Source organism: Planktothrix mougeotii LEGE 06226, from assembly GCF_015207485.1.
In the GTDB taxonomy this organism is placed as follows: Bacteria; Cyanobacteriota; Cyanobacteriia; order Cyanobacteriales; family Microcoleaceae; genus Planktothrix.
This window is the reverse complement of the sequence record NZ_JADEWU010000055.1, coordinates 1-40,418: the sequence shown is the minus strand read 5'-3', so window position 1 is coordinate 40,418 and position 40,418 is coordinate 1. Positions and strand designations below refer to the sequence as shown.

Sequence of the window (40,418 nt, the reverse complement as noted above, 5' to 3'; positions counted from 1 at the left end):
ATATTGCACAATGATTCACAAAAAGGATGGTTACTTGTATGCAGCATAGAACCCGACCTCTGTTTCCTCTCACCACTGACCTGATTACAGGTTCAGTGGGAGTCTCCACAGAGGAGGAAAGATGAATTCGTCCCATTGCGGCTTCAAAAGAAATCCCGCCATGATCTTCAGGACGATAATTAATCTCACTAATATTAACAAAGGCAATTAATCCTCGTCCTGCGTCCCGTTTCTGTAAAAAATTTACTTCTCGTAAACATAAGGGACATTCACCATCATAAAGCAATTTAATTTTCCCAGAAGTTGATGTGATTGAAGAGGAGTTCAGGGTTTCTACAGTGGGATTCATAAACAACAATAACAATTAAGAGGTAATGCTATTGTAGATAAATTTATCAAAAATTACAGCAATTTTGACCCGGCTTGGGGAAGGGTAAAGGTAAACGAGGTTTGACCCAATTCAGGTGGATCTAACGTCAGATCCCCTTGATGGGCGCGGGCAATTTCTCGTGCTAAACTTAATCCTAATCCGATCCCTTCAATTTGGCGAGTTCGCGCCGGATCACCTCGATAGAAACGATCAAATAAACGATCTCGATCTTTGAGGGGAATATCTTTAGAGGTATTAGTAACAGTAATAATAACCTTTTTCCCCCGTTGATAGCCTTGAATTTTGATCCAACCTTCCGGCAAATTATATTTAATGGCGTTACTAATTAAATTTTGTAAAACTTGGGTTAATAAATCTTGATCTCCTGATACAATGAGTTCAGGATTAATATCTGTTTTAATGATTAAATCTGGTGCTAATAATTCTATATCTTCTATCTGGTCTGCTAACACTGAAGATAAGTTGACCGGGGTTTGATATAATCGCATTTGTCCAGCATCCGCTAAGGATAATAATAATAATTTTCGGGTTGTTCCTCCTAAACGTCTAACTTCATCTAAAAGATGACTTAAGGCTTGCTGTGTAGATGATTCTGTTTCGGCTTTTTGTAACATTTGTTCTAATTCTCCTTGAAGAATAGCCAGGGGAGTTTTGAGTTCATGAGCCGCATCTCCACTAAAGCGAGACGCTTGTTTAAAGCTACGTTCTAAACGTTCTAACATTTGATTAAACACTTGAATTAATTCGACAAATTCAATATCTGTTGTGTTAATAGGAACACGCTGATCTAGTCCTTTTGCTGTCACTTGTCGGATACTTTTTGTTAATCGTTGAATCGGATGTAATGCACTACTGGATAAAAGCCAAGAAGCACCTACAATCATTAATAATAGGATAGGAATTGACACTAAAAACCCATTCCGCATTGATGCCATTTCCTGATCAATACCCCTAAAACTCGTGGCGATCGCTACTTTTTGATGGGGAAACGTGACTAAACCGACACGCCATAACCCCGAAGAAGACCGTCGGGTGATAATTTTAAGTTCTGGGGGAGGAGGGGGAGGGAAATGCGGTTCAAAATTACGGGGAGGACGGCGCAAACGACGGGGAGCATCGGGAAAACCGGGGGGACGAGACTTATCGGGAGTATGGGGAAAATCTAAATGATGGGGAGGTAAGGGAAATGGGGGAAAATCAGAAATTTGGAGGTTAAAATTTGGCATATTGGGGGAGCGATATTGAGTAAAACCCTCTCGATCAATGATCCAAATGGTGATAGGAATATCGTTAAAATGATGGGTTAATTCAGTTTCATAAACTTGTAATGAAGGTTGTTCTTGGATGTGATCACTTTGTAATAATTGATTTCTAAGTTCTGCGTCTAAACGGGCGAGATGAGCATTATAACTGAGTCCCCAAAATCCTAAACTAAAGGCGATTAAAGACCCTCCGGTTAGGGTTGCAGATAACAGCGCAATACGGACTCGAAAAGAGTGGTGTTTCATGTTCATGACTCCGGTTTCCGAAAGCGATAACCGACACCCCGAACACTTTCAATCCAATCATTTCCTCCGATACAATCAATTTTTTTTCTAATGCGTTGAATACAGACATCGACAACATTGGTATTGGGATTGAAATCATACCCCCAAACGTGTTCTAAGATTTGTGTTCGAGTTAAGACTCGTCCCGGCGATCGCATCAAATATTCTAATAAATTAAATTCACGAGTGGTGAGTTCAACAATTTGTTGATTACAGGTCACTTCTCGGGTAATTCGATCTAATTTTAGAGGGCCATAAGCAATAATATTTTGGCGTTCTCCGATGCTCCGACGGACAACTGCATGAATTCGCGCGATTAATTCTTCGACAAAGAAAGGTTTAGAAATATAGTCATCTGCACCTAAATTAAGTCCTTCCAGTCGGTCTTCTAATTCATTGCGTGCGGTGAGTAAAATAACCGGAATATTCCGTCCGGCTTTGCGGAGACTTTTGAGAATGGCTAATCCATCTTTTCCAGGGATCATAATATCGAGAACAATTACATCATAGTCATTGTTCATCGCTTCTAAATACCCGTCATCGCCGTTGTCACAATAGTTAACCACAAACCCTTGTTCTTTCAAACCCATTTGTACAAAATTGGCGATTTTGGGTTGATCTTCAATCAACAGGACATTCATAAGTTTGATGAGAATTGGATGAGAATTTGATGAAAGCTTCCTTAATAATAATGGGATTAATCAGCTTGTAATATTACAAATTTGTAATCTCCGTGAAAGGAAGTGGTAATTATAGCTTGGCTTAATAGAACTATTCAGGATGAGGGAATTAAGCCATGCAACTATTTCAACTTGAATTTAATCCAGTTTCTTTTGCAGCTTTATTAGGATTTTTAGCGGTTGGTGCTTATATTCTAACATTACTTCCAACCACGTTAAGAATTGTTTTCCCAGCCACGACTAAAACAGGGATTCCTAAATGGTTGTTGAAATATCGGCGTTGGATTGGTCTTTTATCATTTTGTTTAGCGGTGGGTCATGCTTATATTTATATTAAACAAAGAAATTTTGATTGGTTAGATATTAAAACCTATTGGTTCTATTTTCAAGGCACTTCAACGTTAACAATTTTTACGTTATTGGCAATTACGTCTAATGATTGGAGTGTTAAACGCCTTAAGAAAAATTGGAAGAAATTACAACAGTTAACGTATTGGGCAATGTTTTTATTAACCTGGCATATTTGGGCAATTATGGCTCACCATTGGACATATTTAACTCCTATTGGCATGGTGTCAATGTTAATCATTATTGTTTTATTTCTCTATCGTCAATGGATTGTTCATCATCAATCTAAAAATCGAGTTTCTGTCAAATCTTAATTGATGTCTTTATTGTAGAATATTTAGGGAGCCAAAGCAGATGTTTATTAAGAAAATAAATTGGAAAATATCAACGGCTTTAGCGATTACAACCGCAGTTGTGATGGGTGTTCCATTAGCTAAGAATTTCTCAAGATTAAATGCAACATCCCCTGAGCTTAAATCAAGTTTATCATTGTCCTCTATGCAAACCTTAAAAGATCATTCAGGATGGATTTATGCGATCGCAATGACTCCCGATGGTCAAACATTAATTAGTGGAGGTTATGGCGGTTTTATTAAAATTTGGAATTTGCAAACAGGTCAATTACAAAAAACCGTAAATGCTCACGTTGATGCCGTTGAATCTTTAGCGCTGAGTCCTGACGGAAAAGTGATCATTAGTGCGAGTTGGGATAATGAAATTAAACTGTGGAATTTTACAACAGGTCAACTGATTCAAACCCTTAAAGGTCATAGCGATGATATTAAAGCAATTGCCATTAGTCCCGATGGGAAATTGTTAGCTTCTGGGAGTACAGATCACACTATTCGGTTGTGGAATTTGTCTACAGGTCAACTTCTAAAAATCCTTGATAATAAAGATTGGGTGACTTCAATTGCCTTTAGTCCTGATCGTCAAACTTTAGCAACGGGAAGCGAAAATGGTAATATTATAATTTGGTCTTTAACCGATGAAGGAAACTATACCTTAATGCAGCATTCTGCGGCGGTTCACTCCTTAGCTTTTAGTCCTAATGGCACAATTTTAGCGAGTGGTAGTGCAGACCATAGCGTCAAATTGTGGAACTTTAAAACCGGGAAAGTTCTGCATTCGTTAAATCACCATTCCGCAGATGTTTTATCCGTTGTTTTTAGCCCCAATGGAGATATTTTAGCAAGTGGAAGTTATGACAAAACCATTAATTTATGGAATCCCAATACGGGGAAACTTTTAAACCATTTATCCGAACATCATCATCCTATTTGGTCATTAGTCTTTAATCCTGAAGGTACAATTTTAGCGAGTGCTAGTGGGGATGAAACGATTAAACTTTGGTCAATGCCTCATTCTCAACCTTTGGTACAAAAAACACCTATACCGATTACTAATAAGGAATTAATTCAACACTTAAACCAACAACTTTATGATACAATTGATCGGCGTTGGCAAGCTAATTTGATGCTTAAAAATTTGTTGATTTATCAAGTTATTTTAAATGAAAAAGGCAAAATCATTGCCTATAAACCCTTTAACTCAGCCGCTGTTCAGGAAATGCAAAAAACCACCTTCTTGTTCCAACCGGATGCTCAATCTTCCCTTCAATCTTTTGCTCAATTTCAGGTGGTCTTATCTCCCTCTGGACTGCTGGAAGTTACACCTTGGGAAGGGTGGAGATAATTGATGAATCGATAACTTTTGGGTTCCCTTCTATTTGATGTTGCCCGAATGGAGTAGACTATAAAGATAAACCCATAATCCAAAATCAAGCAGTATTGAAGGGAACGCCGTGTTAGATATTAAATTAATTCGGGAAAATCCAGCCGCAGTGCAAGACCGCCTAAAGGTACGAGGCGAGTATGATTTGCAACCGATTTTAACCTTAGATGAACAACGTCGCCAACTGGAACAGGAACGCATTGTATTGCAAACCCGAAGTAATGATATTGGTAAATTAGTTGGGGAGAAAATTAAATCAGGATGTGACCCTAAAGGGGAAGAAATTAAAGTCTTAAGAGAAGAAGGTCAACAACTGAAAGTAAAGTTGAGTGAATTGGAGCCAAAGGAAAAAGAAATTGATGCTCAAATCACTCAATTATTATTACCCATTCCCAATTTACCCAGTGAATCAACTCCGGTAGGAAAAGATGAACGAGAGAATGTAGAAGTTAGACGCTGGGGAGATGAATATATTCCCCAAAATCCTAATATTTTGCATCATGCAGATATGGGTGAAAAACTGAATTTATTAGAGTTTAAACAGGCGGTGAAAGTCGCTCAAGCGAGATTTGTAGCGTTAAAAGGTGCAGGTGCTGCCTTAGAACGAGCCTTAATTCAATTTATGTTAGACCGCCATACGAATAACGGTTATATTGAAGTCATGCCCCCGTTATTAGTTAATAGTACCTCCTTAACCGCAACGGGTCAACTACCGAAATTTGCCGAAGAAAGTTTTAAATGTGATTCCGATGATTTATGGTTAATTCCGACCTCTGAAGTATCCGTCATGAATTTGTATCGAGATGAGATTTTAGAGGCGGAACAATTACCCATTTATCATTGTTCCTATACCCCTTGTTTTCGTCGAGAAGCCGGAAGTTATGGGAAAGATACCAGGGGGTTAATTCGGTTACATCAATTTAATAAAGTGGAAATGGTGAAACTGGTTCATCCTGACACTTCAGAAGCAGAACATGAAAAATTAGTGCAGGATGCTGAAGGGGTTTTACAAGCGTTAAAATTACCTTATCGGGTGATAGAATTATGTACGGGAGATTTAGGATTTTCCGCCGCCAAATGTTATGATATTGAGGTGTGGTTGCCCTCTGCGGGAACCTATCGCGAGATTTCTAGCTGTTCCAATGTTAAGGATTTTCAAGCTCGACGTGCCAATATTCGCTTTAAAGAAGCGGGTAAAAAAGGTACACAATATATTCATGCGTTAAATGGTTCTGGGTTAGCTGTAGGTCGCACTATGGCTGCGATTTTAGAAAATTATCAACAACCTGATGAAACCATCCGTATTCCTGACGTTTTACAACCCTATTTAGGACGAGAAATCCTCTAATTCGTAGTGAGCCCTTCAGGGCTCTCTATCTTTAATTTTAGGGCTTAAGCTGATCAATATTTAAACTGCATTTTAAAACTATTGCTGCTATTTCCAGTACCGTTATTGTTCCAAGGCTGCGATCGCATTGCGGACTGTTGTACCATTTGTCGAGCTTGGTGACGCTAGGCTTCTGCGATTGCCTGAGACGCATATCGAGGTCAATAGAAATCTGTTGATGTTCCTCTCGAAGAACTTGAATCTGCTTGTGAACAGATGAAATTGCAGCCTCAAGCAATGGTTTCGATTTGGGTTGGGCCATATTTTGAGTGAATCTTGATTAACGGTTTGAGCAGTGGCTATCCCCTCTGTATCCAAATTAGAAGCCTATTCCACTCAGAATTTAATGTTACTTAACTTTACATTTGAGAGAGTGTCAATGAATGAAATGATTAACTTTAGTTGATTTCACTTGCAATTCAGAGGGAGGTTTATTACAGTATTAACAGAAGCAAAGAAAGCTTCCCTGACAGATAAGCAAACGATGTTCAAACGGTTATATCTCATCTAAAAGGAGGTCATAAAAACGTTTTATTGGGCATCGAAGTTGAGTGAAATTAGGAGGTAAAAATACTGTTTCATCTAACGTCTGTCATCTTCCGCAGCACCTCTTCCTTTGGTTGCTGATATTTCCTCAAGTGAATCAACTGGGAGCAATGTAGCTTCGTAATTAACAAGTTTACAACTCCAACTTTGATATATTATAAACGAGGAAATTCCTCAGTCTGACTAGGAGGTAGGTTACGCTGTTAAACGTCAAAACAATCTGTTTCGTCGAAGTCGAATATAAACAACAGTACCCATCGTTAATCCTTACACTTCCCCCAATTATGGTAAAGGGAGCAATGCAACTAAGCATTAAACCTTAGTGCAACTCTACATCATCCAACACAGGAGAGGAAATCACTGAGGAAACCGGATTTGGGTACTGTTGTTTATTGCGGGTTAATAACTGATAACTAATAACTGATAACTGATAACTGATAACTAATAACTGATAACTGATAACTGATAACTGATTAAAGTTGCCAGAAAAATAATAAACAGAATTGTCCGATTAACCGTTCCAATTTAGAGCGACGTTGCCAATCTTTGCGATTCACCAAATAACTATTGGCAAAACCCTGTGTAAAAAACGTTTCAATTTGGGGAATAACTTCAGGTTCAGACGTCGAAATATTTAATTCATCATTTTTAAACAAACTACGGGGATCAAAATTAGCACTACCTAAACTCACCCAATGATCATCAACTAACCAAGCCTTTGCGTGCATCATGCTTTTTTGATATTCATAAATCTCAATTCCTCCCTGCAATAAATAACCGTACAATTCACGGGACGTATAATGAACAAACGGTTTATCACAGGTTTTTCCCATCGTTAAAATCCGAATATCTACCCCTCTGCGCTTCGCCTCAAATAAAACTCTACGGGAACTCGGATCAGGTAAAAAATAGGGACTAGCAATCCAAAGTCGATATTGAGAAGCCTGAATTAAAGATTGATATAAAGAGCGAATTTCCGAATCTCGATAACTCGGATCTTCTCCGGGGGTAATAATCACCTTGGGATCATGTTCAGGAGTCAAAACCAGAGGATCTAAGGCCAAATCCGCCACACCGCCACCATCCATCCAATGTTGCAGAAAAATACCCCGTAACCGGGCAACTAGAGGGCCTTCAAAGGCAATTTCATAGTCAAACCAAGGACAGCAACAATCATTCCCGTCTAAACCATCCCACTCATCAGAAATCCCCGCCCCCCCAATCATCGCTAGATGTTGATCAATTAACAATAACTTCCGATGATTGCGTTTGAGATGATGGCTTAAATCTTTCCAACTTAATTCATTAAATAATTCAACTTCCACCCCGGCGGCTTCCAACCGTTGCCAATAGTCCGCAGATATGGATTGGCTGCCATAATTATCCGCTAACAGTTGAACTCTAACCCCCGCTTGAGCACGTTCAGCCAAGGTGGCTGCAAACTCATCAGCCCGTCGCCCCGGTGTCATCATATAGGTTTCAAACTGAATCACCGTTTGGGCTTTGCGAATGGCATCCAGTCGGGCGGCATAAATTTGATCGGCTTCCACCCAAAACCCAGTGACTTGTCCGGCGGTAATGTAGGAATCCGATAAACAGGCAATCGTAAAGGCGAAATTATCGGCGGTGGGTGGGGGTAAATTTCTAACCTGATAGTGGTGTTTGTCTCGAAAAACCCCTCGAAAATAAAGAATCAGAAGGATCACAATCACCACAATGAGGAGCATTGTTCCTACTGATATCAGATCCATCCCTAGCTGACTCATAACATTCACGGAATAAGTTCACCCCCGGTTAACCTAGACGGATCAACCAAGGGTGAGTGGAAATTCTGGATATTTAGTCGATATTAAGTTGGTTTCCCCGACGATATTGTTGGTACGCTGCGAAAAATAACCCTAACAGCGTCACGACAATTAAACCCAGAACAATTCCTGACAGTAATGGTTCTACCACTGGATCTCCTTCGGTGTTAACTTGAGCAATCAACCCTCTATGATACCGTTAACGGTTAACGGTTAACTGTTGGGCGCTCTTGCTCTTCACTCATCAACGCTATAAGCTAGTTACAGTGTAAAGATTTTTGTAGATAATTCTCAAATTATTAGAAACACCTTGGATAACCAGCTTGCGATTACACAAATTGAAGTCCTGATTAAACGGGCCACCGTCGTCAGCCTAGTGTTGATGGTTTTTATCCTAGGTTGGATTTTTGTCCTTCCTAAGCTACAGGTTTTTGATCCCTATGTGGAAAGTGTTCTCTCCCTCAAAGGCGACCCGGTAAGGGGACAGGAGATTTTTCTCTATAACTGTGCTGGGTGTCATGCTTGGCAAGGGAGTAGTCAAGTAGGGCCAAGTCTGCATGATGTTTCCCAACGCAAGTCAGAAGTCGGGATTATTCAGCAAGTTATTGGGGGCAATACCCCTCCCATGCCTAAGTTTCAACCCAATATTAAGGAAATGGCTGACCTGTTGAGTTATCTCGAAACCTTATAATTTAAAAAATTGCAAAAGGAGTTGATCAAAATTAACAACTTTTGCTATAGTAAAAGATGTTGCTGGTGTAGCTCAGTGGTAGAGCAGCTGATTTGTAATCAGCCGGTCGCAAGTTCAAATCTTGTCACCAGCTTTGGCACCACCCTCTGATGACAGATTATTCTGCGTACCAAAACTAATTATCAAGAAATTGGGTTTAAAACCACTGTTTGGCTAAATCAATTAGTGATGCAAGTTGGTATTTGTTTCGGCAATGGATAGAATATTTTGCAACCAAATTTGATAAATTGGCAATTCCCGTTACACCCCATTACACTTCACAGAAATGTTCTAATTGTGGGGTGATTGTGAAAAAATCTCTGTCAACTCGCACCCATATTCAAACACATTCCATCCGAAAATGCAGCTTTAGCTGAAACTCTTGCTTATTTAGTTGATAACTTCCAGTTTGATCAAATTTTAGCTTTGCTTGGCACTCATCGAGAAATAGCTAAATGACTCAGGCTCCCAGTTGTGTGTTAATTCTTAAAGCGATCCATGCAATTTAATTATCCCTTCATCAAACACTTGATCTTCAGGATCAATCCCGCGAATCATGAGATGATCAGCATAAATTTCAATCGCCGTAAATCCTAAGGTTGAGGCGGCGGTTGCTGTCCACTCTGAACGTCCGACTGGCCGAATGGGGGCGCCTCCGATACCCGTTGTTAAATAAGTGGTACCCTCAATCGGTTTCGTGCGTTCATAATCATGTTCATGACCATTCATATAAAGTTGAACCTTATATTGTTTAAATAATGGCGTTAAGCGATTAATTAATTCTTCATTAACACCATATACTCCAGAAGAATAAATGGGAAAATGACTATAAACAATTTTCCAAGGAGATTGACTTTTTCGCAGTTGGTTTTCTAACCAAGGCATTTGGTTTTCCCAGTCCGCATTATGATTGGCATCTAAAACAAAAAATTCCACCGGATCATATTGAAAACTATAGTAACGACCCTTCATGTTAAATAAAGGATAAGTTACTTGACGATCTCCATTTTCTGTTCTAAGATCGTGATTTCCTAAACAGGCATAAAATTGAACATTTTCTTTGAGTAAGGGTTGATAGGGTTTCTCAAAAACGGCGTTGATTTTCTCAATTTCACCATTTGTATAAATATTATCTCCTAGTAAAGTTACCACTTGAAAAGGATTGTTTTGATAATAGCGAAACATGGCATTAGCGACATCATATTGCCCTATCTCTCCTGTGCCTGCATCTCCAATCGCGATAAAACGAAATAACGGTTGATGACTACTAGGAACTGCTGCGATCGCATGATGTGTTACCGGAATTTCTTGATGTGAAGTTTCAGAAGTCGTCAAAAACCGCTTTTTAATCTCCCATGCAATCACACTACACGCACTCAGACCACTTAACCCTAAAAATTGACGGCGATTCAATGACATAAAGAGAAAAATTAACCCAATGTATCATTCATACAATAGTACATTTTTTAACGCTCGGCGAGACGCTCAAGATCTCACAACGGTTTCTCCCCGACGTTTGTAGCTTCCCGCTTTTGTAAATTGTCTGCAAACAAACTCTACAGTTAAAGTTAGATACAGTACAAATTATTGATCACCCAGAAGATGGAGTGGCGCGAAATCCAGTAGAAGGTTTACCAATCATGATTTTAACGTGAAGATTTCGATCTGGGATGAAATTAGGGGAACTTTTTGATTTCAGAATCGTCCAAAATAAATTTTGCATCTGATTATCTCAAATATCAAGATTTGATCATAATAATCTTTATAATAATCTTTCTAAAGAAAGATGTAATATCTCTGTGTAAGTATGGAGAATAAAAACGTAATTTCTACAGCAATAAACTCACCATTTCGTAACGAGATGTCAACAAAAATGAATAAAATTAACTTGATCGTTGAGACTTGTTTAGAGACAGGCTACCTAACAATCGATGCTGAAGAACGTTTGCGGAACCTTTTGCAAACAACCAAATACAGTATGGAGGATTTTCATGCCTTTTTCAAACTACAAGAAGCTGTGATTGAAGGATTAGTTCGTCAGGAATCACGGGAACTAATTTTTAATAACAGTTCTGTTTCTAATTTGTTGATTGTTTAACGGTTTTAAGGTTTAGATTGAGTTGGAACGTTTCGATTGCTAAAATAGGTTTTAAAAATGTCATGGGCAATCGGAGCCGCAGAAACTGCTCCATACCCTCCCGCTTCCACCACCACAGCGATCGCAATTTCCGGTTTATTAGCAGGCCCAAACCCAACATACATTGCATTATCCGGCTGTCCAGGGATTTCAACTGTTCCCGTTTTTCCCCCCGTTAAAGGAATTGTGCCATCATTTAATCCTCGTCCCGTTCCTTTTTTCACCACATCAATTAATCCAGCGCGAATGAGATTCAGTGTGGATGCAGAAATTTTTGTTTTCATCGGTTTAGTTTCAGATGTATTCGTTTGAGACATTAATAAATGGGGTTGAACTCGCCAACCATTATTAGCAACAGTAGAAATCATCACCGCCAATTCTAAGGGGGTAACTAAGACTAAACCTTGACCAATTGCCATGGTTACCGTATCTCCTACATACCAAGGTTCTCCATATAACTTTTCCTTCTCTTTTGGGGTAGGAATTTGTCCGTGATTTGCTCCATCTAACCCCAATAAATCTAAATTAATCGTTCCCGCAATTCCCAATTCTTTGCCCCATTTTGCGATATTTTCTGGCCCTGTTTTCATCCCCACTTGATAGAAAAAGGTATTACTACTAAAAGCTAAAGCATCTTTAAATCCAATCACCCCATAACCATTTCCATGTTCATGAAAAGCAATCCCACCAATTTTAATTGCTGAAGCAGTTGCTAATTTAGAAGTGAGTGAAAATTTTCTGGATTCAATTCCGGCCGTTGTCGTCACAATTTTAAAGGTACTACCGGGGGGATATCCCTGTAAAGCTCGATTTAATAAAGGTTGTTCAGCGCCTTGAAGTTGTTTCCATTCCTGCGACGTTACTTGATCTGTAAAGAGATTGGGATCAAAAGTCGGCCCACTGGTTAACGCTAAAATTCCTCCAGTTTTAACATCTAAAACCACAACCGCCCCTCGACGATTAGCTAAGGCTTTTTCGGCGGTTTTTTGTAAAGCTAAATCTACCGTTAAACCCATAGATTCTCCTTGTTTAGGAGATTGCAATCCTAACTCTTGAATTTCCTGTCCTTTCGCATCCACTTCAATTAATCGATTTCCCCAAACTCCCTGGATTTTAGAATTTGCTAATTTTTCAATCCCCATTTTTCCAACCATCATTCCCATCGGATAATCAGGATTTGCTTTTAATTCTTCCGATGTCGCTTCCCCAATATAACCTAAAATATGAGCCAATAAATTACCATTAGGATAACTTCTTCGGGATTCTCCCCGCACTTCCACACCGCGTAAATTTTCCACTTTCTCGGCTAAACCAATAAACATTCCGGGAGATAAATTCGGACTAACGCGCACCGGAATTCGAGAACGATAACCGGTTTTTTCTAATTTTTCCAGAATTTCAGAAGCGGGAACTTTTAAAATAGATTGTAATTGTTGGGCGGTAATTTTCCATTGTTGAGGAGATTGTTCTTGGGGCCATAAATAAACTGAGCGAGACAGTTGACTTCCCGCCAATAAAAACCCGTTTCGATCTAAAATTTGACCTCGTTTTGCAGGAACAGGAATCAAACGTAAGCGATTATTTTCGGCTCGAACTCGATGATATTCTCCTTGAATTAATTGTAACCGGGCGAGTTGAATTCCTAAACCGCTAAAAAAACATCCGATTAATAATAAGAAAGCAACGCTTTGGTGCATCCGGCGACGTCGGAGCGTTGGGTGTTGTTGTTCAGGAATTGTGACATAATGGGATTGACCCGGAAATAGGGATTCGTTAGCCATAGTTTCAGATTTCTCAGGGTAAGCTTCATCATTCTTAATTCTTCATTCCTGTTTCTTGCTTTAAAATCAGAATAAACCGCTACGTTTTAATCGGGGTCAGACGAATGAGTAGTAGTCATCATCTCGTTTTTCCTCCCCAGAGTTATTCTTGGGAATGTCTTACTGCCTCTGAGGTTTTAACTCAACAAAACTCTCCCAATGGTGATGTCCGGGTCGGGAATAATTTACTGATGTTTCTCGCTTTACAAGCTCTGCAACGACAAGTTCCCCCTCGTCTGAACTGTTTTAAGACTTTTTCTCCCGAAATTCAACAAGAAATTTATAATTATTTTGGCAGTTACCAACAAACTTGTCTGATTATTGATCAACTGTTATTGAATCTGCAAAACCCGACTTTTATTAATCAATCTTGTCAGCAAAGTTCCTTGGGAAAAAAACTTCCCAATGCCTTATATATTCATCGTTCAGCTTTAGGCGAATTAAATATTTTATTACGAATTTATGAACAATTAAGCCGTTTTTATTTACCCTTGCTCAAACCCTTTACTCTGATCAAATTTCATACCAATCAACCCGTTATTTCTTATTTATTTTATCCTGACTTTGATCAAGATCCCCATCCAGCTTTAACAGCTAGTTTTCAAGTTAATGTTAAAACCGGACAAGTGAATCTTATGGATTATTCTAATAGTGATAATCCGCCAATTTTACATCGAAAAGAAACCTTTGTAAGTTCTGATTATCCCCATTATGAAAAATTCACCCAACTGACTCAAACTGAAGAAAAATTAGGATTATTAGAACCCCGACGAGTATCCGTCTCTGCCTTAGATGCAGAATTGATTCAATCAGAAACTCGTCTCTATCGCACCATTGGAACTCGCAAAGGATGGCAACAACACTTAAATAAACATGGGGTAGAAATTCAAGATCATCAGGTGATTAAAATTGGAGATCATTTAGAGTCTTTAATTCCGATTAATCCCGATGATCCCTTAGCTTTTCTCCCTAAAATTGAACGTCATCGGGCCGCACTTCCTCGGAAAACCTTATCTCGTCCGGTTCGTTTAGCATTAGAAGCGGAACTCTTTCAAAAAGAGACTACTTTTTTTGATTATGGCTGTGGATATGGGGGAGATATTCAACGATTAGCAGAACAGGGATATATCAGCACCGGATGGGACCCTTATTATTCTCCCCAGACCCCTCGTGTTGAATCAGATATTGTCAATTTAGGCTATGTAATTAACGTCATTGAATGTCAAACGGAACGACGAGAAGCGTTAATTCAGGCCTGGAATTTAACCCAAAAGGTGTTAATTATCGCAGCCCAAGTATTAGTCGATACCCAAGAAAAAGGGATCATGGTTTATGGGGATGGAGTGATTACCAGTCGCAATACCTTTCAGAAATATTATCAACAGGAGGAACTCAAAGTTTATATTGATCAGGTGTTAAATGTTGATGCCATTCCTTTAGATTTAGGAGTTTATATTGTTTTTCGGGATGAAACAGAAGCTGAAAAATTTCGCGCCTCTCGCTTTCGTTCCCGGTTAACTTCTCCCAAAGTCCGGTTAAACATTAAACGCTTTGAAGATTATCAAGATTTACTGCAACCCTTGATTCAATTTGTTAGCGATCGCGGTCGTTTACCAGTAGAAACCGAACTTCCAGAAGAAGAACCCATTAAACAAGAATTTGGCAGCCTGAAACGTGCATTTCAACTAATTTTACAAGCAACAAACCCCGATGAATGGGATATAATCGCCCATAAACGCCGTCAAGATCTACTGGTTTATATTGCCTTAAGTCGGTTTGGTCGTCGCCCTAAACTGTTTCAGCTTTCAGAACAAATGAAAAATGATATAAAAGGTTTATTCGGTAGTTATAAAAAATCTTGTAATTTAGCTGATCTAATGTTATATACTCTTGGTGATCCTAAAATTATTGCCAACCATTGCCAAAATAGTGCAGTCGGTCAAAAACGAGCCAATTCCCTCTGGATTCATATTTCAGCATTGGAAAAACTTGATCCCTTACTGCGACTCTATGAGGGATGCGCGAGTCAAACTCTCGGTCGTCCTGAAGGTGCAAACTTAATTAAGTTTCATATCAAAACGCCCAAAATTTCCTATTTATTTTCTCCCGATTTTGATCTCGAACCTCATCCGACTCTCAGCACTTGTATGCAAATTGACTTACGGGATCTTCAGGTGAGCTATCAAGCCTATGATGGCCCCAATCCCCCCATATTGCATCGCAAAGAAACCTTAGTCACGCCAGAGTATCCCCACTATCAACAGTTGGTTAGACTCAGTGACCAAGAAGAAAAATGGGGACTGTTGGATAACTTTCGTTTGATTCGGACGCGCCTGGGTTGGTTAAAATGTTTAGAAGATCATTGTGCTGAAATCAGGGGTTATCGTGTCTACTGGCGTACCGATGCCGATCCTTACCGGGTTAAATTATTGCGTTCTGCTCGTCGGGCTCGAAAGAAATTACAGTCCTGTGATCCATAAGGAGAGGTTGGCATCAGTACCGACTTCAGTTTCTAGTCAGGCTAACACGAATTAAACAAAATATTAAAGAATGGACATTAAACAATTAGTTGAAAAATATACTCACGGAGAAAGGGATTTTCGAGGTGCTATCTTAATTGGGGTTCAACTCAATGGTGTGGATTTGAGTAGCGTCGATTTAAGTGGTGCCAATCTCATTAATGCCGACTTACAGGGAGCCGATTTGAGTGAAGCCGATTTAACAGGAGTCAACTTAATTAATGCTAATTTAAGTGGTGCAGATTTAAGTGGATCAGATCTCAGCCGTGCTTATCTCAATGGAGCTAAATTAGTCGGTGCTTATCTCAATCGTAGCCATTTAGTGAATACCTATTTAAGTGGAGCTAACTTAATCTATACTAAATTGATTGGCGCGAATTTAACAGGAGCTAATCTCACCAATGTTAAATTAATTAATGCCAATCTCACCCGTGCTATTTTGACGAATTCTAACCTCACAGGGGTTAATTTAATTGGTGCAGATCTCAAGGGTGCGACCCTGACGGGTGCGGATCTTAGAGGTGCGAATTTAAGTGGCACTTTAATTGATGAAACCACCGAAATGAGTGAGAAATGGCGTCTGGTTCAGGAAATTGTGACTGAAGGTGGAATTGAACGGGATTTGAGTTTTACCGATTTAAGAGATGCTAACTTAATTGGAGCGAATTTAACAGGGGCAAATTTATCGTTTGCTGATTTAAGTGGTTCTAATTTAAGCGGTATTTATCTCACGGATTCTATTGTGGAAAATGCTAAATTTTTAGGGGTTGTGGGATTGTCTCCCGAAGCAAAACTCAACCTCAAACAACGGGGTGCTATCCTAGATTAACAATTCTGTAGGGTGCGTAAGCCCAGCGCACGCACCCCCTAACCTAATATTATAACAACGCTTGTAAATTCTGCCCAGCTGAAATAATATTACCCTGCATCAATTGAGCAACCCCTAATAAAGCTTTAAATTCCGGTTGATTGGGTTTTAACTCTAAGGCAGGTTTTAACGCCTGTTCTGCTAATTTGGGCTGTAAATTATACAGATAAACAAATGCTAAATAAGCATGAGCATTGGGGTTTTTACTATCTAGTTGAGTGACCCATTTTAAAGCGGCGATCGCTCCTTTTGCATCCTGTTGTAAAACATTAGCCAACCCTAAATTATACGCTAAATCTAAACGGAATGGTTCTTGTTTTAATCGATATTCTAACGCTATTTCCGCTTGATTAATATAATCTTGAACCGGATCATATTGATTAATTCGTCCTACCTCCGCAAAAATCGGATCTAACCCTTTTATTCCTTGAGGTAAATTCACTGATAATATTCTTAACTGCGTCACTAAATCTAATTCTGGTGCTGTTAACGTAGGAGCTTTAGGATTGATATTTAAGGTAATCTTAGGAGATTCTATTTGATAAATTTCACCTGTTTTGCGGTTTAAATAAGTAGCTTCTAACTGATAATTTCCAGGGATAAGATTAACTGGAGGAAGCATCGCCATCTGTTCTGTCACTTGATAACTCTGATTTGATGAATTCCCATATAATTCTCCCATACCAATACCATGATCATGAATCCAAAATGATAAACCTTCTTTTTGCTCAGGAGTCAATTTCCAGGTTAAAATTACGATTCCTTCCTGCAATTGTTGTAACGATCCTTGCCATTGATAAGTCACAGGAACCGCAACTCCTGGGGGTGCTTGTTTAGGAATTAAAATTTGTTCTAATTTTACCTTAGAAATAGATTGTTTTAGGGGTTCAACTTTTACAAACGGAATGATTCTTTGATATAAATTTAAAAAACTATTATCCGGTAATAACCATTGTTTTTTTAAGTTAAATTCTGGACTTGTTTCTAACATTTGCATGGTCATTTGTTGAGCATCTTGAACCCGATCTACTGAACCTTGTTGTCCGGTTTTAGTGACAAACCAAGACATTGAACGCACATCCTGAAAAACATTATTTTTATTCGTTCCGACTTGTCTAGCATACACTTGAGAATCTTTTAAACCTCCATAATAGTTTAAATTATGCTGATTAATTTCTGGCGTTGAAGGTAATACCCCTAAATTAGCTTTTAAATAAGGTTGAGATTGAATCATTTCTGTAATCACTTGTTCATTGGGCCAAGGCTTTCCTAAATAAACATGATGTTCATTTCCTGGGTTTAAAGTTCTCATGACCTGTCTAACGGGATAACTGCCAATGGGCCATAAATTAAAAATCATTAAGATTATGCCTAAACTAACCGTAAACCAGCGAATTTGTCGCCCCCATTGTTGCGGGAATAAGCTTAAAAAATAAGCTAAAATAATCGCTGAAACCGGAAGTAAGGGTAAAGTATACCGAAAATCCTTATTAATATTTAAGGTAGAAATAAAATATCCCCCAAACCAAAATATAGCTAACCAGTTTAAGGATATCCAGTTTAAGTCTAATTTGGCAAAATCAGAAAAGGGATGATGTTGTTGATTTCCCGATAACGAATAATGTTTGATAATATAGAATAAAAGTCCTATAATCGGGATAATTAATAACGGCCAGGAAAGATGAGCCGGAAGTAATTTAAAATAATAAGTCCAAGCATCTAAACTGGTTAACGCTGGATCGCCTTCTGCGATCGCAGAATCAACCGTTGCTCGTTTCCCAGAGGTTAACATTAATAACCAATTAGTTCTTGTCCAAGGAAAAATAACGACAATTGATAATAATAAGGCGATCGCTAATTGTAAAAACCGTTGCCATTGACGATGTTTAAGAATTGTAGCGGTTATCCATAATAAAGGAATAAATAGGAAAAATAGGGCGGTTTGTTTGGTTAAAAGAGCCAGTCCAAAGGTTAACCCAAATCCAATAGAAAATCGCCAAGATTGATCGAATTTAGAAAACCACCACAGCGTTAAGCCATAAAAACTTAACGTCACCATTGCGGTTAACGGATAATCTAATAGAAATTGTAAGCGATGGTGATAAAGTCCGGGGAAAATCGCGCATAAAACCGTTGCCCAAAATCCCACAGTGGGGTTAAATAAACGGGTTCCTAAACCATAAACCGAAGCGAATAAAATTGCACTGAATAATAAATGAACGGCATTGGTTTGATCCGATCCTAATCCTAATAAATTTTGAAAGGGAATGGTTAATAAATAGGTCAAAGGTGGGATTTTCGGTGACAGCATCCACATCTGAGTCCACCAGTCCCCGGAAAACCCTTGGGGATGTTGCCACATTTGCCAATAATCTAGGGCACTATTGAGATAATCGGCTTGATCCCAAGCGGGCACTGAACGATCCATCCTAAACCAGATGCGATCGCTTACCGCCACCAAAAGCCAAATTAAGCTGACCCCAATGAGCTCTACAGGGGGTTTTTTGTGCCTCATGCTGCTATCCCATCTGCTGCCTCATTCACTGTATCAAAAAATTTCTCTTCAGGGGGGTTGCCAAACGCGATTAGATTTGCTAGATTAATAAAAGTGAAAAACAAGCCGGGATAGCTCAGTCGGTAGAGCAGAGGACTGAAAATCCTCGTGTCGGCGGTTCAAGTCCGCCTCCTGGCACTCGATAAAACCCCTTAAAGTGTTAACATTTTGAGGGGTTTTTCCTTTCTAGTTCCTCAATCTCTTTAAGATAGCCAATACAAGTAGTTGACGGATGATACAATCCTTGATTATGATCAAAGTATCACAATGCTGATTACTGTTATTATCATCAATATTTTAATTTCTTTAGTCTGTTTGTATATCGCTCGAAAAATCTGGCTGTTTACTTTAATGATTAATCGTTTAGAAAAACGGTTAATTTTAATGGAGCGTAACACCCGATTTGTTTTAGAAAGAGCACCGAATTTTATTGATTATGGACAACAGGGAAGTGCTCAACTCAGGCAAAATTATAAGCAACTTCAACGACAACTGCAACAACTTAACCAAGCAATGGCATTAGTTTCTTTCGCGGTTCGATTTTGGCCGAGAGCCATACCCGGAAGCAGATCAACCTTCTAGGAACAAAATTGCTTATAATAAATAATGCTGAGGACTTATCTATTCTAGGTTTCAATCCCTGAAAGGGATTAGTGGTTATTATAACGACCAACATCTCAGAGATGCCAGTAAATAGCCAGTTTCAATCCCTGAAAGGGATTAGTGGTTATTATAACCCAAAACAATTAGGAATTTAATTATGACCGCAACGTTTCAATCCCTGAAAGGGATTAGTGGTTATTATAACCCCTAGGGATTCTCTCACCTGCAATCTGGATTCTAGTTTCAATCCCTGAAAGGGATTAGTGGTTATTATAACTATTAGTCATTAGTTGACCTCCGATTAGGTTAACTCGTTTCAATCCCTGAAAGGGATTAGTGGTTATTATAACAAGGATTTAGTTGAATATCAATTTGAGAGTTCCGAGTTTCAATCCCTGAAAGGGATTAGTGGTTATTATAACCTCTTTGAATTTCAGGATCACTTTCCAAAAAACCTGAAAGTTTCAATCCCTGAAAGGGATTAGTGGTTATTATAACTTCCGGGGGGTGTGGCGTGATTGTCTTCAGAAATGTTTCAATCCCTGAAAGGGATTAGTGGTTATTATAACGTTAGCGCCGCGATTATGGGAATTAAACAAATTGTTTCAATCCCTGAAAGGGATTAGTGGTTATTATAACCCAATAGTTCCTCGCTAGGCATACCCGGAAGCCAGTTTCAATCCCTGAAAGGGATTAGTGGTTATTATAACTACAGGGGTGTCTACTGTAGTGTTCATCAAACTTGTTTCAATCCCTGAAAGGGATTAGTGGTTATTATAACCTATTTTTTAAGAGTTCGGCTGTTGCCAGAGTAGTTTCAATCCCTGAAAGGGATTAGTGGTTATTATAACAACCGACACCGGAACCGATTGACATTTTTCCCGATGTTTCAATCCCTGAAAGGGATTAGTGGTTATTATAACCTTCTCTTCACCCCGTAACCAGTCACCGCCAGTTAGTTTCAATCCCTGAAAGGGATTAGTGGTTATTATAACAGAACGCTCAAATGGCTTATGAGTTGGCTCAACAAGTTTCAATCCCTGAAAGGGATTAGTGGTTATTATAACAAGGTAATCCAACATCGCGCCGCCAGTTAGTCCGAAGTTTCAATCCCTGAAAGGGATTAGTGGTTATTATAACCGCAGGCTCCTGAAACCGTTAATTTATATAGTTTTCGAGGTGCGATCGCGCCAACCTGATCTGAATATACCATTTCAGCCATCGACTTGACAATAAGGAAAAACCAAAAAACGCTGAAAGCCTTATATAGTATTACTTCTAAAAGTTGCGCCAACCTCAAAAGATAACCAATAGAGTTCAAACCCTCAACAGACAACAGTTTCAGCCCTGAAATTTCCATATAAGTTTTGAACAGCGATAGGTTGTCGCAACTTTAGAGTAGTCAAAATCCATTAGTTTTGCTGCTGAGTCATGACAGATGACTGATCATTATTCTGGCGTTGACGTTGGAGATAAGACACAATTGCAGGTAACAATAGACAAATCGCGCCATTAATCAAAGCCAATAATAATCCGTAGGTTAAGTCTGTATTCATTGTTCCTAAGTCTCCAGAAACGATAGTTTTTGTGTTGCTTGTATTTGCTTATTATGAACCCCAAACCTGGGAAACGCCTACCCTGCAATGGTTTGAATTACTTTTAGATTTGATAAGTTCTCTAAATCAATGACACGCTCAAGCCTGAAGACAGCCTCATGTCCCCACTTCTATCCTTTCCCGATGACCCAGAAAACGCGGAAAATCCTCAGTTTTTCCTCAGTATAAATGCGGAGTCAATTTCTGCTGCACTCCTGAGATACATTGAGATTGCTCAAATTTTAAGTATAAATACGAATCAACTTTCTTCAGACCCATTAAATTATTGTTCAACTTGATAACCTAAATCCGCTAACTGACTGCGGGACTGTCGCCATTTCGGTTGAACTTTCACAAACAATTCTAAATAGACTTTTCCGTCAATTAACTTTTGAATTTGTTGACGCGCATCACTTCCAATGGTTTTAAGCATACTTCCCTGATGACCAATTAAAATTCCTTTTTGGGAAGGTCGCTCAACATGAATAGTAGCTAAAATTCGAGTAATTTTAGGATCTTCCTCCACACGGTCAACGGAAATCGCAACAGAATGGGGAACTTCTTCACGGGTATTGTATAAAATTTGTTCTCGAATCAATTCCCCAATAATGAAACGTTCAGGTTGATCCGTCACTAAATCCGGGGGATAATAATAGGGGCCAGGTTCTAAACGATCAATTAATAACCGTTGTAAATTATCAACACCTTCCCCGGTTAAAGCCGAAAATTTAGCAATCGGCCATTGATACGGTTGGGCGAGTTGTTGATAGGTTTGATCAAGATATTCATAATCAGAAGGTTGTTGATCTTGTTTATTCAGTCCTAGAATTATCGGAACCTGGACGTGTTCAAGTAATTCTACAATATAGCGATCGCCTCCGCCCGCATCCACCGAACTATCAACGACAAATAATAAAACATCAACAGACTGAATCGCTAATTTAGCATTTTGAACCAAAACCTTACCCAATTGATGATGGGGTTTATGAATTCCAGGGGTATCAACAAAAATAATTTGAGCGTCTGGAGTCGTCAGAATTCCCCGCAAACGGTTGCGTGTCGTTTGAGCAACTGGGGACGTGATGGCGATTTTTTGACCCACCATCTGATTCATTAAGGTTGATTTCCCGACATTCGGACGGCCAATAATCCCGATAAATCCCGATTTATATCCCTCTGGTGGTAAGGGAATTGTTACACCTTCAAACCCATCCATGAATATTGTGTTCCCGTTAATGTGGTAATCCTTTGTTCTATTCATTGTACTTGATTCTCCACCCCCTCTTCCCCAACACCCAGTTCCCAAGTGTCCCGCTTGTCCCCCATCTCCCTTGATATAGAGAGTAAAATTTGATAGAGTTGCCAAGTAACTCTATCTTAGTGATCTAAGATAGAAACCCAGTCCAACTCAAAAAGCTATTGCTTTGGTGTTAGATAATTCACGCTGGTGAGATTGAGGAGATGAAAACAATGAAATCTAAACTGCTTGGTGGGTTATGCGCCCTAATCGCAGTAGGTTCACAATTACCTGCTGTGGCTCAAAATCCGATTGGGGTACCTGTGGTTCCCTCTGACTTTGACTATAAATATCAACCCAAAGACCCTGATACTGGACGGGTTGAGCCCCCCATCTATGAAACTTTACCCGATTTAGCGTTACCGGATAGAACCTTACCTGCGGCATTCAAATATCCGATTATCTATGAATTAGGGGTTGATAAAAGCATTACCAGTGACGCGGTGATTACCGATACGGTGTTTATCCCTAATTTACCTCCCATCCCCAATGGTATTACCTTAGATGATGTTCCCCGGATTCGGGCTGAATATACCCGCAAAGTCGAAGAATGGGGAGAAGCGATTCAAGGATGTCTGGGTTTAAGTCCTTTACTGATCAAAACTGATACAGGCAACCCGATTTTAATTCAACAACAACCTGCTGGAACAATTGTTCTCAACGCCAATAATATTGCTGTTTGCCCCAAATAAGCTGATTTAACCCTCCTTATTTTTTTCACCTTCCTGTTAATTACGGGGAGGTGATTTTATATCTAAGAAAATGCCACAATAACAGTAGGGCAATAGGGTAAAACCATGACAGAACTCGAACAAGTGGCAGAAGCCCTAGACCGTCAGGACTACCGCCAAGCCGCAAAACTCTTAAAGCAACTGCAACAGCAAGCACCCCAAAATCCTTGGGTACAGTTGTATGCTGGGCGTTGGTATGAAGGCACCGATAAACTGGAAACCGCAGAAAAAGTCTATCGAAAATTATTAAAAGATGCCACTAACCCTAAAATAGTAGCCCAGGCGCGTCAGGGATTACAACGAATTGAAACCCTTGAACAAAATCGACGCCAACAGGCCATTGTTAACGCAAAAACTGATCCGAGTAATACCGAACCCGGTGTTTTAATTTTAGAACCTTTGGCGTCCGAACACAAGCAAAATGCCGCTAAAACCCTGGCGCGAATGTTAAAAACCGATCCCTATACCGCCCGAATGCAGCTACAAAGTCGGGGTTGGCGACTGTATAAAACAGGGGAAATGGGAGAATTAAAAGTTTATGGTCAAGAAATGTTAGAGGCGGGAATTCCTGTGTTTTGGGTGGCATTAACAGACATTCAAAATCTTCATGTATTCCGAGTTCAATCTATTCAATCTTTATCGCCCCAACCGACCATTATTTGTCAAAATGAACAGGATCAATTAGGTTCTCTAACGTTTAGTTGGCAAGAAGTTAGTCAACGGGTTGAAGGATTATTACCCTTATTTATAGAAATGTTTGATTATGATCCACGTCGTCGGAAATCAGATCGATTTCGGCATAAAGAAATGACTCAAGATTATGCTCAAATTTTGGATTTACATTTACCGAAACGACGTTGCATTTTAAGATTTTGTGATCACAGTTATAATTTTCAAGACGGAATAGATTTTAGTCAATTTTCCCAGGAAACTCAAGACCTTCCCCAAAGCCAAAACACTACTCGCATTAACTGGAATTTGTTAACCGAACAGTTAAATCAAGCTTTAACCCAGACTCAACTGTGGTCAGAATTTACGCCTTTTGCAGAAACCACCTTAGATTATACTCAACTTCTAGGCCGTCTTATCCCTTATATTGATGTACCTCGTAAATCAGAAAGTCTTTGGGATAATGCGTTTCATCTTTATAGTGGTTTAGTGTTTTTTAAACAATTATAGAAACCGGGTTTCTTGAAGAAAGCCGGTTTCTGAGGATGGTTGTTATTGAGTTTTTAACCCTTAATTAAAGTTGAGCATTAACATCATTAGAATGGGTTGTATCCCTGAAATCCCGACGTCCACCACCTCGGTCGGGTTCATAGGGGCCATTGAGTTGGGTACGGGCGGAAAGTAATTGTTGATCAGTTAGAATATCTGATAATTGATGGGCGCTCGGATTAACTGCTAAAGCGTTAGTTGTCAGACCAATCAATAAAGAAACTGATAAAACTAAAGATGTATAGGTTTGCATAATAGAGTGTCCGTTTAAGTCTATCCACTTCTGTATACAAACCCTTAGTCTTTAGATCAGGATTAATCGGAAAACGTTTTTGATCCCTCTTGATTTTATCCGGGTATTAACCCTTTTTTAACGGGTGTAAAAGTTAGAAAACAGTCTGATCAATAAACTGACATCAATTAACTTTCAGAAAACCGCTTTTAAGGGTTTTGAATGGAATTTAAGGTTTCTACAATTAACCAATTTCCTGAAAGATTAAATCGTCCGTAAATTTTTAGGGTTGAGGGACTAATAAGGTTTTGTAATTGTTCGTTAATTTCTGGGTGTAACGTGACTAATTTTGCCGTTTGACCTGTAAATTTTCCTTGAGTTAGGGTAAAGGTATAATCTTGATCCTGTTGACGCTGAAAAACACCTGAAAAAGGCTGACTATTCGGGGAAGGATAGGAAGAAATTCCAGATGCGGGACAATTAGCATCAATCGGATATAATTCCGGGTGATCTAAATAATAATATTGCCACTTTAACCAATCAGGATGATCGGGAGTTAAATTAAATAAAGGAATCACCGCTTGCGGAGCAATTTTATCAGTTAATAAGGCATTTTGTAACGTTCTAACCGATAATTCATGGGGTTTTATTCCTTGTTCAATACATAACGCTGCTGCCATTCCGGCAGCTTGTCCTATTCCTAATACCACAGGTTGTAAACGAGTCGCACCGTTAGCAATATGGGAAACAGAAATATTTTTTTCACAGACAAATAAATCATCAAGACTAATAGGAATTAACGCTCGATAGGGAATAGTAAAAGGAGTTCCTGTCCAACGTCCTCCCCAACGTAGACTTTTAGGTTTTACAAGCCATTCAAAAGTGGTATAATGGTGATCATTCGCATAATTTCCAATAGCGATCGCTTCACATTCTCCCCTTTCATTGATGGGTAATAAAGCCGTATAACCCTTGTCAGTCGGTAAAATATCCTGTTCTCGAATGGTAGTTAATCCTTGAACTCGACGACTTTCTCGATAATAAGGATGTAAGGCAAAAGCGGATAAAATAGCGGGATCTATATTAAAATTAGGTCGATTTTCTAGGGGGAAAGTTCCCATTGCTAACCCATAATGTCCTCCGAGTTGTTGTTGAATAAACCGAGCAAAACTTAAACTATGCCAAAAACTTTCTTGCCAAAATTGTAACCGTTCAGCTTCGGAACCGATTAAACGATCTAATTTTTGATCATAATCATTTCCGTGAATCGGCCAATTAATCATAAATTGTTCACCGGGAAGTTTCCCATAGTTGAGAAACGATTCTGCACCGTAATTTTTCCAAGCATTTGTAAATAATTCTGGAGTCTCAATTGGAGGTGCTGGAATTTCTGGGGCGATTTGATTTTCTCCAAAATCCTGCATCATAAACACCCAGGTAGGAGCTTGAATAGGGGTATTTTTGATGACGGGGAATTCTCCTAGGGGAGCGCTGGGTTCTTGCCATTGAGTTTGTAATTCCCATCCCCAACGATAGGGAATTTCAGCAAGTTCTAAAAGGTCACCTAATTCTGTTGCATCTAAGATGATTTTTGCTTCTATGATATAAGATTGAAATCGAACTTTTTTAATAGAATTTTCTTGTTTAACAACTTCTAAAGGGTATTGTCCTGAAATCCATAATAAATTAGGTTCTGCTTTCACCCAGTCTGCAAAAATATTCGCTCCAATTTGGGGATGATAGGTAAAGAAACTCACCCAAGCATAATCTAAACCTCCGGGTTGACGCTGGTTTAATTCTCGGAGAAATGCCCCCCAAATTCCGGTTTGAAATGCTACTAATTCATTACCATCCGGTGCTGGAACTCCCCCAGATGTTAACATTCCTCCTAACATTGACCATTGACTGACTAAAATCGTCTTCGCCCCACGACGAGCGGCTTGTAATGCTGCCGCAGTTCCCCCTGTTCCTCCCCCAACCACTAAAACATCCGCTTGTAATTGATTCATGAGAAGTTTTTTAACAAAAACAACGATAAAAATTATCGGTTAAAATCAGGTTTAGTGTCAGGGTGATTTGTTAATTCTTGTAGTCAGCCCTTCAGGGCTTAAAACAAAACACGGTAAGAAAAAAGCCCTGAAGGGCTTACTACGGATGGGGAAAAAGCCCTGAAGGGCTTACTACGCATGATATTTGGATTCAATGGCAAAAATTTTATTTTCAAAACCTAAATTAACCCTATGGGGGTTTTTCGTGACCGTTGCGGTCATCGTTGGACATTCATCAATAACCCAGGCTCAATCGCCCTTGTCTCAACCGATACAGGTTCCTCCATCAACCGGAAATTTCCCCGTTGAAGATAGCCAAGGTTATACATTAGGGCCAGGAGATTTGCTCCAACTGGATATTTTTAATGTTCCTGAATATAGTGGTAATAATGGTCAGCATCAAGTTGGAATTGATGGTTCTGTAAATTTACCTTTAATTGGGAATTTGGTGGTGAAAGGACTCACCTTAGACCAAGTAACGGCTATTGTTCAACAACGCTATGGGGAATATTTACAACGACCTTTATTAACAGTGCAATTACTCGCGGCTCGTCCTCTACAAATTGCTGTGACTGGAGAGGTTCAACGTCCGGGGTCTTATCTGTTGTCTGCGAGTACAGACGGGCCCTGGCGCGTCTCTACGAATACTCCAGAGGTGCAGAAGATGGGGGGGCGTTTACCGACGATTACCCGTGTTTTGCAAATGGCGGGGGGAATTACCCCCTCGGCGGATGTTCGACAAGTTAAAATTCGCCGTTCTCTGGGAAATGGGGGGGAAAAAATTCTGAATTTGGATTTGTGGGAATTGGTACAAACGGGGGATTTACGCCAGGATATTACCTTGCGCGATGGTGACACGATTTATATTCCCACCGCCACAGAACACAACGCGCTGGAATCTTCCCAATTAGTTACGGCTAATTTTGCTAGTAATACGAATCAACCGATTAATGTAGCTGTTGTTGGGGCTGTTAATCGTCCGGGAACCCATACCTTAAGGGCTGAACTCATTCCCCAAGTTTCCCCAGAACCAGGTCAATTAACTGAAGGTGTTGTTTCAACGGCCAGTGGGGGAATATTAACCGTAACACAAGCTCTGAAAGTGGCGGGGGGAATTACGTCTCAAGCGGATATCCGCAATATTCAGGTACGACGGCTGACCCGGACGGGAACAGAACAACACATTCAGGTTGACCTGTGGAAACTTTTACAGGAAGGAGATGTCACTCAAGATGCGATGTTACAACAGGGAGATACAATTATTGTGTCCACGGCGACAACGGCTGAAACGGAAGAAAATGCAGAAGTAGCCGCAGCGAGTTTTTCTCCTGATACGCTAAAAATTAGTATTGTGGGTGAAGTGGTCTCTCCAGGGGCGAAAAGTGTTGCTCCCAATACATCCCTCAATCAAGCGCTGGTGGAGGCGGGAGGATTTAATGAATCTCGTGCTAATAAGAAAGAGGTGGAGTTAATTCGCTTACATCCAAATGGGACGGTTTCTCGACGGCCCATTCCGATTAATTTATCGGCGGAAGTCAACGAAGAAACGAATCCTAAGTTGAGAAATAATGATGTTATTGTTGTCGGTCGGTCGGGGGGTGCTTCTTTCCGAGATGGTTTAGGAACAGTGTTAAATTCCTTAAGTCCGATTAACAATTTCTTGGGATTATTTCGGTTTGTTAATATTTTTTAATAGGAGAGGGAACAGGGAATTACGAATTACGAATTACGAATTACGAATTACAAAACTTAAATTGTTAAAATTACCCCCAAAATTAAGATGAAAACTAGGAAATTATCTCGGTTATCTGCTGCTCATCCTCAAAAACCGCTCTATTCTGTAGAAAGAATTCCGTCCGGGAGTCCTTTATATTATGATGCGGATTTATATCCTCTCGAATATAATCAAGGAGAAAAATCTAATTTTTTGCAGGTTTTATGGAAACGAGCCATTGTTGTTTTAGGAGTGACAACAGCCGTTACTGCGGGCGTTTATCTGTGGACAATTAATCAAACGCCTGAATATAAAGGGTCGTTTCAAATTTTAGTTGAATCTCCGCCTCAATCTTCTCAGGTAGAGGGGAAGGCAGATTTAGATTATTATTCCCAAATCGAAATTTTACAAAGTCCTAAATTAATGTCAGGAATTCTGAAAGCGATTCAAACCCGCTATCCTGAAGTAACTTATGATTCTCTGTTTAATAAAACAACTGGACAAACCTTTTGGAAACGGGATATTCTCTCGATTAAACCGTTAAAAGAAACTCGAATTGTAGAGGTAAGTTATCAAGATGCTGAACCTCAGAAAGTGCAATTTGTTTTAGAAAAACTTGCTGAGGGTTATTTAAAATATAGTATTCCTGAAGATAAAAAGGCTCAAGAGCGGGAACAACAATTCAAGTTAATTCAACAGCAAATTACCCCATTAGAGAAAAAAATCCCGCAACTTCAGCAAGAAATTCAAAAACTACAACAACAATATAACTTTATTGACCCCCAACTTCAAACTCAATATTTAGCTCAACAAAATAGTCAAATACAATCCCAAAAGTTAGAAACTCAAGCTCAACTTCAGCAGCAAGAATCTCAATATCAAACCTTACAACAACAATTAGGATTAAAACCCGAAGAAGCATTACTCGCATCCGCCTTAAGTCAATCTCCCCAATATCAAGGCTTATTGCAAGAGTTATTACAATTAGAGACAAAAATTGCGATTGAATCTGCTCGTTTTAAAGGAAATGCTCCTCAAATTCAAGTATTATTAGATCAGCGATCGCAATTATTACCCTTATTAGAACAGGAAGCAAAACGGATTTTAGGAAAAAATTCTGATCAGGTTGATCCTAATATTATCCGGTTTCAAGATTCTATTAGAATGGATCTTATTCAGCAGTTAGTGATGACGGCTAATAATATTGAGATGTTGAAGGTTAGAAATGAAGTTTTAGAAAAAGCGGCTCAAGAATTTAACCAATATTCTCAAGTGTTTCCAGTGGTTTTTAGTCGTTATAACAGTTTACAACAACAGTTGAAAACCACGAATACTCAACTAACAGAACTCACCAATAAACGCCAAGCCATGCAATTAGAAGTCGTTCCTAAAACGCAACCCGAACCTTGGGAACTGATTGCACCCCCTCGCATTCCTAGCCAAACCAATGGGGAATTAATGGCCGTTTCTCCCTATGTTCCTTTTAATTTAGCATTAGGAGGATTAGTGGGATTATTCTTAGGAGCAATTACGGCTCAAATTCTGGAACGATTCAATAATGTCTATCGCACGACCCATGAAGTTACTGATAGTATTGGTTTACCTTTATTAGGGGTAATTCCTGCTAGTAATGAAGCATTAATGCTTCCGGGTTCTATTGCTCCCAATATCGATATTTCTAATATCAGCTATCCCGCTTGTAGCCCATTCCAAGAGGCATTCCGAGCTTTAAATACAAATTTACGCCTACTTAATCCTGAAGGGACTGTGCGTTCCTGTGTGATTACATCTGCAACTCCATCCGATGGAAAATCCACCATTGCCATGAATTTAGCACAAGGAGCAGCAGCAATGGGTCAACGGGTTTTGTTAGTTGATGCTGATTTACGTTGTCCTCGGATTCATACCATGTTAGAGCTTTTAAATCAACAAGGTTTAACTAATATTATTACAGAAAAACTAGAGTTTAAAACCGTGATTAAACAGGCTCCTAACGAGGATAATTTATATGTCTTAACCGCCGGAGACTTTTATTCTGATCCGACTCGGTTATTATCCTCAAAACAAATGCAAGAGTTAATGAAGCAATTGCAGGAATCTTTTGATTTAATTATTTACGATACCGCCCCAATTTTAGGGTTAGCTGATGCTAATTTATTAGCGCCTCATACCGATGGGTTAATGATGGTTGTAGGTTTAGGAAAAACTGACCGAGAAGCCTTTAGTTTAGCGTTGAGGGAAATTAACACCGCCGGGGTTCCTGTATTAGGAATGGTGGCGAATGGAGATAAACAAGAAACCCATTATTATCGAGATTATTAAATTTATTGTCGAACTTCGGTCATGGAATATTTTTCTTGAACCATCGGAATGTTCAATCTCAATAAATTTAGTTGAATTAGGGCTTGATTTAGCCTAGAAGGATAAAGATTTCAGGTTTTCAGCTTATTAATTCTCTGTTTAAACTTTAATCAAAACCAATAAAACGAACTCAACTTCTGAGTTTTGAAAATGATAAGATATAATAACTTTTAAGTTTTTTCATCTATCTTTAGATAGAATTATTCTATCTAGTCTCCCCTTTACCCAAACCTGAGCCCGTGAACAACAAATACACCCAAGTCAAAGAAGTTCTCAGTCTGTGTTTACCTGCTGAAAATGTTGTCTCCTTATTGGAGCAAGTTCATCTTCAATTGGATGCCGATCCTGATACCGTGCTCGAAGTTGTAACAACAATTCGAGATTTTTCCCAGCGTCAGGGTTGTTCCTTTGGAACCGCTTTTTCCCTGTTTCGGCAGTGTCGTAACTTAAGGGATTGGCAACGATTAAAAAACTTATAATCTTATATCAGATAAGAGCATTTTTTTACTCAATTGCCAACTCTGCATGACTTCTCTTTAACTCCAGAGGTCAGAATTTTTTACAATTTCTATTAGCTTTTATTAACCCCTAACCCCACCCAAGTCTATCCCCAAGGGGAATAATTGAGGTGGGGTTTCTGTTAACGTCTTAAGCTTAGGTGGTACTCGGAAGATCGGTTGGGTTAGGGTCGGAAGAACTGGGAACGTAAGACTCAGCCGAACTGGAAGCTACACCACCAGCACCATTGGGGTTCTTTCCTTCGGCGGCATTTTTGGCTTCTTCTTGGGTAATGGTAGGATTACTATTAATAGCAGCGGCTCTCGCGCCTGGATTTTGGGCGACTTCTTCGGGTAAAGTTTCCGAATTTTCAGTTTGATTTTGACTCATCATTTCTCCTAATTTTAGATCAAATTTTTAGTATCTTTTTACTAAGATAATCATTTAAAATCAATCATCCTTCTTCCAAAAGATGTAAATTTTTTTCTATTTTTTACCCCAGGGACTAGGAAAAATCAACATCTATTGATACACTGAACAACGTGATCAATACAGGGGGGTTTCTGATGTCTACTTATGATGTGATCATCATTGGTGCAGGTCATAATGGGTTGGTTTGTGCCGCTTATCTTCTCAAAGCTGGGTATAGCGTTTTACTATTAGAAAAACGTCCCGTTCCAGGGGGGGCTGCTACGACAGAAGAAGTCATTCCCGAAGATGCACCCGGATTTAAGTTTAACCTCTGTGCTATTGATCATGAATTTATCCATCTTGGCCCCGTTGTAGAAGAATTAGAATTAACAAAATATGGCTTAGAGTATTTATATTGTGACCCCGTTGTGTTTTGTCCTCATCCCGATGGACGGTATTTTTTAGCTCATCGTTCTGTTGAAAAAACCTGTGCAGAAATTGCTCGATATAGTGAACGAGATGCCCGCAAATATAAAGAATTTGTTGAATATTGGCAACGCTTAATGAATGCCGTTAGCCCTTTATTTAATGCGCCTCCGACTTCAATTATTGACATTGCCAAAAACTTTGACCGAGAGACATTTATTGATTTATTAGCAGTTTTGGGAGGAAAAGATAAAATCTTAGATTTTGTCAGAACGATGTTAATTAGTCCAGAGGATTTAGTTAATGAATGGTTTGATACGGAAATTGTTAAAGCTCCTTTAGCAAGATTAGCATCAGAAATTGGTGCTCCTCCCTCTCAAAAAGGCATTTCTGTCGGCGCAAGTATGTTAGCAATGCGTCATCATCCGGGAATGTCTCGACCTCGCGGGGGTACAGGTGCATTAACTCAAGCCTTAGTGAATTTAGTTAAACATTTAGGGGGGGTTATTTTAACAGATACTCCTGTTCAAAAATTATTAATTGATAACGGTCGCGCTGTTGGGGTTAGAGTTTCAAACCAGCAAGAATATCGTGCCCAACGGGGAGTGATTTCTAATATTGATGCGCGACGGTTATTTTTACAGTGTTTAGATGCGGCAGATGTGGATGCGGCTGATCCTAATTTACGAGAACGGTTAGACCGTAAAATGATTAATAATAATGAAACGATTCTCAAAATTGATTGTGCATTATCTGAACCTTTACGGTTTGAAGCCTATAATCATCAAGATAGTTATTTAATTGGATCAGTTTTAATTGCAGATTCTGTTAATCATGTTGAAAAAGCCCATAATTTATGTACTGTTGGGGAAATTCCTGATCAAGATCCTTCTGTTTATTTAGTCGTACCAACAATCTTAGATCCCTCTATGGCTCCTGAAGGAAAACATACCTTATGGATTGAATTTTTTGCCCCCTATCAAATAGCAGGAGCCGAAGGAACGGGGTTAAATGGAACCGGATGGACGGATGAGTTAAAATATAAAGTCGCTGATCGAGTGCTGGATAAAATTGCTGAATATTCTCCTAATCTCAAACCTTCAATTTTAGCACGTCGGGTAGAAAGTCCGGCGGAATTGGGAGAACGGTTAGGGTCTTATAAAGGCAATTGTTATCATATTGATATGACCTTAGATCAAATGATTTTTTTCCGTCCCCTCCCTGAATTAGCGAATTATACCACCCCCATTCAAGGTTTATTTTTAACGGGTGCAGGCACTCATCCAGGGGGATCAATTTCAGGAATGCCGGGTCGCAATTGCGCTCGTGTATTTCTTCAAGCTCAAAAACCCCTGAATCAAGTTTTAAAACAGACTCAAAATTCCTTCAAGTCGATTTGGCAGTCCCTAGGACAAGGTTAATCATGGAGATCTATTAAGGTAGTATTTAATTCAGTATTTTTTTAGTTGAACGTTAATCCTTGACACAGACTCAATTCCAGAATCGCGATTAAATTTGAGTTTCAGGGATTTTGTTACAAAAATAAGTGATCGCTTATTTTTGTAACTTCAAGTCATTTTTTATACCTTTTAAGAGTATAAATACTGGTAAATTATTAATAATCTCATTCATAAAATGGCTTGTGTTCCTGATCAGAATTTTTCTGTTGGTAATAACATCAGTCTGAGTCTCTTGGTGGATAAAAATTAAAGAATTACCCAGTATCCACTTTGAGTTATAACAGAAGTATAGTTATAAACGCTTAATCATAAATCCCATGAAGCCAACAAAACATAGTCCGACCTCTATTTTAATGAGCTCTCGTGAATTATTAGATCGTTATGCAACAGGAAAACGGGGTTTTATTGGGGTGAATTTGCAGGGTGCTGATTTAAGAGGAGCCGTATTAAAAAGTATTTTGCTTTGGCAAAGTAATTTAAAATCGGCGAATTTAAGTGGCGCTGATTTAAGCAATTCTCATTTATTTGCTAACTTAATTGAAACCAATTTAAGTGGTGCTGATTTGTCGAGCGCTAAATTAATTTATGCCGACCTCAGAAAGGCAGATTTAACCTGTGCTAAATTATTTAAAACCAATTTGAAAGGCGCCGATTTAAGAGGGGCTGATTTAAGAGGAGCTAAATTAATTTATACAGATCTCGAAGATGCTAATTTAATAGGAGCTAATTTAAGGGGGGTAATTTTATTTGCGGTTAATTTGAATCAAGCTAATTTAGCTGGAACTGATTTAAGTCAAACTACATTTATTAAAACTGAGACTACATCTGCTATTTTATCAGATCCAGAAGCCAACTGAAAACAAAATATCTGAATCTTAAAACAGTCAGTTTTTGTAATAGCTTGATTCTGAAGACTAGGGGCATTTATCAAAACGGGATTTTAAGCCTAAAATTTTTAAATTTAAAATAGTTTCTAGGGTTAATTGTTGATCGGTTTTAAGGTTGGTTTGGGAATTGCGATCGCTTAAATAATCCAGATGTTTATGTTCTCCAGTCGAAACACTGAATAAGCGATTTTCTTGTTTTGCTTTTGTAAAAACTGTGGTATAATCACCTCGATTGAGTAATAATATTTCACCTAATTTTGCCCAATAATCTTGATTTCCCACAAGATGAAACAACTGATCCATATCATTTAATCCTGGAGATAACCCAAACACGCCTCCGTAAGAAATAATAATCAATTTAGAGGAAAGATATTGTTTTAAATAAGGGAGGGAAGCCAACGCCATTCCTGTCCCTGTACTTCCGCATAAAAAGATCAGTTGACTAGGAGTAGATTTTGGTAAACCCAGGCGGTTTAATACACAGTGTGCAATATCTTTTCCATAAGAATTTGTTAATCCTAAAATTAAAATCGTTTGCCAAAAGTTGTGTAAAGACATCACCCATAAAGGTAGGGGTTGAAGGTGTAAAAACTTCCAAAATTGGGATAAAATTAAGGTTTTATCGGTTAATGATTGCCAAGGAAAGGGTTCTGCAATAATTTGATCAATTTGATAACTTTGAGTAATTTTATGAATAAAATTGATTTGTTCTGGGTCTAAATTTTCTTGGGTATAGTCACTAATTCCAGTAATAAAAACTAACGCAGTTTGCCAAGGTTTGCTGGGTATTTGGGTTTGTTGAGATTGTTGATGCCAGGTATACCACCATAGTATAGTTTCTATTCCGGTGAAAAATAGAATGAATGCGATCGCACTGAATATAATGTCTATAACTAATATCATTGCTTTAAACAGAATCTCGACGTTGAATAAATTCAAACCCTCCCTCTTCGGTTAATTGCATAATATGTCCTCTCCAGTTAATAGTTCGGGGTAAAAACAGGGAAATAATAATATGAAGGGGTAGTAAAATTTGCACAAGAATTAAGACGATAATATGGGTCTTGGGTGTTGCATTCCGCAGATAATTTTGATTAAAGTTGCTTAATAGGGCATAATTTAAACTCAAGTAAATCAGTCCATAAATTAACCCATAAACGGAAGGAAAGAATAGAGTATAAAGGAAGACGAAAAGGGGAAACAAAGTCGGCAAAAATGCCATTAAATAAAAGACAATTAATTCTTGAACAGAAGAGGATTTTAAAATTGAGGCTTGAGGAAAAATAAACCAGCGTGTGATCAAGTTAAAATAGTGGGTAGAATCTTGAATTTGGGTACTAATTCCATGACAAACGGGAGTTTGGGCGAGTTGATAACCCTGTTGGCGGAAGTGTTGGGCGATCGCATAATCATCTACAATAAATTTATCTAAAGTTGCAAATCCATTAACTTTTTCTAACACCTCTCGTTTGATTACAAAAAACATTCCATTAATTGTAAAAGGATTAATAATATAAGTATAGGGAATATAGGTAAGTAAGTTATTTCCATTCACAACACTGGACACTAAGGTTGACCAAAAATTAGAAAAATTGACATAATAAGGTAAACCAAAAGCAACACCAATCTCCGGTTTTTCTAAATAGGGGAGACACTGATCAAAGGCTTGATTGGGTAACATGGTATCATCGTCTAAAACCGCAATAATATTACCCGTTGCTTCCTTCAGTCCAGCAATCAGTTTAAACATTTTGGGACTAATTTGATTGGGGGATGGCGGTAGAGAAATTAATTTAACCTTAACATCGGGATAGGTTTCTATGAGTTGATGACATCCTACCTCTGCAACTGAATCATTTTGATCAATTAACCAAATAAATTCTAGTTCATAGGATGTTTTTAAAGCTAAATTATGACTCAGACAGTCCCATAACGTCGGATCACCGCTTAAAATAGGTTGCAAAATGGAAATATTATAGGATTCCAGTGGAAGGACAGATTCAGATTCAAGTTGAGCTTTTTGGAAAAATTGTTGAATTAAAATCCATTTGATCACCCGTTCTGCTAATGCAATTAGCGCTATAATTAAAATCAGAACATTCATTATTAGTCCTCATTAAGTTAGTGCTTTAATATTCTAAAACCATCCCCCCAACGGAAAATCCGGCGGAGGTTCCTAAGAGCAAAATGCGATCGCCTCGATGAATTTTATCCTGTTGAATGGCTTCATGGAGGGTCATCGGAATCGAAGCGGCGATGGTATTTCCGTGATTGTGAGCAATAACCATCCATTTTTCTTCAGGAATATTTAATCCTTTACGAATTAAACCCATTGCCATTAAACTTGCTTGATGGGGAATAACAAAATCAATCTCTTCTAAGGTTAACCCCGCAGGTTGTAACAATCGTTCCAAAAATCCGGGTAAAATTTGAGAAGCTAAACGGTAAATTGCCCGACCTTGCATTTTAAATAAAAATCGATCCAGATTGTCCGAATATTCACGGGGATGATAACGATTTCCTCCGGCTAAACATTGGGATAATTCTGCACCTTCACTATAGGTTTCTTGGCGAGAACAGATAATTTTTGAACCCTCTTGGGGATCAGTTTTACTAATAATTGCAGCAGCGGCTCCATCTCCAAATAAGGTACTGGTTTCTCGATTGTTCCAATCAACAGCTAGGGCAATTTCTGAAGCCACTAATAGCACCCGTGAATAGCGTCCTGCATCTACTAAATAAGAGAGGGTATCTAACCCAACAACAAAGCTTAAACAAGTTGAATTAATATCAAAAGTTGCAATTCCTGAAGACTCTCCTCCCAGTTGTTTTTGGACTAAAGCAGCAGTACAAGGAATAGACTGTTCAGGAACACTACTGGTACAAACAATACAATCAATATCATTTAAGGATAATCCCGCCGTTTCTAAGGCTTTTTTAGCTGCCATTGCTCCCATTTGAGAAGCGGTTTCATCTTGAACAAAGTGACGAACTTTGACCCCAGATTTCTTTTCAATCCAAGCGGCTTCAATTCCCAATTTTTCCCCTAATTGTTCAGCAGTAACTTGATTTTTAGGTAAGTATTTTCCCGTTGCTAAGAGTTTCACTTGTCTAACTTGGGCTAAGTGATGAGCAGATGGGGAAGTTCCTAGGGTTTTTGTCCTTAAATGGGGAGAATTATTCAGATGGCTATGACTAATCACCATATTATTCTGGACTTTGCTAATATTCCCAAAGCTTATCATTGTTTTTTTGAAGTTGAGAACAATTTAAAGATTAAATTTAGATTCTTTAGGTGTGTTCCTTTTGAGTTTTGATAGCAGACCCAAAAAGTTGAATTCCGATGCCAAAGTTGAGCTTGAGGACAAGATCAAATCTCAGGGAATTTTCGGGTCTAAACTGTCTGATCTCCGCCCTTAAAAAGGGGGAAATCCTCTTCACTTTTAACTTAGACCCCCCTATCCGATTACAAACGGCTGTTGTCGGGATGCCCGTCGTCGGTTTCCGGATCAGAAAGACTGTTCTGCCCACTAGAGCTAAAATTACTCCAGGTGCTATCGTCAGAGATGAAAAGCGGATTCCATCTGAATCGCTGTTTTCCAACTGGGGAGCATAAAAACTTAAAATTCTGGAATTAGCTCATAAAACCGAGAAGATATGCTAAACTTAAAATTTAGAGTTCTTGAGTTTTTGGGCAAATTGCTCAATGCAGAATAGAGCTATTTTCAAGGGTTGGCAGGATAGTTAGGAAGACAACTCAAAGTTGTTCTAGCTTGATTTTCCTTGTCCGACGATCACCCCAGATTGATCCTTTATTGCTCTTGTCAATCGATAGAAACTGACTCGGATTGACAAGAGCAGAATTTAGTATCAAGCTGGCATTCAATCTTGAAATTTATTAGGTTAAATTGGATATGGTACCCAGAGAATTTTTAAAGACTGTAGCCACGAGAGTGGGAATTTCCGACAATGAACTCGAAGTCATGGCACGAGCAATCCAAGGCGAACCCATGACCACAATTTCTAAGCATTTAGGGGTTCGCAAGGACGCTTTGCAGAAACGTTTAGGAGAAGTGTATAGGAAATTAAACATTACCGGGGCTGGCCCAGGAAAGTTGGCCAAACTTCAGCAACGGTTATTAGCCGAATATCAATCGGAAGGAAATCAACTGGGCGGACAAAACGGCCAATCCGGTCGCAAAAAACGCTTACTGGGAGGAGTTGATGGTCAAGGTTTCAGTAGTAATGTTCAAATTGATTGGGGAAGCGCGCCTCGATTAGGAGCCTTTTATGGCCGTTCAGAAGCCTTAGCCACCTTAAAACAAGGTTTAGTGACAGAACGCGCTCCTCTGATGATGGTGGAAGGGATTGGAGGAATTGGAAAAACTGCATTAGGGGTGAAATTAGTCCAAGAAATTGCCCCGGACTTTGACCAAGTAATTTGGCGATCGCTTCGAGATAAACCTTCTCCCAGCGAATTTATTGCTGCTACTTTTCCGGCCACCTCGAAACCGCCCTCAGATTGGGATGATTCAGAACAAATTGCTGAATTCATCAAAACCCTATCCAATTCTCGATATTTACTGATTATCGATGAAGTGGAATATATTTCACAACTGGGAAGTAAAGATGCCGCTTTCAAAAGTTATGAAGTCCTCCTGCAACAATTGAGTGAATCTTCCCATCGCAGTAGCGTGTTATTAATGGGTTGGGAAATTCCCCCCTCCTGGCAAAAATTTGCCTCTAAACCGTCTATTCAGTTAACAGGCTTATCTGAACAAGACTCTCAACAAATGTTACTTTCCGGTCAGGAAAGCCTCTATTTGGATGGAAAATACCTGTCGGAGTTAGTGCATTTATGTGGAGGTAATCCCTTAATCTTAAAATTATGGTCGGCTAAAATCCCCGATTTAACCATCGGAAATCTCACCAAATTAATCAAGCAAAATACCTTAGTGATTGAAGAATTGGTTCGTCAACATCTACGAGCCGATCAAGAATTGTCAGAGCTTGAAATTCGTTTAGTTTGTTGGTTAGCTGTCAATCCCAAACCAGCCACCTTAAGTGAGTTGGCAACGGATTTGATCCTCTCGGAAACCGGAACGGAAGTTCAAATTTCCTTGGATTTCTTAATCGAGCGATCGCTCTTAGAAACCGTCCGATCGTCACAACCCATCGGTTACACCATTAACAGCAATTTCAAAAAAGAAATCTGGTATCAATTAATGGGTAAATCCTTCAATGAACTGGGTTATAAACACTATTTAGAAGGAGAATTCCAATCCGCTAAAACTGACTTATTACAAGCCGTTCGTTATCATCCCGCCTTAAGCGCAGGTCATTATAACCTAGGGTCTACTTACGAGAAACTAGAACAGTTTGAACCTGCGAAAAAACATTATCAAATTCTCGTTGATGTGGACAATAACCGAGCAGCACAAGCGGCTGTTAATAATTTAGCTCGGTTAGAAATTTTAGAAGGCAAAACCGGAGAAGCTATTGATAAATTAGAGAAAACCCTTGTTCAGGTTAAAGATAAAGGCGTTCGCTCTGCTTTACATAAAAATCTAGGTTGGGCTTATTTCTTGCAAAATAATCCTAAACAAGCTGAAGTTGAGTTACGTCAATCTTTAGAATTAAAAGAATCTAATGCCGTAGCTTACTATATTTTAGCTCAAGTTTTAGAAGCCCAAAACCGTCACAAACAAGCCCTAGCATTTTGGAAAACGGCTTTAGAACAGGACGAAACCGATCAACAATCTAACGGCGTTACCTGGCGTTTACCGGAATTACTCACCTGGCGCATGATGGCCCGTCAACGCTTACAATAAAAACGTTTAGAAACCAGAGGGGGATGTAGGATATTAACAG

34 protein-coding genes, 2 tRNA genes, 1 pseudogene and 1 CRISPR repeat array are annotated in these 40,418 nt (G+C 39.0%); of the genes and pseudogenes, 19 read left to right on the top strand and 18 right to left on the bottom strand.

The window, feature by feature from the left end:
- The 3 genes from IQ236_RS19600 to IQ236_RS19590 form a co-directional block, all read right to left on the bottom strand.
- On the bottom strand, window positions 1-349 hold a 349-nt coding region (locus IQ236_RS19600), incomplete at its 3' end, for a thiol-disulfide oxidoreductase DCC family protein (protein WP_193870846.1).
- Window positions 350-402: 53 nt separating this feature from the next.
- Window positions 403-1,899 (bottom strand): sensor histidine kinase, encoded by a 1,497-nt coding sequence (locus IQ236_RS19595; protein WP_193870845.1) that lies wholly within the window; start codon window positions 1,897-1,899, stop codon window positions 403-405.
- Between the two features lie 2 nt (window positions 1,900-1,901).
- Window positions 1,902-2,579: a response regulator transcription factor gene (locus tag IQ236_RS19590; RefSeq protein ID WP_193870844.1), complete on the bottom strand. Its 678-nt coding sequence runs from the start codon at window positions 2,577-2,579 to the stop codon at window positions 1,902-1,904.
- 155 nt (window positions 2,580-2,734) lie between these two features.
- Between IQ236_RS19590 and IQ236_RS19585 the strand changes: the two genes are divergently transcribed.
- The 3 genes from IQ236_RS19585 to serS all read left to right on the top strand — a co-directional run bounded on the left by IQ236_RS19585 (window position 2,735) and on the right by serS (window position 6,048).
- Window positions 2,735-3,280, top strand: a complete 546-nt coding sequence (locus IQ236_RS19585; RefSeq protein WP_193870843.1) for a ferric reductase-like transmembrane domain-containing protein — start codon at window positions 2,735-2,737, stop codon at window positions 3,278-3,280.
- Window positions 3,281-3,320: 40 nt separating this feature from the next.
- Window positions 3,321-4,661 carry a WD40 repeat domain-containing protein gene (locus IQ236_RS19580; RefSeq protein WP_193870842.1) on the top strand — a complete coding sequence of 447 codons (1,341 nt, stop codon included), beginning with the start codon at window positions 3,321-3,323 and terminating at the stop codon, window positions 4,659-4,661.
- Window positions 4,662-4,770: 109 nt separating this feature from the next.
- A complete protein-coding gene (gene serS / locus IQ236_RS19575; RefSeq protein ID WP_193870841.1) occupies window positions 4,771-6,048 on the top strand; it encodes a serine--tRNA ligase in 1,278 nt (425 codons plus the stop codon).
- A 37-nt stretch (window positions 6,049-6,085) separates the two neighbouring features.
- On the opposite strand, the gene IQ236_RS19570 is transcribed toward serS, so the two are convergent.
- From IQ236_RS19570 to petG, 3 genes are all read right to left on the bottom strand, one after another.
- Window positions 6,086-6,349, bottom strand: coding sequence for a hypothetical protein (locus IQ236_RS19570; RefSeq protein WP_193870840.1), 264 nt, complete (start codon window positions 6,347-6,349; stop codon window positions 6,086-6,088).
- A gap of 757 nt (window positions 6,350-7,106) precedes the next feature.
- Window positions 7,107-8,360 carry a phospholipase D-like domain-containing protein gene (locus IQ236_RS19565; protein WP_228041751.1) on the bottom strand — a complete coding sequence of 418 codons (1,254 nt, stop codon included), beginning with the start codon at window positions 8,358-8,360 and terminating at the stop codon, window positions 7,107-7,109.
- A 112-nt stretch (window positions 8,361-8,472) separates the two neighbouring features.
- The gene (gene petG, locus IQ236_RS19560) at window positions 8,473-8,589 is read right to left on the bottom strand and encodes a cytochrome b6-f complex subunit V (RefSeq protein WP_190517959.1); all 117 of its coding nucleotides are present in this window, start codon (window positions 8,587-8,589) and stop codon (window positions 8,473-8,475) included.
- Window positions 8,590-8,748: 159 nt separating this feature from the next.
- Here petG and IQ236_RS19555 point away from each other — a divergent pair, with 159 nt between their 5' ends.
- The 3 genes and pseudogenes from IQ236_RS19555 to IQ236_RS19545 form a co-directional block, all read left to right on the top strand.
- Window positions 8,749-9,129: a c-type cytochrome gene (locus IQ236_RS19555; RefSeq protein ID WP_190517957.1), complete on the top strand. Its 381-nt coding sequence runs from the start codon at window positions 8,749-8,751 to the stop codon at window positions 9,127-9,129.
- Between the two features lie 61 nt (window positions 9,130-9,190).
- Window positions 9,191-9,262: transfer RNA gene (locus IQ236_RS19550), tRNA-Thr, on the top strand.
- A gap of 67 nt (window positions 9,263-9,329) precedes the next feature.
- A pseudogene (locus IQ236_RS19545) lies at window positions 9,330-9,545 on the top strand (zinc ribbon domain-containing protein); the annotation flags it as partial.
- A gap of 109 nt (window positions 9,546-9,654) precedes the next feature.
- Here IQ236_RS19545 and IQ236_RS19540 read toward each other — a convergent pair.
- Together IQ236_RS19540 and IQ236_RS28080 are read right to left on the bottom strand one after the other, a co-directional pair.
- Window positions 9,655-10,587, bottom strand: coding sequence for a metallophosphoesterase (locus IQ236_RS19540; protein ID WP_193870838.1), 933 nt, complete (start codon window positions 10,585-10,587; stop codon window positions 9,655-9,657).
- Window positions 10,588-10,759: 172 nt separating this feature from the next.
- Window positions 10,760-10,891, bottom strand: a complete 132-nt coding sequence (locus IQ236_RS28080) for a hypothetical protein (RefSeq protein ID WP_265578697.1) — start codon at window positions 10,889-10,891, stop codon at window positions 10,760-10,762.
- A 150-nt stretch (window positions 10,892-11,041) separates the two neighbouring features.
- Here IQ236_RS28080 and IQ236_RS19535 point away from each other — a divergent pair, with 150 nt between their 5' ends.
- A complete protein-coding gene (locus IQ236_RS19535) occupies window positions 11,042-11,266 on the top strand; it encodes a hypothetical protein (RefSeq protein WP_190517951.1) in 225 nt (74 codons plus the stop codon).
- Between the two features lie 5 nt (window positions 11,267-11,271).
- Here IQ236_RS19535 and mrdA read toward each other — a convergent pair whose 3' ends face one another.
- Window positions 11,272-13,086: a penicillin-binding protein 2 gene (gene mrdA / locus IQ236_RS19530; RefSeq protein WP_193870837.1), complete on the bottom strand. Its 1,815-nt coding sequence runs from the start codon at window positions 13,084-13,086 to the stop codon at window positions 11,272-11,274.
- Between the two features lie 104 nt (window positions 13,087-13,190).
- Here mrdA and IQ236_RS19525 point away from each other — a divergent pair, with 104 nt between their 5' ends.
- Window positions 13,191-15,605: a DNA phosphorothioation-associated putative methyltransferase gene (locus IQ236_RS19525; protein WP_193870836.1), complete on the top strand. Its 2,415-nt coding sequence runs from the start codon at window positions 13,191-13,193 to the stop codon at window positions 15,603-15,605.
- A 70-nt stretch (window positions 15,606-15,675) separates the two neighbouring features.
- Entirely contained in the window at window positions 15,676-16,473 is a 798-nt protein-coding gene (locus IQ236_RS19520; RefSeq protein ID WP_193870835.1) for a pentapeptide repeat-containing protein, read from the top strand.
- Window positions 16,474-16,522: 49 nt separating this feature from the next.
- Here IQ236_RS19520 and IQ236_RS19515 read toward each other — a convergent pair whose 3' ends face one another.
- Window positions 16,523-19,027 (bottom strand): glycosyltransferase family 39 protein, encoded by a 2,505-nt coding sequence (locus tag IQ236_RS19515; protein WP_193870834.1) that lies wholly within the window; start codon window positions 19,025-19,027, stop codon window positions 16,523-16,525.
- 104 nt (window positions 19,028-19,131) lie between these two features.
- Here IQ236_RS19515 and IQ236_RS19510 point away from each other — a divergent pair.
- Both IQ236_RS19510 and IQ236_RS19505 read left to right on the top strand, forming a co-directional pair.
- Window positions 19,132-19,204 (top strand) — tRNA-Phe (locus IQ236_RS19510).
- A gap of 129 nt (window positions 19,205-19,333) precedes the next feature.
- Window positions 19,334-19,648 carry a hypothetical protein gene (locus tag IQ236_RS19505; RefSeq protein ID WP_190517939.1) on the top strand — a complete coding sequence of 105 codons (315 nt, stop codon included), beginning with the start codon at window positions 19,334-19,336 and terminating at the stop codon, window positions 19,646-19,648.
- 48 nt (window positions 19,649-19,696) lie between these two features.
- Window positions 19,697-20,809: a CRISPR direct-repeat array (repeat unit 37 nt; unit sequence GTTTCAATCCCTGAAAGGGATTAGTGGTTATTATAAC).
- A gap of 272 nt (window positions 20,810-21,081) precedes the next feature.
- Here the strand turns inward: IQ236_RS19505 and IQ236_RS19500 are convergent.
- Window positions 21,082-21,225, bottom strand: coding sequence for a hypothetical protein (locus tag IQ236_RS19500; RefSeq protein ID WP_190517937.1), 144 nt, complete (start codon window positions 21,223-21,225; stop codon window positions 21,082-21,084).
- Window positions 21,226-21,547: 322 nt separating this feature from the next.
- Window positions 21,548-22,480, bottom strand: a complete 933-nt coding sequence (era, locus tag IQ236_RS19495) for a GTPase Era (RefSeq protein WP_193870849.1) — start codon at window positions 22,478-22,480, stop codon at window positions 21,548-21,550.
- 254 nt (window positions 22,481-22,734) lie between these two features.
- Between era and IQ236_RS19490 the strand changes: the two genes are divergently transcribed.
- Together IQ236_RS19490 and IQ236_RS19485 are read left to right on the top strand one after the other, a co-directional pair.
- Window positions 22,735-23,253 carry a hypothetical protein gene (locus tag IQ236_RS19490; RefSeq protein WP_193870833.1) on the top strand — a complete coding sequence of 173 codons (519 nt, stop codon included), beginning with the start codon at window positions 22,735-22,737 and terminating at the stop codon, window positions 23,251-23,253.
- 105 nt (window positions 23,254-23,358) lie between these two features.
- Entirely contained in the window at window positions 23,359-24,471 is a 1,113-nt protein-coding gene (locus tag IQ236_RS19485) for a tetratricopeptide repeat protein (protein ID WP_193870832.1), read from the top strand.
- 64 nt (window positions 24,472-24,535) lie between these two features.
- Here IQ236_RS19485 and patX read toward each other — a convergent pair whose 3' ends face one another.
- Window positions 24,536-24,763 carry a heterocyst-inhibiting protein PatX gene (gene patX / locus IQ236_RS19480; protein ID WP_190517929.1) on the bottom strand — a complete coding sequence of 76 codons (228 nt, stop codon included), beginning with the start codon at window positions 24,761-24,763 and terminating at the stop codon, window positions 24,536-24,538.
- A 188-nt stretch (window positions 24,764-24,951) separates the two neighbouring features.
- Window positions 24,952-26,751: an FAD-dependent oxidoreductase gene (locus IQ236_RS19475; RefSeq protein WP_193870831.1), complete on the bottom strand. Its 1,800-nt coding sequence runs from the start codon at window positions 26,749-26,751 to the stop codon at window positions 24,952-24,954.
- 193 nt (window positions 26,752-26,944) lie between these two features.
- On the opposite strand from IQ236_RS19475, the gene IQ236_RS19470 reads away from it, so the two are divergent.
- From IQ236_RS19470 to IQ236_RS19460, 3 genes are all read left to right on the top strand, one after another.
- Window positions 26,945-28,483 (top strand): SLBB domain-containing protein, encoded by a 1,539-nt coding sequence (locus IQ236_RS19470; protein WP_193870830.1) that lies wholly within the window; start codon window positions 26,945-26,947, stop codon window positions 28,481-28,483.
- Window positions 28,484-28,570: 87 nt separating this feature from the next.
- Window positions 28,571-30,826 carry a polysaccharide biosynthesis tyrosine autokinase gene (locus IQ236_RS19465; RefSeq protein ID WP_193870829.1) on the top strand — a complete coding sequence of 752 codons (2,256 nt, stop codon included), beginning with the start codon at window positions 28,571-28,573 and terminating at the stop codon, window positions 30,824-30,826.
- A 278-nt stretch (window positions 30,827-31,104) separates the two neighbouring features.
- Window positions 31,105-31,344 (top strand): hypothetical protein, encoded by a 240-nt coding sequence (locus tag IQ236_RS19460; RefSeq protein ID WP_190517921.1) that lies wholly within the window; start codon window positions 31,105-31,107, stop codon window positions 31,342-31,344.
- A gap of 175 nt (window positions 31,345-31,519) precedes the next feature.
- On the opposite strand, the gene IQ236_RS19455 is transcribed toward IQ236_RS19460, so the two are convergent.
- Complete coding sequence (locus IQ236_RS19455; RefSeq protein WP_228041750.1) at window positions 31,520-31,756, bottom strand: hypothetical protein; 237 nt, start codon at window positions 31,754-31,756, stop codon at window positions 31,520-31,522.
- A gap of 173 nt (window positions 31,757-31,929) precedes the next feature.
- Between IQ236_RS19455 and crtO the strand changes: the two genes are divergently transcribed.
- Both crtO and IQ236_RS19445 read left to right on the top strand, forming a co-directional pair.
- The gene (gene crtO, locus IQ236_RS19450; RefSeq protein ID WP_193870828.1) at window positions 31,930-33,621 is read left to right on the top strand and encodes a beta-carotene ketolase CrtO; all 1,692 of its coding nucleotides are present in this window, start codon (window positions 31,930-31,932) and stop codon (window positions 33,619-33,621) included.
- Window positions 33,622-33,977: 356 nt separating this feature from the next.
- On the top strand, window positions 33,978-34,517 hold the full coding sequence (locus IQ236_RS19445) for a pentapeptide repeat-containing protein (RefSeq protein WP_193870827.1): 540 nt from the start codon (window positions 33,978-33,980) through the stop codon (window positions 34,515-34,517).
- 57 nt (window positions 34,518-34,574) lie between these two features.
- On the opposite strand, the gene IQ236_RS19440 is transcribed toward IQ236_RS19445, so the two are convergent.
- Genes IQ236_RS19440 through IQ236_RS19430 form a run of 3 tightly spaced genes read right to left on the bottom strand, consistent with a single transcriptional unit; the run spans window position 34,575 to window position 37,792 of the window.
- The gene (locus tag IQ236_RS19440) at window positions 34,575-35,450 is read right to left on the bottom strand and encodes a hypothetical protein (protein WP_193870826.1); all 876 of its coding nucleotides are present in this window, start codon (window positions 35,448-35,450) and stop codon (window positions 34,575-34,577) included.
- A gap of 4 nt (window positions 35,451-35,454) precedes the next feature.
- Window positions 35,455-36,651 (bottom strand): glycosyltransferase family 2 protein, encoded by a 1,197-nt coding sequence (locus IQ236_RS19435; protein WP_193870825.1) that lies wholly within the window; start codon window positions 36,649-36,651, stop codon window positions 35,455-35,457.
- A gap of 25 nt (window positions 36,652-36,676) precedes the next feature.
- A complete protein-coding gene (locus tag IQ236_RS19430) occupies window positions 36,677-37,792 on the bottom strand; it encodes a beta-ketoacyl-ACP synthase III (RefSeq protein WP_228041749.1) in 1,116 nt (371 codons plus the stop codon).
- Between the two features lie 669 nt (window positions 37,793-38,461).
- Here IQ236_RS19430 and IQ236_RS19425 point away from each other — a divergent pair.
- Window positions 38,462-40,378: a tetratricopeptide repeat protein gene (locus tag IQ236_RS19425; protein ID WP_193870824.1), complete on the top strand. Its 1,917-nt coding sequence runs from the start codon at window positions 38,462-38,464 to the stop codon at window positions 40,376-40,378.
- The last annotated feature ends 40 nt before the right edge of the window (window positions 40,379-40,418 follow it).

Excerpts from the sequence above, each read along its gene's own strand:
- IQ236_RS19425 (WP_193870824.1), top strand. The coding sequence starts at position 38,462 with ATGGTACCCAGAGAATTTTTAAAGACTGTAGCCACGAGAGTGGGAATT.
- IQ236_RS19435 (WP_193870825.1), bottom strand. The coding sequence starts at position 36,651 with ATGAATGTTCTGATTTTAATTATAGCGCTAATTGCATTAGCAGAACGG.
- IQ236_RS19595 (WP_193870845.1), bottom strand. The coding sequence starts at position 1,899 with ATGAAACACCACTCTTTTCGAGTCCGTATTGCGCTGTTATCTGCAACC.
- IQ236_RS19505 (WP_190517939.1), top strand. The coding sequence starts at position 19,334 with ATGCTGATTACTGTTATTATCATCAATATTTTAATTTCTTTAGTCTGT.
- IQ236_RS19430 (WP_228041749.1), bottom strand. The coding sequence starts at position 37,792 with ATGATAAGCTTTGGGAATATTAGCAAAGTCCAGAATAATATGGTGATT.
- IQ236_RS19580 (WP_193870842.1), top strand. The coding sequence starts at position 3,321 with ATGTTTATTAAGAAAATAAATTGGAAAATATCAACGGCTTTAGCGATT.
- IQ236_RS19590 (WP_193870844.1), bottom strand. The coding sequence starts at position 2,579 with ATGAATGTCCTGTTGATTGAAGATCAACCCAAAATCGCCAATTTTGTA.
- IQ236_RS19585 (WP_193870843.1), top strand. The coding sequence starts at position 2,735 with ATGCAACTATTTCAACTTGAATTTAATCCAGTTTCTTTTGCAGCTTTA.
- IQ236_RS28080 (WP_265578697.1), bottom strand. The coding sequence starts at position 10,891 with ATGCAAAATTTATTTTGGACGATTCTGAAATCAAAAAGTTCCCCTAAT.
- IQ236_RS19475 (WP_193870831.1), bottom strand. The coding sequence starts at position 26,751 with ATGAATCAATTACAAGCGGATGTTTTAGTGGTTGGGGGAGGAACAGGG.
- mrdA (WP_193870837.1), bottom strand. The coding sequence starts at position 13,086 with ATGGCTAACGAATCCCTATTTCCGGGTCAATCCCATTATGTCACAATT.
- IQ236_RS19570 (WP_193870840.1), bottom strand. The coding sequence starts at position 6,349 with ATGGCCCAACCCAAATCGAAACCATTGCTTGAGGCTGCAATTTCATCT.
- IQ236_RS19565 (WP_228041751.1), bottom strand. The coding sequence starts at position 8,360 with ATGCTCCTCATTGTGGTGATTGTGATCCTTCTGATTCTTTATTTTCGA.
- IQ236_RS19540 (WP_193870838.1), bottom strand. The coding sequence starts at position 10,587 with ATGTCATTGAATCGCCGTCAATTTTTAGGGTTAAGTGGTCTGAGTGCG.
- IQ236_RS19470 (WP_193870830.1), top strand. The coding sequence starts at position 26,945 with ATGGCAAAAATTTTATTTTCAAAACCTAAATTAACCCTATGGGGGTTT.
- IQ236_RS19535 (WP_190517951.1), top strand. The coding sequence starts at position 11,042 with ATGAATAAAATTAACTTGATCGTTGAGACTTGTTTAGAGACAGGCTAC.
- IQ236_RS19515 (WP_193870834.1), bottom strand. The coding sequence starts at position 19,027 with ATGAGGCACAAAAAACCCCCTGTAGAGCTCATTGGGGTCAGCTTAATT.
- IQ236_RS19455 (WP_228041750.1), bottom strand. The coding sequence starts at position 31,756 with ATGATGAGTCAAAATCAAACTGAAAATTCGGAAACTTTACCCGAAGAA.
- IQ236_RS19445 (WP_193870827.1), top strand. The coding sequence starts at position 33,978 with ATGAAGCCAACAAAACATAGTCCGACCTCTATTTTAATGAGCTCTCGT.
- IQ236_RS19485 (WP_193870832.1), top strand. The coding sequence starts at position 23,359 with ATGACAGAACTCGAACAAGTGGCAGAAGCCCTAGACCGTCAGGACTAC.
- crtO (WP_193870828.1), top strand. The coding sequence starts at position 31,930 with ATGTCTACTTATGATGTGATCATCATTGGTGCAGGTCATAATGGGTTG.
- IQ236_RS19440 (WP_193870826.1), bottom strand. The coding sequence starts at position 35,450 with ATGATATTAGTTATAGACATTATATTCAGTGCGATCGCATTCATTCTA.
- IQ236_RS19520 (WP_193870835.1), top strand. The coding sequence starts at position 15,676 with ATGGACATTAAACAATTAGTTGAAAAATATACTCACGGAGAAAGGGAT.
- IQ236_RS19490 (WP_193870833.1), top strand. The coding sequence starts at position 22,735 with ATGAAATCTAAACTGCTTGGTGGGTTATGCGCCCTAATCGCAGTAGGT.
- IQ236_RS19465 (WP_193870829.1), top strand. The coding sequence starts at position 28,571 with ATGAAAACTAGGAAATTATCTCGGTTATCTGCTGCTCATCCTCAAAAA.
- IQ236_RS19500 (WP_190517937.1), bottom strand. The coding sequence starts at position 21,225 with ATGAATACAGACTTAACCTACGGATTATTATTGGCTTTGATTAATGGC.
- patX (WP_190517929.1), bottom strand. The coding sequence starts at position 24,763 with ATGCAAACCTATACATCTTTAGTTTTATCAGTTTCTTTATTGATTGGT.
- era (WP_193870849.1), bottom strand. The coding sequence starts at position 22,480 with ATGGATGGGTTTGAAGGTGTAACAATTCCCTTACCACCAGAGGGATAT.
- IQ236_RS19525 (WP_193870836.1), top strand. The coding sequence starts at position 13,191 with ATGAGTAGTAGTCATCATCTCGTTTTTCCTCCCCAGAGTTATTCTTGG.